Source organism: Sphingobacterium paludis (assembly GCF_004364125.1).
GTDB classification, from domain to species: Bacteria; Bacteroidota; Bacteroidia; order Sphingobacteriales; family Sphingobacteriaceae; genus Sphingobacterium; species Sphingobacterium paludis.
The window spans coordinates 519044-576714 of sequence record NZ_SNZV01000002.1 but is presented as its reverse complement, the minus strand read 5'-3'; the positions used below and the strand labels follow the sequence as shown (position 1 = coordinate 576714).

Genomic DNA, 57671 nt, shown 5'->3' with positions numbered 1-57671 from the left:
ATGTTCCCGTATTATCCAAAATTGTGCACTATGACACGCCCCCATCACGCGGAGCGGTACAACTGATCAGTAAAGATGACCTGGCTCAGTTAGTGAATTTATTGCACACGGAAGCAAAAGTTATTTAATTTCTTCAATTTTAAGAAACAAATTTATGTCAGTATTAGTATATATCGAACATGTGGACGGTGCTTTCAAAAAATCAGCATTGGAGGCCGTTTCTTTTGCGAAAGCAGTAGGAACCTTGGTGAATCAGCCCGTGTATGCACTTAGTATCGGTGAGGTTGCGCAAAGCGAGTTGGAAAAGATTGGAAAATACGGAGCAGAAAAGTTAATAACGGTAAATCAAGCAGAACTGAAGCAGTTTTTGAACCAAGCTTACGCGTCGGTTATTGCAGAGGTGGCGAAAAGCGTCGAGGCCGAAACGGTGGTTCTTTCCAACTCATTTAGCGGAAAAGGTATGGCGCCGCGTATCGCCGCAAAACTCGATGCTGCTTTGGCTGATGGCGCTATTTCACTACCCCGACTATCGGGCACGGCTTGGACCATCCAAAAGACAGCGTTTTCGAATAAAGCAATTGCAACGGAAGAGCTTACTGGCTCAAAGCGGGTGATTGCTTTAACGCCCAATAGTTTTGAACCGAAGGAAGAGCCCACGTCCATCACGATAGAGCCTTATCAACCGAGCTTATCGCCGGATGATCTTTCTACGGTGATCAAAGACATCGTACGCGCAACGAACCAAGTATCATTGCCAGAGGCCGAAATTGTTGTTTCTGCCGGTCGCGGCATGAAAGGGCCCGAAAATTGGGCGATGGTGGAAGAACTTGCTCGTGTACTTGGTGCGGCTACGGCATGTTCGAAACCGGTGTCTGATGCCGGCTGGCGGCCGCATGCAGAGCACGTGGGACAAACCGGATTGGCCGTTACGCCTAAGTTGTACATTGCAATTGGTATATCCGGTGCTATCCAACATCTTGCCGGTGTGAGCTCCTCGAAAACCATCGTGGTGATCAATAAAGATCCGGAGGCACCCTTCTTTAAAGTTGCCGATTACGGCATCGTTGGTGATGCATTTGATGTTGTACCACAGCTGATTGAGGCCTTTAAAACGTATAAAAACAACTAAACAACACTATTTAAACAAAGTAAATGGCTAGGCGTCAACAAATTGCGTCTGGCCATTTTTATTTTGTCTTGAATATTTACATCTTTGTAGGACGGTAAGGCATCAAGAATGAAGAAAATCAAATTAGATATAGTTGGGTTATCATATAGTCAAACACAGTCCGGAGCTTACGCGCTTGTATTGGGTGAAATAGGAGGCAACCGGCGACTTCCGATCATAATTGGCGGCTTTGAGGCTCAAGCTATTGCTGTAGAGATTGAAAAAATGCAACCTTCGCGCCCCTTAACGCATGATCTCTTCAAAACATTTGCAGATAATTTTCATATCAACGTGCAAGAAGTACTCATTTATAATCTTATCGATGGTATCTTTTTCGCGAAATTGATCTGCTCGGATGGCGAAAAAACGATTGAACTTGACTCGCGAACATCAGATGCCGTAGCCCTTGCCGTTCGGTTTGGTTCGCCAATCTATACGTATGATTTCATTATGGATGCCGCAGGCATCATCATTGAAAGTAATGACTTCGCTTTTTTGGAAAATATCGAAAACCTCCCGCAAAAGGAGAACACCTTGCACAAGGAACCTGAACCAGAAAAGAAAAAACAAACCAAATCTCCCTACGCCAATCTTAACGACGAACAGTTGGAAGCGACATTAAATAAAGCCATTGAGGCAGAGCAGTACGAAACTGCCGCTAAAATCCGTGACGAAATCGAACGCAGAAAATCATAATTCCCCTAACAACATACTATGTCAATTAAATTACGATTAACCATCATGAGCTTCTTCCAGTTTTTCGTGTGGGGAGCCTGGTTAATTACGATAGCGAACTATTGGTTTGGCACCAAACAATGGGACGGAACGCAGTTTGGAGCGGTCTTCGCTACCATGGGTATTGCGTCTCTTTTTATGCCTACATTGTTAGGCGTTATTGCCGACAGGTGGGTCAATGCAGAAAAGTTGTATTCCTTGATGCACTTACTTTATGGCGCTACACTCTTTTACCTTCCAGAGGTTACAGATCCACAGACGTTCTTTTACGTAATGCTTTTGGCGATGTGCTTCTACATGCCAACGCTGGCGTTATCAAATTCCATTTCGTACACCGCGCTGACGAATGGACAGTATGATCTAGTCAAGGCGTTCCCTCCTATTCGCGTTTGGGGCACGGTGGGCTTCATTGCAGCCATGTGGTTGGTCAACTTGACCGGAAACAAGGCTACTGCTTACCAATTTTATATTGCGGGTGCCGCATCATTCGGCTTAGGTCTGTTTGCGCTTAGTCTCCCTAAATGCCCGCCGCGAAACATCAATCGCCAGAGCCAATCCCTTATACAAACCCTTGGTCTAGAAGCATTCCGGCTTTTCAACAATTATAAGATGGCACTTTTCTTTGTGTTTTCTATGTTTCTGGGGGGAGCTTTGCAATTGACAAACGCATACGGCGATGTGTTTCTGGATGAGTTCAAGTTTTACCCGAAATATATAGATTCTATCGTTATCCAGCGCTCAACGATTATCATGTCTATCTCCCAGATCTCAGAGACCTTGTTTATTTTAGCGATACCATTTTTTCTAAAGCGGTTCGGTATAAAAAAAGTGATGCTCCTCTCTATGCTGGCCTGGGTCTTACGATTCGGCTTATTTGCCTACGGCGATCCCACCACCGGCCTGTGGATGATTATTCTATCCTGTATCGTCTACGGCATGGCATTTGATTTTTTCAATATCTCCGGTTCCTTATTTGTTGAGACATCAACAAATTCGCATATTCGAAGCTCTGCGCAGGGTCTCTTTATGATGATGACCAACGGCTTTGGCGCTGTGCTGGGCAGCTTATTATCGGGCTGGGTTATCGACGAATATTTTACGATCGCATTTCCCAACATAGCGAGCCTCGCAGGCTACCTTCAAACGGATGTAGACAATGGTTCTTTACGCCATTTGATACAGGAGCGTGGAATTTCGATATTTCGTGACGGTTCCTTTAGTAGCGACATTTTATTGAAAGACTGGCACCATATCTGGTTAGCGTTTGCCGGATATACGTTGGTTATCGCTATTCTCTTTGCGCTATTCTTTAAGCATAAGCATGATCGCGTAACGAATTAAACGATGAAAGAGACGGCCAAAAGCCGTCTCTTTCATTTTTTGTACATTTGTCTGTTAATATGGAAAAAACAAACATAATTAACATTCCCACCCTACAAAAAAGTTTTATTTACGATTGGACGCTTGATTGGGTTGCATCCATGGGTCTCCCATCACAGATGGCACATTTAACCAGCACCAGCCTCCTCTTACTTGCCGCATTACTCTTACTTTTAGGAACCGATTACATCACCAGAAAGCTTGTAAAAACGCTTTTCGTTCGCCTGATTACGAAAACAAGTACGACATGGGACGACAAGCTGTTGGAGAACAAGGTACTTGACCACCTAAGCCATCTTATTCCTGTACTCTTAGCCCAACAATTGCTTCCCGCTATATTCATTGGCTTTCCAAATTTTACGTATGTGATGATGAAACTGTTGTCTGTGATCATCATTGTATTGATCGTTAAGCTCATCAGCAGCATCTTAAAAACATTACGGGACATTTTTCGAAATACCAAGGCTTTTGCTGATAAGCCGATCGATAGCTACCTGCAGGTCGTGCAGATCTTTTTGATCTTCATTGCTGGAACGATCGCTTTTTCGGTGATCACAGGAAACTCTCCTTGGTCCTTTCTCGTGTCCTTAGGTGCAGCTTCTGCCATTCTTATGTTGGTGTTTAAAGATACGATACTTGGCTTCGTAGCGAGCATTCAGGTGTCTGCAAACGATTCTGTACGCGTGGGCGATTGGGTAGAGATGCCCAAATATGGAGCAGATGGAGACGTTATCCAAATCAATCTAAACAATGTGAAGGTACAGAATTTCGATAAAACAATTGTGTCTATCCCCACCCATACGCTCCTGACAGATTCTTTCAAAAACTACCGCGGCATGAAGCAATTTGGCGGCCGCCGTATCAAGCGGGCTATTCCTATCAAAATATCCTCCATACGCTATCTTACTGAAGAAGAGGTCTCGGATTTGACACGCATTCAACTGCTGGCTCCCTATATAGCGGAACGCCAAAAAGAGATTACAGCGTATAATGAGCAGGCCAATGCTGACCCCAGTATGCCCATCAACGGCAGGCGTATGACGAACATTGGTCTATTCCGGACATACATCACAAATTATATTCAGAACAATCCAAACATACACCAAGACCGGATGCTTATGGTACGGCAACTGGCGCCTACCGAACATGGTCTTCCGCTTGAACTGTACATGTTTGCGGCAAGTACCGACTGGGTGTACTACGAAAACACCATGGCCAACATATTTGATCACCTATTTGCGGCGATCAAATATTTTGATCTGGAAGTTTTTGAGTTGCCCGCATCAGATGATTTACGAGGGGTATTCAAGCAACAGCTATAAAAGAAAAAGGCTACCGATAGGCAGCCTTTTTACTATTTGTATGAAAACAAATTTTGTTTCAGCATATTTCACAATAGGCTTAACATTAACCATAACACTATGAACAAAATTACTCTACTTCAAAGGTGAGCTTTTCATATTAATTGAATATTAGCTCGCTATTAAATAAGCACTTTGCATCGACAAATTACTATTCAACGACTTCTATCTCTTTATTGGCGGTGTGCACACGCCCAAACATATCTTTTGCTTCAACGGTTATACTGTGTTTACCGATTGCAAGCTTCGGAAGTTTGATCTTCCAGAGATGCGTTGATGGCACCGCATCGGAAGGGCGCCTTCCATCAACAAACGAATCTGCACCATCAAAAGCAAGCACAGATGCGGTGTACGCCGGGTCTTGATCTGCTACCCGTTCCATCGTTTTCCAATTTCCTTTGTCTACTCGATAGCGCAACACGTTATCTTTAGCACCGATGAAGAAGTTTGCATACAAGGGATAGCGTCTTACATATTTTGCGGAAACAACAGCGGGGCCATAAAGATCAATCGCATAATCGTCGTCTTGACCGACTACCTTATAGTCAAATGCATACTTATCGTTATCGATATGCAGTATTGCGTATCCTTTCGGAGTTCCATCACGCATCGCAGACACCGGGACACCTTGGGCATTTAACTGGCCAGAATACCAGTCGCCGGATGTTGTACCTACGTTATATTCGTGGTGTGGTTGTTTCCCTTTCCATCCGTGTGAGGCGTTATAATAGTTCTGTTGCTGAAAATGCGTATGTGCCGAAAGGGATAAGGTATTTGGATAATCTTTAAGTAAATCAAACAAGCGTTGACGATCTTCATTTCTAAACCAACCTTCATTATCCGGATTCAACGGAATATGGAAGGCAAGTACAACGAGTTTTTCTTTTGGTACAAAACGGAGGTTATTTTCGACAAAGTCCAACTGTTCTTTCCGAAACCCACCTTGATACCCTTCTCCTGTGGTGGGATGTGGATAAAGCACATCATCCAAAATGATAAAATGTGCATTGCCTACATTGAAAGCATAGTTTGCCGGCCCAAATAGGCGCTCGAAAGATTCGTCGGAAAGGGAATCGCTTTTTACATCAAAGTTAAGGTCGTGGTTACCGATGACATTATACCAAGGCAGTTCCATCTGGCTAATGGTTTGTTTGTAGCCCGGATGTAAGCTCAGGTCATTCCCCACCAGATCGCCTAAGCTAATACCGAAGGCAGGCCCTTTTCTCGTCTTCGCCTCATCGACGACGGCACGTTTAAAGTAGTCCATCTCCGCTTCGTTGTAAGCTTGTGGATCGCCAAATACGAACGCAGAAAACTTGGCAGGCTCTTCAACGGGCTGTAAGGCGAAATCGACAGACTTAGGCAGTTTGCCTGTGGCGGTAACACCCGCAAACTTTAATGCCGGAGAACCCTTCGGCTTATGGATATGATAAAACTTGGGATGATTTTCTTGATCTAACGCCAGCTTGTAGCCCGATGGTTTCACGACAAAAATGATATTGTCATCTTGAACGGGCAATTGGTAATTTCCTTTGGCATCAGTTTGCACCACATCGACGCCATTGCTCACACTAACGCCAGCAAGGCCAACCTCCTTTTTGTCGCGCAGGCCATTGGCATTTGCATCGATATAAACCACACCGCGCGCCAACTCTTGCGCATGGGTAGTTCCGGACAGAGCACATGCTACAAGTGCCCAAAAGATATTTTTCATAGAAACGTTGGTTTTGTGTATTGACAAAACTAGCTTTTATGAAATAAATAAATTGTAAATGTTATATTAATTTGTCGTTACGTAATAACAGATTTACATTTGCCGCATGCCGCAGCGAGATGATGTTTTTATAAAGTTCCGTTTTAAACGGATTGTCCATCCCGCAGACCTTTCCGCCGCATGCCGCGGCAAGGCATTACTTTTGTAGGACAAAATTCAAAAGTAAAAATTCAAAAGTGAAAAGTAAGAAGTCAAAAGTGAAAAGTAATTGTATTTGATCCGGCACCATTTCTAAGTACATAGGTCTATATACTAAGCACTAATGTCTAAATACTAGATTCTAAGTACTAAGGTCTATCTACTCATTACGCAATACAAACTCTCCTCTATCTTGCATTGGCTATATTAATCATTTCCAATACTTTTTCAATGGTCGTCTTCGTTGCATCTTTCATTTTCTGATTGCCTGCAAAGTCTGCGTCCAACACCACTTTTTTGCTTTTTTCTTTATACTTATATTCCAGCTCATAACGGGGAACATCACGCCCTTCAATAGAATCTTTGCGTGGTGTAGTCATGTCATTATCGACATTCCAAAAACCCATTTCCATCGCTTTTCGGTGCAAATACAGTAGGTCATCGTCCGTCAGTTTCAGCTTCTGTTTAACGACTTGGTTGCTCCTGTTCAGGTACTGGTAATCTTGGGTAGCCGAATTGTAGGTGTTCAGCATGGAATCCCGTGTTCCGTAGGCTATCGTGATGTATTCGAAATCAGAAAAGCGATAGGGAGCATTTTTCAGCATATTGGAATAGTAGAATACACAATAGATAAAAAATGAACCGATAATACACAGTCCCAAAAATATAGCCTTCGTTCTTTTACTCATGACATTTATAGAATATGTCGCAAAAATAAACAATAAGGCTGAACTTGAAACGGTAGAGCCGGTAGAATCCGATAAGTTATGTAATTTAAATGTTAGATTTTAGGCGTGCCACATCGCACGAAATATCTATAGTACCAGCTATCTTTCATGTCTGATATAATTACTCCTTTGCGGGTGGATACGTGGACGAATTTGTTATTGTGTAGATACACGCCGACGTGGTCTATATTTTTCCCGCCAAAAGAAAAAAAGACCAGATCCCCCTCCTTTAGTTTGTTCTCGTATTTACGTTTCACGTCATCGCCCATATCTCGGGAAGTTCGGGGTAAACTTTTTCTATACACCTGGCTATAGAGCATCCCTACAAAGCCGGAACAGTCAACACCTGACTTCTGTGTCCCGCCTAAACGGTGGGGCGTACCCATCCAGTTATCAATGAACGCATAAAGCGACTTGTTATCGAGTTCGCGAACGCCAACACCTAGCAGATCGGCATAGTCCTGCATAGTAGATCCTGACAGTTGTTTTCCGCGCGCATCACTTGCATCAGTCGGAATCCCTGATTTCCCACTTGCATTGCCCGATGTGAGCACCCGCCCGGTGCTACCAGATTTCCGTCTTGCGCCACACGATGTGAGCAAAAGCATTACTATAAGAAGCGGATAAATAACAAACTGTACACGCTGTATCGATTTAACCATATAGCAAATGTAATGATTGGAAAATTGCAAGTCAAGGATCAAGTTTGTTTTTGTAACTTGCGCCAAAATTAAAAATGGATCGAATAAAGGGCATCGTTGCAGTTTTTATTGGTGCTGCAAGTTTTGGAATACTCTCCACCTTTGTCAAAAAAGCGTACGAAAAAGGGTTTACCCTTGGCGAGGTAACCGGCGTGCAAGCGTTGTTTGGCATGCTGATACTATGGCTCACCTTATTGTTTGTCCATACCTGTTATCGAGCGTATTTTCTCAAATACCCGGGCAAAAGTAACCCCTGGGTGATCCTGCTAAGCGGGATTTCCACCGGTGCAGTCAGTCTACTGTACTATAAATGCGTACAGTTGGTTCCAGCGTCCTTGGCCATTGTATTACTCATGCAATACATATGGATTGGTCAACTGATCGAATTCATCGTATTTAAAGAGCGCCCCACACGAAAAAACGTAATCGGTATTATTGTTATCCTGCTAGCCACCATGTTAGCAACGGGACTGCTTGAACACGATTTTCATACAATCGATTTGATGGGCATCTTCTATGGTATGCTTGCCGCCAGCGCCTACGCTATCTTTATTATCGTCAATGGCCGCGTGGGCAATGATCGTCCGCCCTTACAAAAAAGCGCCTACATGGTTTCAGGCGCTTGCCTATTTATCTTTATCCTCTTGCAGCCCTTTACGCTGTTTCAACCCGATACCTTCTTGAAAATTGGACCTTACGGTTTATTGCTATCCATATTTGGAACGGTGCTTCCACCGGTGATGTTTGCTTACGGCATGCCTAAAATCGGCATATCCTTGGGCAGCATCTTAAGCGCCGTCGAGCTGCCCGTGGCCATTTGCATGTCGTATTTCGTTTTGCATGAACATGTTTCGCTGCTGCAGGGCGTCGGTGTGATCGCCATTTTAGCGGTGGTGGTTGTGTTGAATATACGGAAGAAAACGAGCTAAAAAGATACTGACGCGCACAACAGACTGCGAACTTAACATTGACGATTATTGCACCTGGCCACATTGCGTATCAAACTTTCGGGCCGTACAAGTTTTCTTGTGAGTAAGAAAGGGTTATTTCAGAGGGTAGTATTTCACCTCTTGGGATTATGGATTTACAAGAGCCATCTGGTTGTCTCTTGTAAATCCATAATATCACCTGCCAAATCTCTTGCATAAAATGTTATGGAATTTCATGGAAATGATCAATCCCGAAGTGTAGAATAATCCCTGCTTGGCTGGGGTAAGTTCTTATTGGCGATTGCTGCATAAGTTGCTTGCGATGCGGGGAGTCCCCATTTTCGGAAGAAATCCGTTAAGTCTTCCCCCGCTATATCGCAAGCTGTCGTCATAAAGTAAGCCATTTTTTCGTCGTCGTTGTTCAATATAGGTTTGTCTACACGGCATTTCTTATGCAGATTCTGGTAAAAGCCATCGCCATAGGCCAACCAAAGTTGATGGAACATTTCGAGTCTATCGTAAGATAAAGGTTCGTCTGTATTAAAGTTTCGTTCTGCATCTGGTTTAGCTAGATACGCGTCTACTATATTCCAAGAATTTTCAGTTCGGCCGATAGAAAAGCCCATGGCGCGCTGAGCTGCCCGAGAAAAAATATTTACCGTAACTTCGCTGACCGCAAACCAAGTCCATGCTTGCTGATACGCATGACCTATTTCATGATATAAACCCCAAGATCTCCGCAACAGGGAAGGCGTCAAAATTTCATTCATTGAGATTTGAGGAAATGATATCGAAAATCCAGAGGTCGGAACCCCATCTGGTTTATCTGTAATCAAAAGTCGAGCGGTACGCGGATAGTGTTCAGGGGACGACCTATCTAACCCGCTAATGGCTTCCACACTTGCAGTAACCTGATCGCAAATAAGCAGCAAGCTATCGATATTGGAAGACCGGTATTGCCGCGCATTTGCTATGGTAAAATTAAGCATGACTCTATCTGAAACAAGCGTGGCTTGGTGAACACTATCACCAAACACATCCAACATACGCTGATAGTCGGCTATGCTAGTTTCACCTTGTATATAATATGGAATCTTTTTAAAGCCAGATTCGAAGGTAATTTCTGATTCGCCATGTGCTCCTGGCGAGTCGGACGTATAATCAATATATACATTGCCTCCCCACTTTTCAGGTCCTCGTCCTCCAAAGTAAAAGATCTCTAAATCGGTTTCGGTATTGATCACGTTGGTGCCCTCTTTCAGCTGGAAAAAGGTATCATACTCTCGGCCACCACTAGCAGGCGTTCCTAACATTAATTTGGGGAGATCGGTACCTGAAATCTTTCTCACATGAACCGTAATAATGGAATTTTTGTCAACATGGAATCCCGTTGGCTGCCAACCGGTGTGTCCCAACCATAACCTGAGTCTATCTGTATTCTCCACCTGTCGACTAATTTGCTGTTTAAATAGTTGCGTTCTTGGTGCGCCCAAGTCTTCATCGGCCAAGCTGATCGCCACAGCGGGCTCCTGTATAAGCTGCACTTGGTCTTTGCAGGATAGCAGAAAAAACGCTAAAGGTAAGACATAAAAAGGAACAAAGCCCCAAGATCGCAAATTGTACCGGAAAGCTGAGGAATGTGCAAAGCATCCGGTTGCATGATTGTTAGATAAATTTTTCATGTGATTGTTATTTTTAGTGAAAGTGAACCGGGGGGTAAACAAGAATGACTATCAATCCCGAAGTGTAGAATAATCCCTGCTTGGCTGGGGTAAGTTCTTATTGGCGATTGCTGCATAAGTTGCTTGCGATGCGGGAAGTCCCCACTTGCGGAAGAAATCCGTTAAGTCTTCCCCCGCTATATCGCAAGCTGTCGTCATAAAGTAAGCCATCTTTTCGTCGTCGTTGTTCAATATAGGTTTGTCTACACGGCATTTCTTATGCAAATTCTGGTAAAAGCTATCGCCATAGGCCAACCAAAGTTGATGGAACATACCTAATCTGCCAAAAAAACCAATTGATGAATTGTCATTGAATTTCCGATCTGCCTCCGGTTTGGCTAAATACGCTGTAACACTTGGCCAAATATTATCTCTGACGAACAGGCGAGGTGTCACACCCATTGCACGCTCAGCGGCCAAGGAATATATATTAACTGTAACTTCACCAACCGCACCCCATGTCCATATCTGCTGATGGGTGTGCCCCAATTCATGAAATAAACCCCAAGAATTTTTTAATAAAGATGGCGTCAAAATTTCTTCCATAGAATTTTGGGGAAAGCCTATAGCATATGTCCCCGAGAATGGATTTCCGGCTGGGAAGTCTGTCATTAAAATCCGGTTAGTGCGTGGTTGGTGTTCGGGTGATGAATTGTCAAGTCCGCTGATGCCCTCTTCAGCTTTGATAACCTGATCGCAAATAAGCAACAAACTATCGACATTGGAGTTCCGGTATTGCAGCGCATTTTCTATGGTAAACGTAAGTATCGTTCTATCAGAAACAAGCATTGCGCTGTTTACGTCATCTGCGAACACATCCAACATGGTTTGGTAATCAGCAAGACTAGTAACACCTTGTACATAGTAAGGCATCTTTTTTAATCCGGATTCGAAAGTGATTTCAGCTTCGCCAAGACTACTTGGAGAATCCGAATTGAAGACGATAGAAGCATTGCCGCCCCATTTTTCCTTTGCGGGTTGGTTGTAGGAAGCACTGAGTAAATCGGTATCGGTGTTAATTACATTTGTACCTTCTTTCAGCTGATACCAGGTCAAGTAATCCCGTCTACCATTATCGGATGTTCCGATAAATAACCTTGGCAGATCCGTTCCTGAGATTCTTCGTACATGCACCGTAATGATAGAACTACTGTCGATATAAAATCCCGTGGGTTGCATATCGTTCTGTAATGTTCTTAACTGGAGCCTTCCATGCGATTCCACTTGCCGACTAATCTTCTGTTGAAAGACTTGTGTCTTCGGAGCGCCAAGCAAGCTATCAGGGGTATTCGATACGTTTGCCATGGCCAATTCTTGGGTAAGCTGCAGCTTTTCTTTACACGATTGCGCACTAAAGGCGGCTAATAGAATTATTGAAAGAGCAATTACTCGTAGCTGCCTGCTGTGTCGAGCTCCGACAGGGTTTGTTGAAGCGTCCTTAAAACTTTGGTTTATACTATTTTCCATGATATTGTAATTTGGTGTTACATCCATTATTTTTCACTGCAGCCCTTCTACTGAGAGCTATTGTGTATAGTATCTACAAGTGATCTGATCGAATGAAACGGCACGTTTAATAATTGGAATACCTATTAAATGTCTATCGTAATTTTTAACCTTATTTCGTTATCGCCAGTTTCTTAAACACCTCGAATAAGTGTGAGAGCATCGTACGCCTTGCAGTTTATTTAGCTAGTAGTTCGTAGTGGTTGAAATTCCGATCGCACTTTATTATATATTTCTTAGAGGAGCCGCATTATCGAATAATTCATCGATCGGGGCCATCATTCAGAAAAAAAACTTGCAAATACTAAATTTTAACAACCAACAATATATTATGCTTTTCTAGTTTATAATCGTTATACAGTCTTAACGCAAACAATTATAAGTAAAAAATATTGAAAATATTTAAATAAAAAAGTGAATCCGTTACAAGAAAACGTTTTAGCAAAAAAAACAATCGTTTGTCTAATTTTTTTTCGTATTGAAAAATCGGAGAAATTTTTACTTTTGTAACAATTTCAAAAGAAGAAAATAGACTTTACATAGGGCATGCAAAGCTAATTTGAGAAACACATTACTCGCAACCTGATGAGATACCACGGAACGGTTAGCTCGTTGAGAAATGACAATTGCTAACGGAAACGAAAAAACTATAATGCTTCGAATATCGACTACTCAGATTTAATGCGCCAGCGATTCCTGCACCTCTTCCACGTCGACTTCACCTTGCTCCGTCACGGCAGTATATTTAACGGAAACAATTTCATTGACAAGAAGCGGATCGTATAACGATCGAACTTTGACATAGTTCTTAGAGAAACCATGCATATATCCATCTTTGACATCACTTTCAAACAATACCTCGCCAGTTTTGCCCAGTTGCATACTGTAAAAAGCTCGGCGTTTTTTATCGGAAAGAATGTGCAGCATCTTACTGCGGTCGCTACGTTGTGCGCCCGGGACTGCACCGTCCATTTGTGCAGCAATAGTATTTTCCCGTTCGGAGTAGGTAAATACGTGTAAGTAGGCGATGTCTAGTTCGTTAAGGAAATTATAGGTATCAATAAAATCTTCCCGTGTCTCGCCCGGGAAACCCACAATGACATCCACGCCGATGCAAGCATCGGGCATGAGCGATTTTATCTGCGCCACACGCTCAGCATACAGTTCGCGTTTGTAGCGCCGGCGCATCATTCCCAACACCTTATTGCTTCCTGACTGTAGCGGCATATGAAAATGAGGCACAAATCTTTTAGATTGCGCGACAAATGCAATAATTTCATTGGCCAACAGGTTAGGTTCAATGGAAGAAATCCGAATGCGATCTATGCCCTCCAACTCATCTAAGGCTTTCACCAAATCAAGAAATTTATCCTGCCGTTTACCATCGCGAATACCGAAATCGCCAATGTTAACTCCGGTCAACACAATCTCTTTCACGCCTGAAGCGGCGATTTCTTCTGCTTGACGAACGATATCTTCGATCTTACCCGAGCGGCTGGCACCACGCGCCAAGGGGATGGTGCAGAAGGTACAGGAGTAATCGCAGCCATCTTGAACTTTAAGAAATGTGCGGGTGCGGTCGCCAATAGAAAAAGCGGAAACGAACTGGTTTGTTTCGTTAATCGGTGCATTATGAATGACGGCTTTTTCGGTCTTTGTTAAATCATTGATATGCTCGATGATGTTAAACTTCTCGGCAGCGCCCAACACCATATCGACACCAGGGATTTCGGCAATCTCCTTGGGTTTGAGCTGGGCATAACACCCCACAATCGTCACGTACGCATGAGGGGAATGCTTCAATGCTTCTTTCACTACCTTGCGACACTTTTTATCCGCATGATCTGTTACCGAACAGGTATTGATAACATAGACATCAGCGGGGCTATTAAATGGCGTAGTTTCATAGCCCGCATCTTTAAAGAGGCGGCCAATAGAAGAGGTTTCCGAAAAATTCAGTTTGCAACCCAGGGTGTAAAATGCGACTTTCTTGCTCATGATAGTCTGCAAAAATACATAAATTGTCGCAAAATGCGTGGTGTGGAAAAATTGTGATATTGTAATGATGTAAAATAAAGTATCTTCGTGGTCAAACTTTTGGGCATTGGCTATGAAACAATATCTGGATTTACTATCGCATGTGTATGAGCAAGGGGTTGATAAGACCGACCGAACAGGAACGGGAACACGTAGTGTTTTCGGCTATCAGATGCGGTTCGACCTGCAGGCGGGATTTCCGCTAGTGACCACAAAAAAGTTACATTTGCGCTCGATTATCCATGAATTGATTTGGTTCTTACGCGGCGATACTAATATTCAATACCTGAAGGAGAACGGTGTCAGTATATGGGATGAGTGGGCCGACGAAAACGGTGACCTAGGTCCTGTTTACGGTTCACAATGGCGCTCCTGGCCTACACCAGATGGGCAGCATATTGATCAGATCTCACAAGTGATCCAGCAGTTAAAAAGCTCACCGGATTCGAGACGGATCATCGTTTCGGCTTGGAATGTGGCTGAAATACAAAATATGGCGCTTCCGCCCTGCCATGCTTTTTTTCAATTTTATGTCGCACCGGCACAGCCGGAAAAGGGTATTTTGAAACCCCGCTTATCGTGCCAGCTATACCAACGAAGTGCCGATATCTTTTTAGGCGTACCGTTTAACATTGCATCCTATGCGTTATTGACAATGATGGTTGCGCAAGTCTGTGATATGGAAGCTGGCGATTTCATCCACACGCTAGGCGATGCACATATTTACAGTAACCATTTTGAACAAACGGAGCGTCAGTTGGCGCGGGATCCTAAACCATTGCCCAGCATGAAAATAAACCCCGATGTGAAAGATATCTTTGCATTTAAATTCGAAGATTTCGAGCTGCTGGATTATAATTTTCATCCGCACATCAAAGCTCCGGTAGCCATTTAAAAAGGGAAGCGTAGTCCCCACCAATAAATTTCAGTATAATCTTTATAGAGTATGAGTAATCTTAAAATAACGTTAATCGTAGCAGCTGCTGAAAACAACGCCATCGGCAAAGACAATAAAATGCTTTGGCACCTGCCCGATGACTTCAAATATTTTAAGAATAAAACCACGGATCACTCCATCGTTATGGGCAGGAAGACTTACGACTCCATGGGTAAAGCACTCCCCAACCGAAGAAATATCGTGTTGACGCGAGATGAGGATTGGTCTGCCGACGAAGTAGATGTTGCCAATTCTATCCATGAGGTTCTAACCTATTGCCGGGATGAGCGTGAAGTATTCATTATCGGAGGCGGCAACATTTATAAACAGTGGTTGCCCTATGCAAACCGCATCTTATTAACCCGTGTCCATGCGACGTTTGAGTCCGATGCTTTTTTCCCAGAGCTTGCTGAGGGAGAATGGAAAAAGGTAAATAGCGAAGACCATGCTGTGGACGACCGACATGCTTACTCTTTCACATATGAAGTTTGGGAGCGAAATTAAGCTTCGTACTTAGTAAATTGACGTAAAAAATCTAGATTCACGGCGCTCAATCTATTGTAATCGAGTGGAAAATGCATACGGAAAAGGTTGTTTCCGTCGGAATATTCTTATATAAGCGTTCCAAACTAAACACCTATACCTTGGCATCACACATGCGCTAATCGTTCAATACACCTGTAAGCGCTAATCCTTTTGTATTTTTAAACTTTTATATTGTTTCAAAGGCTCTGTATAGCTTCCCCATAGCAGCGCCCAAATCCACAGAAGGTGGCCTTTCGATTAAAGATCATGCCTTTGTCATACTGACAATGAATCCACAAGAGCAAAACCAAACAGGAACGCAAATTTAATTCTCAAAACTTACAACATATATAACATTAACAGATACTATGTAATAATTCGTATAATTTTTACGTTATGATTTCAAGATTAACACCAAAATAAAATCATAACGATGAACAAATCATTCCACTTAATACTCGACGAACACAAGCCTATCGTAGAACAAATGAGCCAACTTGTCCCGGTGTTGTCCGATGGGAATCTAAAGGAATTTCGTACATACGTAGATAGCTTCTTTTATCCGCTACCAAAAGCGGATCCTTATCAAATTATTGAGGTGAATGCATTCTGTAAACTATATATTTATACCCCAGGCAATCAGTCTCCAAAAATTAAAATACCTCTTTTATATCACACCCACGGAGGTGGATTTGTATCCGCAAAGGCAAGTCAGTTTTCCAAAAAGAATCAAGATTGGGCTAATGAGTTCGGCGTCATAGTTGCTTCTGTAGAATACCGATTAGCACCTGAAAGCCCCTATCCCGCTGCATTAGTGGATTGCTTTGAAGGCATAAAATACCTATACGAGCATGCCGATGAGTTGCTCATTGATAAAGAACGTATTTCGATCATAGGGGAAAGCGCTGGTGGTGGGATGGCGGCTACGTTAGCAATTTATGTCCGGGATAAAAAGCCCGAGTTGAAGATTAAAAATCAGTTCTTGTTTAGTCCTATGCTGGATTATCAAAACACCAGGGATTTCGGCCCTAAAAAAAATGAATACTTGGGGGAATACGGCTGGACTTTCGAATCAAACTCTTATGGCTGGAGCGCGTACAAAGGTAATCAAACCATTAGCGATGATGAACTGGGTTACTTTTCAGCGGCTCATGCCAGAGATTTTACGAACTTGCCTTGCACCTATATACTGATTGGTGGTCTAGATTTATTTTTCGAAGAAAGCCTTGAATACACGCGCCAGTTGAACCGCGCTGGCGTCCCCGTATCTTTGGAAGTAGTAGCAGGCGGGGTGCATGGCTTTGAAGATTTCCCGACACCTGTAGGTTTAAGTCTTAAACAGAACTCCGTGAACTGTATGAAAGAATTATTATAAGCTATGAAACGGGTCCGGGAAGCACCTTGGCTCCTACCTTCACGGCTATAGTGTGTTTTTAGCAAAACCTGCGGAGCCCTACAGAGCCGTCTCCATGTTCTGTGGTCACATCATTACGCTGCTCGTATACGAAGCGCCGCCCTAGCCATCATCTTCAAATTTATGATGTCCCAAGATCTAAGTTGGGATAGGTAATTTTGACAGTTTTATCCGAGTTTCTTTTGGACGCTAAGGTAACTGCGCCACGCTACTTCATTACTTACGCAACAAGTAACAACGTAGCGAAGCATAAAACAATTTTGCATTCTTTTGATAGATATTTCGTAACAACAACAATATTTTAACAACCCAATAGTAAGAAGAAATAAACAACATGTAAGAGTAGACAGCACCAATTGGAGCTGTCTATAAAAATGCGCTGGCTTTACCTCACTTGGATATGTATGTAAAAATTCCGTCGAACTTATTGAAGCTACCTTGGACGCAACGCCGCTTCAATAAGTTCCGTGTAAAAGTCGCTTTCCTTCAAACCATAAGACCTTACCTGTTGCGGAATAAAGCTCTGTGCTGTCTGCCCCGGGATCGTATTGATTTCGATAAAATAGAATCGGTCGCTTTGCTCTTCCAAAAAGAAGTCAACACGCACCATACCCTTGCAATTTAGACGAACGTAAATCTCCTTGATGATTTGTGCGGCACGCTCTTGCTGCTCGGATGTAAGCTCTGCGGGTGTGATTTCTTCGGTTAGTCCAGGGATGTATTTCGCTTCAAAATCAAAAAAATCACGCGTAGTGCGTACTTCGGTAGCTGGCAAGACAATAAGTTCGTCTGCTGCATTACGGAAAATTCCTTGAGAGAATTCTCGTCCGGTAACAAATTCTTCCACCAGCACTTGTTTACCAGTATTTTCTGCATCAAAAGCTTTATCTAATGCTGCTGGCAGTTCTTCCAAAGTTTTCACCTTCGTCATACCGATGCTGCTACCGCCGGCATTAGGTTTCACAAAATAGGGTAAGCTCAATCGTTCTTGCACTCTTCGTGCCCCATCAGCGCGGTCGGTATCAAACAATAGCACTGAATTTGCTACGAAAAGCTCCGGAATATCAGCTAGGATTGCCTTCGTATAGCCTTTGTTCATCGTAAGAGCGGACGTCAATGCACCGCAGGATGTGTAGGGCAAACTAATCATGTCGAAATAACCTTGCAAACGACCATCCTCCCCCGGGGTTCCATGGATGATAATAAACGCGACATCAAACTTCAGCACGTGGTCATCTAGTGTTAAGGAAAAATCTTCTCGATTCACAGGTATTTTAACACCGGCATCATTGACATAGAACCAAGATGCCAGACTTATTGTAATAGGATATACGTCATACTTCTCCAGGTCGAGTTGACTTTCTACGAAAGACGCGCTCTTGAAAGACACCTCGGCCTCTCCCGTATAGCCGCCCGTTATTAATGCTACCTTTGTTTTCATTTTATTCATTTATCTTTTAAAGTCAAAGAGTCTATTTACTATGCCATCCTTCGTATAAAGCTGTTGATGATCTCGTGAAGAGAAGGCCATATAAGAAGGGTAAATTAGCCGAAAAACGTCATTGTAAAACGTAGAACAAGAGCAATAGGCAGATCGGAATGGCAGCAGTCTTTACGCTTCCATTCTTGATATTCCTTCGCGGTTTTTTGTCTTAGCGAAAACCTGTCGTTCTAGCTCATCATGCGTCCGCTGAGATTATTTCTTCGCCTTGTTACCTAAATAATGTTAAAGCTTCACAAATATAATTTGCGTTCCACGGAAAAACGAATAATTTTGCTTATTATCAATCAACGTAAAGTATAGGGGCAACAGGAAAGCAAAATGGCTTAAATATTGCTCGTATTATATCAAAGAATTCATGTCAAAACTGTTGTTGTATCTGAAAACAGATGCTTTCCGAAAAAATCTTATAGCAGCTTTAGTTGTTATCCTCGTCTTATTTTTGGGCATATACTTTGGGCTCAAAGCCTACACAAAGCATGGGGTGGCAATAGAAGTACCTCAGGTAAAGGGCATGCAGATCGACCAAGCTATTCAGGCACTGGAGAAAGCGGATCTTGAGTATTTTGTAGACTCCGTCTATCAGATGGATATGAAACCCGGACTGGTCATAGAACAGGATCCCGAACCCAAATCGCATGTTAAAACCGGCCGAACGATCTATCTCACGATTATTACACAAGTACCCCCGGATGTAGCTTTTCCGAGTATAGTTGATAAGACCTTGATTGAGGCCACTGCCATTTTAAGGAACCAATCCTTAAAAGTGGGCGACACTGTTTACGTTTCTGATATTGCGCGAGATGTCGTGTTGGACGTCAAGTTTGCCGGGCAGCCCCTACAGGCAGGCCGCATGGTCCCAAAAGGTTCAAAGGTTACCCTCGTTTTGGGGAATGGTCGCGGGGCAAGCGAGGTCGAGTTGCCTAATCTCATTGGGTTATCCCTGAGCGAAGCTCGTTTTGCCCTAACTGGTGTGGGGTTGAGTTTAGGAACCATTAGCTACAGCGGCGCAGTCTTGGATTCGCTAAGTGCAACAGTCATCAGTCAATTGCCCGATACGACGGCTGGTTTCGTGGGCATAGGTTCAACAGTGGACGTAACACTATCAAACTAAGCAAAGTTACTATGAACGACAAAAAAAGAGGATTCCCTAAATTCTTGAAAATAATTTTGCTGCTGATACTGGTCATCGGTATTGCCGTAGGCTATATGGGATATTTGGCCTTTCTCGGCCCGAGTGTTACGCGTAACGAGTCTTACCTTTACGTCCGAAGCGATGACAGCTACAGCGATGTTCTGAACGAGCTCGAAGAGAAAGGTATCGTGAAGAACATACAGTTTTTTGACTATGTGGCCAAGGCGATGGACTACCCCAATGCCGTGAAACCCGGAAAATATAAACTGAGTGATGGCCTTTCTAACAGGAGGCTGATCGGTAATCTGCGTGGCGGCTACCAAGAGGCTGTTAAGTTTAGATTCGAGAATATCCGCTTGAAAGAAAACTTTGCTGGACTACTCGGTAAAAACTTCGAGGCCGACTCGATCACATTTTTGAAAATATTAGATAACCACGACGTTGCAGAAACCTACGGATTTACCGCAGATAATTTTTTCAGTATGTTTATACCGAACACCTACGAGATCTATTGGAATACATCCCCGGACAAGATTGTAGCGCGCTTTCACGATGAATACACGAAATTCTGGAACACTGAACGTAAGGAAAAAGCGGCGGCTCTTCATCTTACCCCACAAGAGGTTAGCGTACTGGCCTCCATTGTAAAGGGCGAGGCGCTTCACAAAGATGAAATGCCAAAGATTGCCGGCCTCTATTTGAACCGATTAAAACGGGGAATTTTGCTGCAAGCCGACCCAACCGTGATCTTTGCGCAGAACGATTTCACCATACGCCGTGTTTTAAATAGGCATCTCACGATCGACAACCCCTATAATACATACCGCTTTAAGGGATTGCCACCTGGCCCTATTATGCTACCAAGTATAGCCGCTATCGATGCTGTTTTAAATTACGCCAAGCACGATTATATCTATATGTGCGCAAAAGATGACTTTTCGGGGTATCATAATTTTGCGGTCACGCAGGCTGAACACCTGGTTAATGCCCGTAAATTTCAACGTGCTTTAGACGCACGCAATATCAAAAAATAAGGTGTTCCGGAAACGATTAGCACCATCAACCGCTTCTTAGCAAAAGGTTTATATCGTTTCCTGAAATTAATTTTTATTACATCCGCGCATCTTCTATCGAAGAATATCGGAATAGTCTAGCAGGGATTAGTTTGGAAATCTTGCGCCCCTGTTCGTCATCTTCTGGGGATCCACTTTTAAAAGCTACTTAAAATCTCCGTACACCACGAAAAGGACGTATATCTACTAGGTTAAATTTAACTCCAAAATAAGGCATTATGTACAGATACTTACTTATCTTGTTTTTCGCTTCAGCTATCGTGAATGATTCGCAAGCGCAGACCAGCAGTGGCAAATCAAAGTCGAAAACGACAAAAGTTGATGTTGAACAACCCCAAAGTGCAATTCTGGAAAAGGACAGGCAACCACTTTCTTTCAGGGATGTATCTAGAGCAGCATTAACCACTATCCTGGACAAAAACAGACATTACTATCTTGACGGAAAAGTTGCCGATTACATTCCCGAATTGAGTAAGATGGATGCAAAAGCTGTTGCCATTGCTGTCATAAACGAGAAAGGAATACTAATCGGAGCAGGTAATACACAGACAAAATTCACGATGCAAAGTATCTCAAAACCTATTGCACTGATGCTAGCCGTCATGGAGCATGGTGAAGAATCTGTTTTTCAGAAAATGGGTTACTTTGGTACGGATAAGCCATTCAATCATTTTTCCAATTTGGAAACTATGGGGAAGCCGCTTAATCCTATGATGAATGCCGGAGCAATCCTGACCACATCCCTTATATCAGGCGATGGACAAGTGCCCTTCGACAAAATATTAAACATGCTGCGCTATATTACAGACAATCCGACGCTGGATTATAGCGAGTCAGTATATGCGTCTGAAAAAGAAACCGGACACCGGAATCGCGGCATGTTCTATATCATGAAAAACGCAGGGTTAATTTCAGGCTCTGAAGAGCAGCTGAACAACTATTTTCGACAATGCTCTATTGAACTGACAACGGAAGATCTGGCGAAAATCGGTTTTTTCTTTGCTCATCATTGCGTGCGTTTTGACGGTGACCAACGCTATAAAAATTCTGAAATGTCAAAATTAATTCAATCGCAGATGCTGATTGCCGGGATGTACGAATTTAGCGGCGAGTATGCGCGCACGGTGGGGCTGCCCAGCAAATCAGGTGTTGGTGGGGGTATTGTGGTAAGCGTGCCTAATCAAGCTGGTATAGCCGTCTTCAGCGCACCCCTAGATACACACGGTAATTCTGTCGTTGGTTACCACATGATTTTGGATTTGGTAAAACAGTACAACTTGAGCATATTTTAAGACAGCTCCACGGGATCTCTTACCGCATTACCAATGCTTACGTTGCCAAAGACGGTATTGAAATAGGTTTTGGAAATATCATTCCGGTATGGCTTTTGGCTTTTATGTATGAGTATTGCTTTCCTATAACGTACAACTCGTCATTTTCGAATCCTAAATTTTATTTTTCGACTTTTTAACTTTTGACTTTTCACTTTTGACTTATCACTTTTGACTTATCGCTTTTGACTTATCACTTTTGACTTATCACTTTTGACTTTTTAATTTTTAATTTTGACTTTTTAATTTTTAATTTTGACTTTTTAATTTTTAATTTTCACCATGTTCATCCACGAAACAACTATACGAACGAGATATGCGGAGACCGACCAGATGGGATACGTATACTATGGAAATTATGCATCTTACTACGAAGTGGCACGCACAGAGATGCTGCGGAGCACTGGAATATGCTATCGCGAGTTGGAAGAAATGGGTGTGATGCTGCCCGTCACCGATCTCACCTGCAAATATATTCAGGCCGCTCGTTACGACGACCTTATCACCATAAAAACATACATTAAAGAGAAGCCGAATGTGCGAATTAAATTTGAGTACGAGGTATTTAACGAAAATGGTGTACTTTTGAATACAGGATCCACACAGTTGGTCTTTGTTGATATGGAAAAAAAGCGGCCTTGTCGAGCGCCGCAAATATTTCAAGAGAAAATGGCCCTATATTTTAGCCCATAATGCAAAAAAAAATACACAGCTCCCTTTTACGCCTGAAAGCCTACGATCAGTTTATCGAGTGGACAAAGGAAGCTACTATTCCTGGGTTTGGATCCTTACCATTATATACTGTATTTACGTTTTTCTTTCAGGAGATCGCGCGTGAATCCATTCTTAACAAAGCTTCTTCGCTGGCCTATAACTTTATGTTGGCCATATTTCCGGGGATACTTTTCTTGTTTACCTTGATTCCCTATATTCCTGTAGATAACTTTCAGCAAAAGCTGTTAGATCTTATCCAGGTGGCGCTTCCGCATAACGCTTATGAATTTTTACAAGCTACGTTGGTGGATATTGTGCGAAATCAAAACTCCGGACTGTTGTCGGTAGGTTTTTTGTTAGCGACATTTTTTGCCACAAACGGCATGACTACGCTTATGATGGCCTTCAACAAAGCTTCCCTTTCCAAGGAAAAGCGATCATGGCTACGCCGCCGAGTAGCTGCAATAGGGTTATCCTTTGCGATCATTTTAGCGCTGGCCACGGGCATCGGTATCTTTACCGGTGCGGGCTTTGTCGTCAATTACCTGAAAAAACAAATTGACTATGACATCTCCTGGTTCTGGACATTCATTGTGACGCTGTCACGCTGGATTGTTCTGTTCGGCATCTACTTTTTCACCGTCAGCATACTGTACAAATTTGGCCCGAGCGATGCGAAGAAATGGAAATTTTTGAATGCGGGTGCCAGCCTAGCCACGATCTTAGCCATACTAACGTTCTCGGGTTTCACCTATTACATCGATAATTTTGGAGCCTATAATAAATTATATGGTTCCATTGGAACATTGATTGTGGTAATGATTTGGATGTATCTCAATTCGTTAATCCTGCTTATCGGCTTCGAACTTAATGCGGCCATTGCGCTATCCAAACAAAGTATTAAGATTGTTAAGCCGCGTATATACAACTCCTTCAAAGCACAAGATCAATAGAAATCGTTTTGTTCGAAAGGCTAGCGCCTGTCCCCTGGCAGCCTAAAAGCATGTCGTTTAAGGTGCCCTGATGGAGCTGGATGAAGCATGCAACAGCTGCGTAGCCCTGCTGCAGTCAGGAAAAAAACACCGAAAACATTTTTTTCACATAATCTCTTGTATATAAAAGTTTTTCGTATTTTTGCAGTCCCTACAATGTAGGGAAAAGGAGAAAAAATAATTAATGGCAAAAAAACAAGAAGCAGAAAAAGAATTAGCGGCGAAAAACGCAGAGCTACAGGGTGCTGACACTAAAGTAGTGAAAGACACCGAACAAATCGAGTCTGAAGCAGATTCAAAATTGATCGACGAAATCAAATCTAACACTTGGATTACACCACAAGGTGATTTCGATTGGGATTTGGATGAAAAAGCTTTCGGTAACTACAGCGACGCAGAGCGTAACAAACTTGAGGAGCAGTATGCAGGCACATTCAACCAAATCAATCAAGGTGAGATTATTGAAGGTATTGTAGTATCTATCAATAACAAAGACGTTGTTTTAAACGTCGGTTTCAAATCAGACGGTCTTGTAGCATTATCTGAGTTCCGTGACTTACCTGACTTGAAAGTTGGTGATACGGTTGACGTATTCGTGGAGTCTCAGGAAGACGCAAACGGTCAATTGGTATTATCACGTAAACGTGCTAAAACACAAAAATCTTGGGAAGCGATCAACGATGCGTTGGAGAACGATGCAATCATTGATGGTTTCGTAAAATCTCGTACAAAAGGTGGTTTAATCGTTGACATCAAAGGTGTAGAAGCTTTCTTACCTGGATCTCAAATCGACATCAAACCTATCCGTGACTACGATATTTATGTTGGTAAAACAATGGAATTCAAAGTGGTAAAAATCAACCACGAATTCAAAAACGTTGTTGTATCGCACAAAGTATTGATCGAGGACGATTTAGAAAACCAAAAATCAGAAATCGTAGCGAAACTAGAAAAAGGTCAAGTATTGGAAGGTACTGTTAAAAACATTACAGATTTCGGTGTGTTCATCGACTTAGGTGGTGTTGATGGTTTACTTCACATTACAGACATTTCTTGGGGACGTATTGAGCATCCGAAAGAAGTATTGGCGTTAGACCAAACAATCAACGTTGTTGTTCTTGACTTCGATGATGAGAAAAAACGTATTGCTTTAGGTCTAAAACAGTTATCAGAACACCCTTGGGAGTCTTTGAGCACAGATTTAGCAGTAGGCTCTAAAGTAAAAGGTAAAATCGTTACTGTTGCAGATTACGGTGCATTCCTTGAAATCATCCCTGGTGTAGAAGGATTAATCCACGTATCGGAAATGTCTTGGTCTCAAAACCTACGTTCACCTCAAGAGTTCTTGAAAGTAAGTGACGAAATCGAAGCTGAAATCTTGACTTTAGATCGTGAAGAGCGTAAAATGAGTTTAGGTATCAAACAATTGACTCCTGATCCTTGGAAAAACATCACAGAGCGTTACCCTGTGGGTTCTAAACAATCTGCTGTTGTTAAAAACATGACTAACTTCGGTGTGTTCGTGGAATTGGAAGACGGTATTGATGGTTTGATCCACATCTCTGACTTATCTTGGTCTAAGAAAATCAACCACCCTAATGAATTCACTAAAGTTGGTGAAAAATTAGAAGTAGTTGTTCTTGAGCTTGACGAGGAAAACCGTAAATTATCATTAGGTCACAAACAACTTGAAGAAAACCCTTGGGATACTTTCGAAACAATCTTTACTGAAGGTTCTGTTCACGAAGGTACAGTAATCAAAGTTGGTGATAAAGGTGACATCGTGGCTTTACAATACGGTGTTGAAGGATTCTGTCCAAACAAACACTCTGTTAAAGAAGACGGTTCTGCTTTGAAAGTTGACGAAGTTGCTGAATTCAAAATCATCGAGTTCAACAAAGAAAACAAACGCTTAGTAATTTCTCATTCACGTATTTGGGAAGACCAAAAAGCAGAAGCGCGTATTGAAGATTTCAATAACCGTAAGAAAGAAGCGAAAGCTGCTAACTCTGCCGTGAAGAAAGTGAAAGAATCTGTTGAAAAATCTACTTTAGGTGATTTAGACGTTCTTGCACAATTGAAAGAGCAGATGGAAGGTGATGAAAAGAAATCTAAGTAATTAGATTCCACACCATATTTTTTGAGATCCCAGGCGTATCGCCTGGGATTTTTTATTGACTAAAAACTGACTTTTTAAATGCCAAAGTTGATAATTAAAACCTTAACATTGTAGCTATTAAACTACAATATCGTTAGATGAGACCTTCTCGTAGTCTGCCGCTTTTGGCGGCATGCTTTATGCTCCTTCTTCTTAGCGCCTGCAAGCGCAACTTTCAGTATTCTGTACTGGAGGTGAAGACGCTAGCAAACGATCTAAATAAGCAGGCCATCGACCGGCTCTCAAGCACACTTCAACGCGACACCTTTTCTTTCCTCGTCATTGCCGATACGCAAATCGCTTACGACGAGCTGGAAGCTTTTGTCAAGCACGCAAACCAAATTCCGCAAGACAGCATCGCTTTTGTTTTACACGGAGGCGACTTCACCGATTACGGTGCAAATTTCGAATACAATCTTTATTACGATGATATCAAAAAGTTAAAATTTCCTGTTATTGGCACCATCGGCAACCACGATATGCTTGGGAATGGTCGAGAAATTTTCAGGCAGTATTTTGGTCCAGAAGATTTCACCTTCCATTATGGAAATACGGCATTTATCGTGTTTAATTCAAACTCGAGAGAGGTTGCATTTGATGGAAATGTGCCAAATGTCGATTGGCTACGGGCGGAAACGGAAAAAGCGCGGGAGAATAAAAACATTATTTACCTATCACACATAGCGCCTATTTCGTTTGATTTTGACCAGACCAAAACGCAGGCTATGGCCCAACTGCTGTCAACGAGCGCAAATGCCCGCCTATCCATACACGGACATTCTCATTCATTTGACTATAGAGCGTTCTTTGACGATGGTTTCCCATATTTGGTCGCGCCGACGCTGCTCAAACGCTCGTATGTAAAAGTAAACGTGGCGGACAGCATCGTTACGGTGGAAGAACTATTCTATTAATATGCACAAAACCTACCTCATCACGCTCAGCCTACTATGCACTTCCCTTCTGAGCAGTGCGCAAAGCTTTTCTACGGATAGTCTTCTTAAAAAGATTATGCCGAATAATGTGAAGTTACAATATGCTGGAAATATCGGGATGTTTTCTACGGGGTTTGGCTATGTTTCACCGAATAAAAGATGGATGGGAGATTTCATGTATGGTTTGGTGCCAAGCAGCTACGCAAAAGATCCTATACATTCCCTCACCTTAAAGGGCAAATATGTATCGCTTAACCGCGACTATATTCAATCGCTGCAGGTAAGTTGGTTACAACTAGGCCTGTGGTTCAACTATTCTTTTGGCGATCAATATTTTTTGGGATTACCTTCCTATTACGATCCAGGGTATTACTATTTCCCTACGGCATTAAATATAGGACTGACCCTCGGATCGGAAGTACGGTATAAGAAATGGGGATTGTATTACGAATTAGGCACAACAGAAAAACGGATGATCAACTATGTAAAAAATAGTGGATCTATCAATTTCAGTGAGATATGGAATATCGGTATTGGACTGGTTTATCACCTCAAATAGCCGATACGCCATACCATCCCCTTACGCTATTTCAGCCTGGTCTCTGGAAGTGGAACGTAGCCATCGTCATTTATGACTTTGGGAAAACGATGATTGCTCCAATCATCCTTCGCCTGCTCAATAATATCTCGGCTTGTGGCAACGAAATTCCAAAATATAAATCGTTCCTCCGGAAATGGCTCCCCTCCAAAAATGTACACCGTCGTGCCGGGTTTCATTACAAATGAACAGAGATGGGCATCTTTGGTAATGAGAATCTGTTTAGGGCCATAGGTATGGCCTTGATTTTCTATTTCGCCTTCCAAGATATAAAGTCCGCTTTCGCCGAAAAGATGCTCGCCGATATTGATATCCTTCTCTTCCGCTGATTTTATTTCGAGCATATACAAAGGCGAGTAAACGGGAACAGCAGATTTGTGTCCAAAAGCCTCGCCTGCTATCAATTTGTAATGCACATTATCATCTTGCCAAACGGGGATATCCTTCGATTCAATATGGAAAAACTCAGGTTCCATAAACTCCAGGTGTTTGGGCAGCGCCACCCAAATTTGCAGCCCATGCAGATACTTATCTTGCGAACGCAGTCGCTCTGGAGTACGCTCAGAGTGCGTTACTCCTTTCCCTGCTGTCATCCAGTTCACTGCGCCAGGGCGGATTTCTATCTCGGTGCCTATACTATCCCGATGCATTATACCACCGTCAAACTCATCGAAAAGATAGGTAAGCGTAGAAAGGCCAATATGTGGATGGGGCGGCACATCCAGATTTTCGTAGTCTGCCAGACAGGCCGGGCCCATGTGATCAATAAATACGAAAGGGCCTATAGACCTTTTCTGACGAAAAGGCAGTAAACGCCCCACGAGAAAATTGCCAATATCGGCCGCCTTCTCCTCTTGTATAAAATCAATATTTGACATATGCTAATCCGTTAAATCGATTACAAGTTACAAATAAAAATCCCAACCTTGAACGGGTTGGGATTGATATTACAGGCGCTGCTTGGCGATGTTACACATCGATTTTCGCGTAGCGTGCATTTTTCTCAATGAATTCCCGTCGTGGAGCAACCTCATCGCCCATCAACATGGAAAAGATGTGATCACACTCAGCCGCGTTTTGTATAGTTACCTGGCGTAAGGTGCGGTGCTCCGGATCCATTGTTGTTTGCCACAACTGTTCGGCATTCATCTCGCCAAGACCTTTGTAACGCTGCACATTAACGGAATCCTCTTTACCAGAACCTTTCAGGCGTTGGATAGCCGCCAAACGCTGATCTTCATTCCAGGCATATTCAAACTCTTTCCCTTTTTTCACCATATAAAGGGGGGGCGTAGCGATATACACGTAGCCTTTCTCGATGAGCTCTTTCATATAGCGGAAATAGAAGGTTAAGATTAAGGTGGCGATGTGAGAACCATCCACGTCGGCATCCGTCATGATCACGATCTTGTGGTAGCGTAACTTATCTAAGTTCAGTGCTTTTGAATCCTCTGCCGTTCCCACGCTTACACCTAAGGCTGTAAACATGTTCTTGATCTCCTCGTTTTCGTAAATCTTATGCTCCATCGCCTTTTCTACGTTAAGAATCTTACCGCGTAAGGGCATGATGGCTTGAAAGCGACGATTACGGCCCTGCTTTGCCGTTCCGCCAGCTGAGTCTCCCTCAACAAAGAAAATCTCACATTTATCTGGATCACTGTCTGAACAGTCGGCCAACTTGCCCGGCAGGCCTGAGCCTCCCATAACGGTCTTCCGCTGAACCAGCTCCCTGGCTTTGCGAGCTGCCGCACGCGCTTGTGCCGCAATTACAACTTTTTGTACAATGGCCTTCGCTTCACGCGGGTTTTCCTCCAAATACACACCTAATATTTCACCAACGGCGACATCGACTGCCCCCATTACTTCATTATTTCCCAGCTTCGTTTTCGTTTGCCCTTCAAATTGAGGCTCGGCAACTTTTACAGATACCACCGCTGTCAACCCCTCACGGAAGTCGTCTCCAGTGATATCCACTTTTAAATTTTTTAAAAGTCCGGATTTGTCGGCATAGGCTTTCAACGTACGCGTTAGGCCGCGTCTGAAACCGGCAACGTGTGTACCTCCCTCAATCGTGTTGATGTTATTAACGTATGAATGTACATTCTCTGAATACGTATCATTATATTGCAAAGCCAATTCCACAGGGATGCCCTGTTTGATTCCTTCTACGTATATCGGATCAGGAATTAAGGGTTGGCGCGTGCCATCCAAAAACTTCACGAATTCTTGCAAACCGCCTTCTGAGTAATATACATCCGACTTGAACGATCCGTCTTCTATAATCTCGCGCTCGTCTGTCAAGGTCAAGCGCACACCTTTATTAAGGAAGGCAAGCTCACGAAGACGATTGGCCAACGTATCATAGTTGTAGATCGTGGTCATGGTGAAAATCTCAGCGTCAGGATGAAAAGTTACCGTAGTACCTGTGTTTTCGCTCTCGCCAATTTCCTTCACATCGTATAAAGGCTTTCCTTTTTCATATTCTTGCTGAAAGATTTTTCCATCACGGTGCACAACGGCAGAAAGATGTGTAGATAGCGCATTCACACAGGAAACACCTACACCGTGCAAACCTCCGGAAACTTTGTAAGTATCCTTATCAAATTTACCACCGGCATGCAGCACAGTCATAACCAGCTCCAGTGCAGATTTATTTTCCTTTTTATTGATGCCTGTCGGAATTCCGCGCCCGTTATCACGTACCGAGATGGAATTATCTTCGTGAATACTCACAAAAATATCTGTACAATAACCCGCTACAGCTTCATCGATAGAGTTGTCTACCACCTCATAAACCAAGTGATGCAATCCCTTAATACCGGTGTCACCGATATACATGGAGGGTCTCTTACGTACAGCTTCTAATCCTTCTAAAACCTGAATATTATCTGCTGAATACGTTGATGTATTTTTCTTTTCTTCGCTCATGAAATCAATTTAAAATGAGTACCGTTTAACATTCAAAAATACGAAATTTTCCCCTAAAAATCAAACGTAAAATGCGATCGAAGCGATCGACAACATGTCTAATTAGCCCACTAGAAAGCGTATAATTTTCTTAAGATTCTGCCATGTGATAGGGAATTTCGATTTTTTATATTAGGTTTGCTAGTTGAAAATCAAAAAACTCGAAAATTAGATCAGAATGAATAAACTATTCACAACAGTAACAAAAGTATCCTTAGGCGTAGCGCTAGCCTTCGCTGCCGTTTCATGTAACCAAAATGCAAAAACAGGGAGTGCTACAACGGGCGATTCGACGGCGGCTACAAGCACGGCCACTGCAACCAAGGAAGAAAAAATTGTGTACATTAACTCCGATACCCTTTCTGAAAAATATGACTATTTTAAAGATATCAGAGCTAAATTGGAGGCTAAAGTAAAGAAAGCACAGTCTGATCTTCAATCGAAAGGACAGGCATTTCAACGCGAGGTAGCAGAATACCAACAAAAGGCTTCCACCATGAGTGCTTCCGAGCGCCAAGCTACAGAAGAAAAACTGGCGCGCAAACAAGAAGAGCTTGGAAGATTAGACCAGAATGCATCGGCATCTATCCAACAAGACGAATCAACCGAATTCAACAACGTATACAATACCATCACAGAGTACTTAAAGAAACATGCTGAGGACAATGGCTACACGTTGGTGTTGACTTACTCCAAATCAAACCCTACTGTGTTGTATGCTGATCCGAAATTGGATATCACGGCTAGCGTAATCGATGTATTGAACAAGGAATACAAAGACAAAAAGGCTAAAGAAAAGAAATAAGCAAAATTGCTTGTTTCAGAAGGCTTCTTCCCTACAGGTAGAAGCCTTTTTTATTTGGTTTTCCGCAATTTCATTTATACATTGCCGTGCGTTTAAGTGATCAACGATGGTAAGAAATATACTGCTAAAGAGCGATACAAATTTTGAATGGATTGATATTTCGGAACCAACCATAGACGATTTTACGACACTCAAAGAAAAGTATAGCCTACATGATGCATCGATTAAGGATTGCCTGCAAATTGGGCAACTACCTAAGATCGAAGAATTTGAAAATTATCACTTCCTCATCATCCGGTCTATTCCAACCAAATTTGACAACTTTTCGGATACCCTGACAGAGATCACAGAGCGCGTATCGGTGTTCTTCGGGGAAAACTTCGTGATTACGGTACACCGTGGAACAGTGGATTATTTGGAAAAACTCGCTAAAAATTTTCCGGCCCAAAAGTTACACTCGAGTAAGCTGCTCATTAATCACCTGACCTCTGAAGCGCTAAAGACCTTTGAAAATTTAGTCATCAACAAGCTCAACAAACAACTGGACAGCTACGAGGAAATGGTATTCTTACATCGACGACGCAAAGACTTTTTAAGGCAACTGTATTACATCAAGCGGCAAATCGACCTGATCCGCATCATTCTGACGCTCTATAAGGATATTGTTGACTTTTTTCACCTGAGCGCTTTTAAAAACATTTATACCCAAGATTTGAAGGACATTTACGCCCGCTCTTCCACACTTTATCGAAACATAGCCGAAAACACGGCACAATTGCTTTCCGTATACTTTAACATTGAGTCGAATCATACGAACGATATTATGCGCACGTTAACGATCATATCGGTATTTTTTATGCCGCTCACTTTTATAGTTGGTGTGTATGGGATGAATTTTGAGAATATGCCTGAGCTTGACTGGCGTTACGGCTATCCGGCTGTTATGCTCGGGATGGCCTTCTTGGCCTTACTCATCTATTACTGGTTTAAAAAGCGAAAGTGGCTGTAGGCAGATTAGCGCCTTTTGGGCGTTGTAGCAATAAAATCTTTTAGGTAAAAAGGCTCGAAGTAAACCAGATCTTCCCAAGCCGCTTGTTGATATTTTTCAAATGCCAATGACGATAAATGCGCGGCTGTATTAGCAAACCCGGATACAACCTCTACAGCAGGCTGCTCCGCAAATAACGGAACAAATTTGTCGGCACCGCTACCAAATAATACATAGTTGCTGACCTCGCTAGTCGGATTAAAAAAATCTACATCGATAATTTCTGCAGAAGTATCCCGTAGCATTTCGCCCCGCTCGGTATAGGTAGCCATATAAACTTCCATACGGCGTGCATCAATCATGGGCACAAGTATGGTTTTGCCGAGAGCCTTGCTGCCGTCGTGAATAAAGCCTGTCACCATAGCATCTAAGGTATTGATACCAATCAAAGGTAGGTCTAATCCGTAGCACATTCCCTTTGCGGTGGAGACGCCGATACGTAAGCCCGTGTACGAACCAGGCCCCATACTCACGGCTACAGCAGACAAATCTTCGCGTGCAATACCCGCCTTTTGGAGCACTTGTTCTATGAAAATGGTCAATTGACTTGCATGCTGATTAGGAAGGTCGGCATCTTGGGTGACAATTGTTTTACCATTCTTACTTAAGGCAACGGAACAAACCGGTGTTGCCGTTTCAATCTGTAGTATGTAACTATCTTTCATAAACTCACGGAACTGGATCATGGCCATGCCCGCCCCAAGGATGGCATCTTAAGATGCGACGCAGCGCAAGAGCCCCCCCCTTAAACGGACCATGTTTTACTATGGCTTCTTTCCCATATTGGGAACAAGTGGGTGTGTAGCGGCAGTTGGAGCCCAACAACGGTGAAATAAAAATCTGGTAGATCCGGATAATCAAGACGAACAGCCTTTCGAGAGGCCATTTAATGATTTTTTCCCAAATAAATCTTAGTACATTCATCACTTAGTTTATTCAGCACCACCTCCATACGCTGATGGAACTGCGCGTACGGCAATTTCTCCTTTCCAACATATTGAAAGGCAACGTGCACGTGCAAGTCATGCTCTCGCAGGAAGCTATGCAGCGTATGCTTCTGCAGGCGATAAGCCTCTCGCATACGGCGTTTCAGCGTATTGCGGTCTACAGCCTTTTTGAAGCGCCTTTTTGAAACGGAAATGATGCACTGCACTGGAATTGCCGACGATTGGTCTTTCAGGGTTAAAAAAACAACCCGATAAGGATATATAACAAAAGAAGAACCATTATGGAAAAGACCATCAATATGTCTTTTGCTGCATAATCGTTCTTCTTTCGTAAATGTATAGTTCATCGTGACAAAACCGCCGGCTCAGAGGCTCGGACGAGTCACACCGGCAACGTTATTAGCCTTTATGACGATACTCGTCAGATACGGTAAGACGTTTTCTACCTTTAGCTCTACGAGATGCCAATACTCTTCTTCCGTTAGCACTGCTCATACGCTCTTTGAATCCGTGCTTATTTCTTCTTTTTCTTTGCGAAGGCTGAAATGTTCTTTTCATGACGCTATTATGCTTGTTTTAATATTTTAATCAATCTGTCTCCTATAAAGGGGAATGCAAAAGTACAGTTAATTTGGATAAGAAGCAAACAATCTTACAAAATTTTGCACGGCGGAATATATTCCCTTTTCCGCTTTCGTCCATACAGATAGGTCGAGAATTTCTATAACAGCGTTATTTATTCCGTAATATATCACGGATTTCCGTTAACAAAACTTCTTCTTTAGATGGCGCAGCAGGAGCAGCGGGTGCCGCTTCTTCTTTTTTCTTTAAAGAATTCAACCCTTTGATCACTAAAAATATACAGAAAGCCACAATGATAAACTGGATCACTACGTTTACAAATGTTCCGTAGTTGATTGCCACTTCCTCCACGCCAGCTTGCTCATTCGCTGCTGTCAGCACATACTTCAGATTGCTAAAATCCACACCACCGGTTACAACGCCAATGGGCGGCATAATAATATCATTCACCAAGGAGGTAACAATTTTACCGAAAGCACCACCAATGACCACACCGACAGCCAAATCAACAACGCTACCGCGCATTGCAAACTCTTTAAATTCTTTAAAAAATCCCATAAAGTGTTATTTATAAATAATCAATAAACAAAGATGAAAATTAAATTTACAAAATTAAATACATATGTAGATTTTATATGGAAATAAGCAATATCTTGTTTACTTAGATAATGAACAACATTCCTTTTTTTTATATCTTTGTTTAAGGACTGAATTCATTTCCGTTAATGCGCTTTGAAAATAATACTGTGTCGAGTAAAATGAAAACGTCGTGATTTTTTTCCGTGTGTGTGACCGCTAAAAAATCTGATGACTTAATCACCTTTAAAGAACAATTTATTAAAATGAAAAAAATATTAATCGCGGATGACCACAGCATTGTCAGACTTGGGGCTTCATTCATTATTAAGGAATTGATCCCAGATGCAACTATTTTGCAAGCGGAAACTTACGACGAGGTTTATGCAGAATTGAAGAAAGACAATGTAGATTTGCTGTTGCTAGACATTAACATGCCTGGTGGGAATAATATTAAAATGATCAAGGAAATTCTGGAGATACGACCCCAGGTGAAAATATTAATCTTTTCGTCGTACGAAGAAAACCTTTACGCGCTGCGCTACATCAGTGCCGGGGCGAGTGGCTATCTGCATAAAAACACGGCCATGTCCGAGCTTAAAAATGCGATACAAAACATCATCACCCGTGGCCGCTACATGTCGGAAGCGGTAAAAGAGCTTTACATTCAAAAATTAACCACTAGTAAATCCTCCTTTGATGGAAACGACCAACTGCGTAAGCTATCCAATCGGGAAATGGATGTCGCCAAACATCTTATTAAAGGGTTGGGTATACTGGATGTAGCCAACTTGATGGAACTGAGTTCGTCTACCGTAAGTACATACAAGAGTCGGATATTTGAAAAGCTCAACGTAAATAATTTGCCCGAACTTATTGAGCTATTTAAATTGCATGATGAAGAGCAACACTAATCTGTCGCTCTTCACCATGTGTACTATTGACTTTATACCAACTGATCAATCGTTCGTGTAGGAATATCTTGGGCACTCGGCTTACGCAATGGCTGCTCATGTTGATAAGCATACCCCTTCTCTGCATCCAAATTCCACAACAGCGGCGATAAAAAGCGTATACAATTTTCAAAACCTTGATTGGTCGCCTGTAAATTGCCGGTATCTTTTGAATTCTTAGCTTCATTTTCTATTTCGAACGGACCGCTGAACCCGCTCTCATGGAGAACCGTGACAAAATCGTTCCAGTCCATATGATCGGTGCCGCCAAAACCCGGAAGCATCGCCTCATAGTGATGACGATCCCAGTCGTGCCCAGGAATGCTAACACCAGCGCTTTGTGCTAAAGCCGCGTCCACGTGCTGCATCGCATACATCCCGCCCCAATCTGTACGTGATTTCGTTTTAAGATTTCGTGTCGTTTTCACATGAATTCTCTTCAAACGGTTGATATCCATCTGCGCAATGACATCAATTGGATTCGTATTTTGCCAAATATCGTGGGAAGGATCGTAGATCTCTCCATGTGCTTTACTCGGAATCATGGCATACATCAGCTTGCGTGCCGCCAAGACAGCAGGCAAATTATTATAGGTGCTTGTATAGCGTGATGAACGCCAGCCTTCCATCGGGCAGTTTTCATAAACGATGGTAACGCCCAGATCCTCTGCGTATTTTACGATTGGGCCAAACACCCGCTTGTATTCGTCAAGGTTTTTTTGAAAACCGTCAATTTCGTTGCCCAACTCATGATTGTACCCCACGAAAGTCCCTACGCGGACATCATTTTCATCCCCGCCTAGCAAATGGGCTATGCGAATCAGGCGCAACAGATGATTTTGATTTTTAACACGCTCTGCTTCGTCTCCGCCTATCATATTTTCAAAGGCTCCCAATGACAGCTTTAAATCGGCTTGGTTAAACTGGTCTATCAATTGATCAGCATCTGTCGGCGTAAAGTTATCATAGGTTAAATGCGTGGCTGTATGATCCTCCCGTGTTCCATCTTTTCTAAAAACACAAAGATCTATTCCTTGTGCGCCTAGCCTTTTCGAAGTATCGATTAATTCATGTAAAGACAATTTATCGTAAGCGGAGCTCATCACCCAAATAGGATTATTCAATTTATCTGCCATAAATATTTGCTTTGTTTAGTGCACGTAAATATACTAAAAAAGCCCTTTAAAAGGGCTTCTTGTATTCGCTATGAAGGAAATCTCTATTTCTTATTCTTTAACTCCTGTATTCCTAGACGCAAATCCTGTGATAGATTTTTAATGTCTTGCAAACCTTTTCTCACACGTGTTCCTGCTGCGCTATTCCCTTTAACGAAGAATTTATCCGCATCGGCGTCTAAGCCATCAACTAACGCTTTCAGCTCTTTGAACTTATCAAAACTGGCCATAATGAAATGATTTAAGTGTTATAATGTATTATTAATTAACTGTGTTATAAAAATAATACCTTTTGTCAAATAAAAAAATTTTTGCAAAAAAAAGACAGCAAATTTTGCTGTCTTTCCTTTCATTGTATCGTATTTAATCTACGTTATCATGTAAGAAGGAGTTATTCGGACGGATTTCCGTTTCGCCCTCGTCGAAAGACAAGGTAAATCGCGATACCTGCGACTGCGAAGAATGAGGAACGTCCTCCAACGATTTTTGACGTCTTTTGTACGCGGGTTCATTTTCAAGCTCTTGTAAACCGTTGCTTGATTTAAGCTTCATGCTTAGCTCTTTCAAACGTAAGATACGTTCTTTCGTTTTCATCAACTGGTCTTCAAAATCAATCTCTTTCGGTTCTGCAGCAGCCGGCGTTGGCTCGCTGAACGTATTGCGTGCAACGGGAGCTTCGGCTTCGGCTTCAGCCTCGTCTTCACCCTTGCTGCCATACCCATCAAAAACGGAAGGTAATTTAAATTCGAACATCGACGAAGACGTTTTTAATTCAAAACCTCCGTTTGTTTGTACCGGTGTTTCCTCTTCGTTTTCAGGTTCATCAAAACTCAATGTATGACGTATCACCTGCGGCTCTTCATTTTTCAATACGGAAGAATGAATAGGCTTCGGGGAAGTAAAAAGATCTGTTTGAGATGCAGCAGACAAATCAGCGGTTGGCGCTGTTGTGATGCTGTTTTGAACAGGTTTGATATACGTTTGTGGGGCCGTTGTTGGCTCTTGCTTCGCAACGAATTGATTCTGAACCACTGGCTTAACAAACTGATTCGCTACAGGCTCAGGGGTTAAGGGTAACGCAATTTTTTCCTTTTCTTTCTCTTTCACCCGCTCTTCCGCTGTCTGAAAACCGGTGGCAATGATGGTTACAGACAATTCGTCTTCAAAATTTTCGTCGATACAGTTACCCCAGATCAAGTCTGCAGATAAGCCCGCTTTTTCTTGGATATAATCCGTTACGATGGCGACCTCATCCATAGTTACTTCTTTTCTACCGGAGGTAATATTTAATAGAATGTAGCGTGCACCTTCTATCTCATTATCTTTCAATAGCGGTGATGCCAATGCGCCTGTTACAGCTTCAATAGCGCGATTCTCACCGGAAGAAATCGCATTACCCATAATAGCCACACCACTATCGTTCATCACGGTACGCACATCTTTAAAATCGACGTTTACATAACCCGGAATCGTAATAATTTCTGCAATACCTTTTGCTGCTGTAGTCAAGATATCATCGGCTTTTGCGAACGCAGCCGTCATCGTTAAATTACCAAATATCTCGCGCAGACGATCGTTCGAAATGACCAAATACGAATCCACATATTTGCGCAACTCTTCCAAGCCTTCTTCCGCTTGTGAACGACGTCTTTTACCTTCAAATGTAAAGGGGGTTGTGATGATGGCCACGGTGAGGATACCCAGTTCTTTAGCTGCTTTGGCCAATACTGGACTTGCTCCTGTACCTGTACCTCCGCCCATACCCGCTGTTATAAATAACATCTTGGTATTCGTACCTAACATACGTTTGATATCTTCAATACTTTCTATTGCAGAATTCTCCCCTACATCAGGATCAGCACCAGCTCCCATTCCCTCTGTTAAACTCGCTCCCAACTGTACCTTATTGGGAATAGGACTCAACTCCAACGCCTGCGCATCTGTATTACAAACGATGAAATCTACACCACTAATCCCTTGCTTGTACATGTGGTTGACGGCATTGCCCCCGCCACCACCAACACCGATAACCTTAATTATCGATGATTGTTCCTTTAACATTTCAAATTGTATCGACATATAATAACCCTATTTAACTCTTGCTAAACCACTTAGAAATCCCCCAATAGGTTCAACAATACACATGTAATAATACCAATTTATTCACCATAGTTTTCCACATTTGTTAAATTGTGGAAAAAACACCTATTGTGGAAAACTTACTTTTTCCCGATAAAGGTATCGTCATCAATTCCGGCGTCGTCCTTGATAAAATCAGAAAGGATTTTAGTAAACCAGCTCTCTTTTTTTCGCTTTTCTTCCGCGATTTCGGTGACCTTTTCTTTCGGTACCTTTTTAGTCACCATCTCCTGTTGCGTAGCCTCATCTTCCTCCATCGCCTGCACGCCTTTAATCAATAAACCGATAGACGTGGCATACATCGGGCTCTTCAGTTCTTCTAGCGCTTGCTTATTGAGCATTTCTGTCTTGGCAAGGTACTCGTTTGGATAGCCGATGCGACAGCCGATGCCTGTAATGTACTCAACAAGCTGCACGAGGTGCTTCAACTGTGCGCCACCGCCAGTGATCACAATACCAGCAATTAATTTGTCTTCATAGCCGGATGATTTGATTTCATAATAAACGTGCTCGATAATTTCCTCCATACGTGCCTGGATAATGTAAGCCAAGTTCTTCACCGAGATTTCTTTGGATTCGCGGCCGCGAATGCCGGGCACGCAGATGACTTCATTGTCTTTATTTTCATCCGCCAATGCGGAACCATAACGCACCTTAAGCTGCTCAGCTTGATTACGCAACACGGAGCACCCTTGCTTGATATCTTCCGTTACAATATTTCCACCCAACGGAATAACAGCCGTATGACGAATGATACCCTCGTGGAAAATAGCCACATCAGTCGTACCACCACCAATATCCACCAACACAACACCAGCAGTTTTTTCTTCTTCATCCAACACAGCCTCAGATGATGCAAGAGGTTCTAAAACCAACGAAGATACTTCCAAATCCGCATTATCTACACAGCGTTTAATATTACGAATATCCGTCACACGACCGGAGATAATGTGGAAATTAGCTTCTACGCGGCGGCCGGCCATACCGATAGGCTCCTTAATACCCGGCTCGTTATCAATGGTGAACTCCTGCGGCAACACATGAATAATCTCCTCCCCCGGAGGAAGAACCAACTTATACATATCCGAAATCAGTTGTTCGACATCTAACCGTCCTACCTCATCGTAATCGCGCTTCGTCAGGATACCTCGGTGTTGAATACTTTTGATGTGCTGTCCCGCAATCCCGACGTTGACCACTTTGATGTCCACGTTTGATTGAGACTCGGCGATCGTCACGGCCTCACGGATACTACTCACGGTTTTCTGGATGTTGGCAACCACCCCGCGATTGACACCTGAAGATTCGGCTTTCCCCACGCCCAAAAGTTCAATCTTGTTCGTTCCGCTACGACGACCGACTGTCACACAAATCTTTGTTGTGCCGATATCCAATCCAACGATGATCGGATTCTCCTTTTCGTTTTCTGCTAATCTTGGTTTCATATGCTGTGTATTTCTTGCTGTGTATATTATGTTTACTGTGTTCCTCAATTCATTTTCATTTTTAACTGTAAGCTATCCAGCATCCAACCGCTTTTTCGCTCACAAATAATTTGGTCATCATACTTCACATTCACCTTCTCATACGCGTCCGCTCCCACCCTTGGTAAAATGTTCTTATAAAATACAACCAATCTATCTAATTTCTCTTCCAGCTTTGATGCATTGCCGAGCACCAATTGCTGCGTACCTACCCGCGGTACAATCTCTATATCGCCGTAATCATTCACATAAAGCTGCACGATCTGATTACTCCATAGGGGGTCGCTCTTCACATGTTCCACGATAGCCACCAAATCTTTAACCAGTTTGGTTTCGACCGTATCCAGCGCGTTTTGATAACCCTCTCGGATATTGCCATTGGCAACAAGAACATGTGGCACATAGCGCAGCGTAACAGGCACCTTTGCCCCTTTTGTATCAATGTAGTACTCACGACCTACTTTGTTCACGATCCGCAAAAGTACCTCGCGCTGTTGCACGGCGATCTGCAACACGCCATCCATATCGACATAGATCTCTGCGGCAGACACATAGGGTAATTCCATCAACGCCTTTTCCATTTGTTCGACGGGAATTTGGCTCAGTGTCTTGCCTACCACGCGGCCGAACTTTGCTTTTACCAAATCTGAAATATCGTGCTGATCGATAAAGGCCTCTTTTCCGCCCACCATAACACGCATGGAGGTGCATACCTGTGCATGATCTTTTTTCTTAACCAAGCCCATTAACATACCTACGCCAGCGAGTGCCAATAGGGCTAGAAAACTATAGCCCACTAATCTCCACGATATGTCACGAAGTTTCTTAAGCATGTTCCAACAGCTGTTTTAATGGTTTTACCAAGCGATCGATATCTCCTGCGCCAACTGTTGCGATCAGCGTAGGCTCCTCCGTTTTCACAATATCCAGTACAGATTCGGGCGTAACCAAGCGTTTGTTGTCTAATTTAATTTTATCTAATAACCAAGCTGATGTGACGCCTTCAATAGGCACCTCCCGAGCTGGATAAATATCCAATAGCAACAGCTCATCGGCCATAGCCAGCACCTCCGCAAAACCTTCTACAAAGTCGCGCGTCCGGCTGAACAAATGTGGCTGAAACACGATGGTTAACTTTTTACCTGGATAAAGCTTACGCATAGACGCTATAAATGCGCGCAACTCCTCCGGATGATGTGCATAGTCATCGACATAAATGGCTTTCTCGCTCTTAACAATATATTCGAAACGACGCTTTGCACCTCGAAACGTGGCCAAGGCTGTCCGTATGGCATCTTCGCTAATTTCCAATTGCAACGCTACCGTTACGGCTGCCACTGCATTTTCCACATTATGAATGCCTGCGATCCCCAGATGAAGATCGGAAAACAAGGTTCCATCCAAGCCCACATAGTCAAAATAAAACGCTCCGTCTGAAACGCGAATGTTCTTCGCGTAGGCATCGCTATTCTGCTCTATAGCGTAAGCGAATGTTCCGGAAAATGGCAAGCCTTTCTTAACTATCGAAACGCCATTTTCTACCAAGCGGGACAGAAACAGCTCAAACGACTCAATAAGATGGCTCTCGTCGCCATATATATCAAGATGGTCTGGATCTGCCGACGTAACAACTGCAATATTCGGATGCAAAGTCAGAAAGGACCGGTCATACTCATCGGCCTCCACAACGACGACATTGTTGTCTCCATAGAGTACATTCGTGTTATAGTTCGAACTTATTCCACCAAGAAAAGCGGAACAATCGTAGCCTGAATCCTTCAATATATGGGCGATCATTGTCGAGGTTGTCGTTTTGCCATGCGTGCCGGCAACAGCAATCGTAAATCTACTCGCACTAATGATGCCTAATACTTCCGATCGCTTATACAATGTAAATCCCTGATTCTGAAAAAAGTTTTTCAAAACTAAATCTTTCGGCACTGCCGGTGTAAAAATCAGCAATGTCTCCTCAGATGGCGTTTTGAAAGCATCTGGAACCAATGACATATCGTCTTGATAGACCACGGCGATACCTTCCTCAACCAATGCTTTTGTAAGATCGGTTTCTGTTTTATCATAGCCCATCACCTCACAACCCAAATGGCTGAAATAACGAGCTAAGCCGCTCATTCCGATGCCACCGATCCCCAAGAGGTACACACGTTTTATATGGTTGAGATTCATCATCTATCTTATTAGTTTTAAAACTTCTTTCGCAATGACCTCATCGGCATCGACCATTGCCAGCTTGCTGATTTCCGTTTGCAATTCAAAACATTTTCCTTCATCTGCCACGAGAGCAAGCATGTTATCCACGAGGGTGCTTCGCGCACTCAAATCAGACACGAATACCGCTGCATGCTTATCCAGCAGGGCTTTGGCATTTTTTGTCTGATGGTCTTCCGCCACATTGGGCGAAGGAACTAATATGACGGGTTTGCCTACCGCACAAAGTTCCGATATGGTGCCGGCGCCCGCGCGCGAGACGATGACATCTGCTGCCGCATAGGCGTAATCCATACGTTGCAAAAAGGGCAACAACACGACATTGGCCGGAAGCCGATCCTGCACGGTGTTTTGCAACGCTTCGTGGTAGTGACTTCCGCATTGCCATATCACCTGCACATCTTGTTCCGCGAATCGATCAAGCCCCGCCAGCATGCAATCGTTTAATGTTTTCGCTCCTAGGCTGCCCCCTGTCACCAGTATTGTTTTTTTGCCCTCCCGTAAACCAAATGAGGCTAGCCCTTCGCGTGTTCTACCTTCGATTTCTACCGATGAGCGGCGAATAGGGTTACCGGTCAACAAAAGCTTTTCGGCCGGAAAGAATTTTTCCATCCCCTCATAAGCCACACAAATTACACGGGCCTTTCTGCCCAAACGTTTGTTCGTTATCCCGGCATAGGAATTTTGTTCCTGTATCAATGTGGGCACACCCAATGCGTTTGCCATCATCAAAAGGGGTCCTGACGCATAGCCGCCCACCCCAACAGCAACATCCGCTTTAAACGTCCGAATCACTCGCCGCGCCTTCAGTAAGCTGTTTAGCATTTTGAAAGGGAGACCCAAGTTTTTTACAATAGACTTCCTGTTGATGCCTTGGATGTCTAGCCCGACAATTTCATAACCCGCTGCTGGCACGCGCTCCATTTCCATTCGTCCGTTCGCGCCTACAAACAAGATCTCTACATCCGGCTGTAAACGCAACAAAGCGTTCGCAATCGCAATCGCCGGAAAGATATGTCCTCCCGTGCCTCCACCGCTTATGATTACTTTGTGCGCCATGTTTCCTTATATCGTTCCTACCACCACTTTTCTTGGCTTCGAAATTTCATTTAATTCTTCTTTACCTTTTAATTCCTCAATGTTACGGCTTACGCTCAAAATGATTCCGAGTGCAACGCTTGTGAACAAAATTGACGTACCACCCATACTGACAAGGGGTAGCGGCACGCCTGTCACAGGGCCTAACCCTACCGCCACGGCCATATTAGCCAACGCCTGAATGGTTAAGCTGAAGCCCAAACCGGCGGCCAAAAAAGCGCCAAACGCTCGCGGACTCAAAGTCACGATTCGGATGCATCGATACATCAACGCCATATAAAGCATCAACAACACAGCGCCGCCAAGGGTACCATACTCTTCGATGATGATGGCGAAAATAAAGTCGGAATACGGATGGGGCAACAGGTTTCTGCCCATACTGTTTCCCGCGCCTTTACCAAAAAATTCGCCTGAAGCGATCGTCATCTTCGCAAGGTTCGCCTGATAGTTTTTATCTTCCTGAAAGGGCACATCGCCCGTGGCCACTTCTTCGGTGCGGAAAAACCCCTCTATCCTACTCAAGTATGTGGCCCGCCGCGGACCAATTAAAATTACGAGTGCTAACAAAAAACCGCCGCCCACACAAACAATAGCTATTTGCTTAAAGCTGATCCGACCGATTAAAAGCAACAATACACAGGTACCGAATAGCATCAGTGCCGTGGATAAGTTAGCCCAGGCTATGAGTACAAAAACCGCACATACGGCGCCCATAATTGGCGCAAATGATTTTTTTACATCCTTGATGTCTTCCTGTTTACGCGACAACATACGCGCTAAAAAGGTGATCAAGGCCAGCTTGGCCAAATCCGATGTTTGAAACGTTTGGTTGATTACAGGAATGGTAACCCAGCGGCTCGCGTCGTTTACCTTGTTCCCACCGATCAACGTAAACAGCAGCAAGGGGATGGTAATAATCATCAATAACTTGGATATACCGGCGTAATAGCGGTAATCCAGTTTGTGGGATAAATACATCAAAACCAATCCTATCGCGATGATTGAAAAATGTTTGAAGAGATAAAGCTCAGTACCTTTTCCCTCTTTATAAGCGAGCGTGCCAACGGAGCTGTATACCGCCAGCAACGACCAACCGGACAATACGATCACAATGATCCATATCCACTTGTCGCCTTTTAGCTTACTAAAAATTTGATCAATCATCTGCCCTAATTTTAAGATTACAAAGCCATCACCGCTTCTTTAAACTTATCACCACGCTCTTCGTAGTTTTTGAACCAATCGAAACTGGCACATGCTGGCGATAGAAGTACCGTATCACCTTTTTTTGACAGGTGGGAAGCCATTTCTACCGCTTCTTGCATCGAAGAGCTGTTGACGATGACATCCGCATCATCTTCAAAAGCTTCATGTATGCGTGCCGTATCTTTACCGATGCAGACAATAGCTTTTACTTTTGCTTTTACTAAATCGCGCAGCATTTCGTAATCATTTCCCTTATCGACACCACCCATTATCAAAATGATATCGGGCGAAAAACTTTCCAACGCATACCACACTGAATTCACATTCGTTGCTTTCGAATCATTGATATAATTCACGCCACCTATGCAGGCCACGTGTTCCAATCGATGCTCAATATTAACATACGAACTCATGCTTTCCTTCATCGTCTGATTACGCAATTCCATAGCCTTGCCGATCAAGCCGGACGCCATGTTATTGTAGACATTATGTTTCCCTTGTAATGATAGCTCTTCAATATTCATCTCGAAAGTTTCTTTGTTAGGTATGTTGATTACAATATTTTTATGTTCGTCTAAAAAAGCGCCTTGTGTAAGCAGCTGCTGCTGGCTAAAGGGCAAATGCATCGCTTTTGTTTCATGTATTGGTAGCGCCTTCATCGTTTCTTCATCGTCCATACAATAGATGAAATAATCTTCTTCGCGCTGATTTTGTAAAATCCGGAATTTCGATGCCACATAATTTTCCAGCTGATAGTCGTAACGATCCAAATGGTCCGCGGTGATATTCAAGATCACAGCTACATCTGCCCTGAACCGATACATATCGTCCAGCATAAAACTCGATATCTCCAATACGTAGCAATCGAAAACCGAACGTGCCACCTGCCAAGCAAAGCTCTTTCCGATGTTGCCAGCCAAGCCCACGTTTACACCCGCTTTTTGCAACATGTAGTAGGTGAGCATCGTCGTCGTTGATTTTCCATTGGAGCCCGTAATACAATACAATTTGGCATCCGTGTATTGAGCGGCAAACTCGATCTCGGAGATAACCGGGATATCCGATGCTTTCAAAGCTTGCACCAGCGGCGCCTTTTCCGGTATGCCTGGGCTTTTCACAACCAGATCAGCCTGTAAAATACGTGCTTCGCTGTGCTGAGATTCCTCAAAGGCAATACCTTCGGCCAGCAAAGTTGCTTTGTACGGCTCCGCAATAGGGCCTCTGTCTGAGACAAAAACATCGAAGCCTTTATCTTTTGCTAAGATAGCCGCTCCAACGCCACTCTCGCCTGCACCTAGCACGGCAAGAAAACCAGATTGAGGGTAATATGTCGCTTCGATATTCGCCATGCTACCTCGTTTTTAATGTTACTATCGTGATAATTGCCAAAATGATCGATACGATGAAAAAGCGCATGACGATTTTAGATTCGTGATATCCTTTTTTCTGATAATGATGGTGTAATGGCGACATCAGAAAGATACGCCTGCCCTCGCCATACTTCTTCTTGGTGTATTTGAAATAGGAAACCTGCATGATCACCGACACATTCTCCAATAAGAAAACACCACACAATACCGGGATCAAAAGTTCTTTACGGATAAGGATAGCAAAGGCAGCGATAATACCGCCGATAGCCAAACTTCCCGTATCGCCCATAAATACCTGCGCGGGAAAAGCATTGTACCACAGAAAGCCTGTACACGCCCCAACAAATGCACCCGCAAAAATCACAAGCTCACCCGAATTGGGGATGTACATAATATTGAGGTAGTCCGAAAAGATTACGTTACCGGACACGTAGGCTAGAATCGCCAAGGTAATGCCGATGATGGCTGATGTGCCCGTCGCCAAACCGTCAATACCATCGGTTATGTTGGCGCCGTTGGACACCGCGGTTACGATAAAGACCACGACTACCAAAAACACGATAAAGGTAACCAGATTGCCATTTAGGCCAAACGTACTGAGTACTCGCGCATAGTCGAACTCATTATTTTTATAGAAGGGTATGTTCGTCTTGGTTGACTTCACATTTTCCGCATAGTAACGTTCTCCTGTTTGCGTATCGGTCATGATTTGCACTGCGCGCGTGGATGTAGGATTCTTTACTTCCTGGCGCGAAACAATATCCGGATGGAAATACATGACGATAGCGATGAGCGTACCCAAGCCAACTTGACCGATTACCTTAAAGCGGCCGGCTAGCCCTTCTTTATTTTTCTTAAATACTTTGATATAATCATCCAGAAAGCCGATCGATCCCATCCAAATCGTGGTAACAATCATGATGAGGATATAAATATTATCCAGCTTCGCGAAAAGCAACGTGGGAACAAGGATGCCGGCGATTATAATCAGCCCACCCATAGTTGGTGTTCCTGCTTTTTGTTTTTCCCCTTCCAGCCCTAAATCGCGAACAGTTTCTCCTACCTGCCGATTGTGCAACGCGCGTATCAGACGCCCACCATATACGGTAGTGATTATTAACGAAACAATAACAGCCATGGCCGTTCGGAACGAGATATATTGGAACAAACCCGCTCCGGGAATGTGCACATGCTCTTGTAGCCAGGTAAATAAATAATATAACATTGCTCTCTATTATTGTTCGTTAAACGTTTGTTCCAAAACTTCTTTATCATCAAAATGGTGACGCACACCCTTTATTTCTTGATATTTTTCATGTCCTTTTCCGGCCACAAGCACGATATCTCCAGCCTGAGCTAAGTGGCATGCCGCGCGAATAGCTTCTTGACGTTCGGCGATGGTAAACACATTTTTTTTGTCTTTTGCATCCACGCCTGCTTCCATATCGCGAATGATCTGCAAAGGATCTTCTGTACGCGGATTATCGGAAGTGATGATTACGCGGTCGCTCATACGCACGGCCACGGCCGCCATTTCTGGTCGCTTGGTCTTATCCCGATCGCCGCCACAGCCTAACACGGTAATAATTTGCTGATTACCAGAACGCAATTCGCGAATGGTCGTCAAAACGTTCTCTACGGCATCGGGTGTATGCGCATAGTCCACAATACCTGTAATATCATTCCGTGATCGCACCACTTCAAAACGTCCTTCGGCACCTTGTATTTCACTCATCGCGGTTAACACTTTTACCGTTTCCTGCTCGAGCAAAATTGCCGCACCGTAAACAGCGAGAAGGTTGTACGCATTGAAGCCGCCTACCAATTTGACCCACACGTCATGCCCGTCAATGGTCAACAACATGCCGTCGAAATGGCTTTCTACCACTCTTGCTTTAAAATCGCACATACTTTTCAAACCATATGTCTTCTTATGCGCAAAGGTGTTTTGCAACATTACGGCACCATTTCTGTCGTCGGCATTAGTCAATGCAAACGCGTAGCGATCCAAATCATCAAAGAATTTCTTTTTTGCTTTGATGTAGTTATCGAACGTACCATGGAAATCAAGATGATCATGACTGATATTGCTAAAAATGCCCCCCGCAAAACGAAGACCTGCAATACGCTGTTGAACAACGGCGTGCGAGCTAACTTCCATAAAACAATAATCACAACCATCGTTCACCATGTCGCGTAAAAGTTCGTTTAATGCGATAGGGTCTGGCGTGGTGTGTGTTGACGGAATAATACGATCGCCTATTTTATTTTCTACCGTAGAAATTAAGCCTACGTGGTAACCTAATTTTTCAAAGAGATTAAAAAGCAAGGTGGCAACGGTCGTCTTACCATTGGTACCTGTTACACCCACTAATTTCAGCTCTTTGGACGGATCGCCATAGAAGTTAGTGGCCAACAAGCCCAGTACATAGGAGGTATCATCCACGAGAATGTATGTCACTGCACTGTCCAACTCATTAGGCAGCTCTTCCAAAACAATAACGGAAGCACCGTGCTCCACAGCTGTTGCTACAAACAAATGCCCATCGGTTTGCACACCCCGAACAGCCACGAACAACGTGCCCTTTCCGACTTTGCGCGAATCGAAACATATCGAATGCACATCGACATCGAGCGGCCCTTCGAGCTGCTTCACAGGGATAGCATGTAACAATTCTTTCAGCTTCATAGTTATCAATTCAGTGCCAACATAATTGGCGTACCTACCTTTAATTTCGATCCGGCGGTCAAAGATTGTGTTACCACTTTGCCGCGGCCAGATATCTTCGTTTTAAAACCTGCATTTTCCATGGTAAAGACCGCATCCGACAGTCCCATTCCCAATACATTAGGCACAACCCCCTCTTTCACTTGCACCTCAACAAACGGCACACCTTTAGCCGAGGTATCGGTAGGCTGAGCAAGCGCTGTCCAGCTTGACGGATGAAAACCTAAGGCTTGGTAAACGGCGTTAGACGCTTCCTTGGACCCCCCCAAAGTTAGCGGCGTTTTGCTGCCAGACGTATTCACACGTCGTGAGGCAAACGTACCATGCAAGGTCAAGTCATTCGCATATACCATGTCTGCTAATTCTTTAAATACAGGACCCGCAATGGCACCACCGTAGTAGCCTTTCCGTGGATTGCGGATCACGACAATCATCGAATACTTCGGATTCTCTGCCGGGAAATACCCCGCAAAGGATGATTGGTATCGCCTTGCGCCATACCCGCGCGCGCCATCATTCATTTGTGCCGTACCTGTCTTACCGGCAGACGTGTAAAGGGGCGAACTTAATTTTTTACCAGTTCCTTCTGTCATTACGCCCTCAAGCATGCCCTGCATTTTGCCGATAGCCGCTTTTGAGGCAATCTGCTCGCTGATGACGCGTGCCTCGAAACGCTCGACTGTATTTCCGAGGTGGCGAATCTCTTTAACAAATAAGGGAGCCACCATTTTGCCATCATTGGCTACCGCATTGTAAAGGGAAAGCATCTGAAGCGGCGTCAACCGAAGCTCATAGCCGTAAGCCATCTGCACAAGCGATAATTTGCTCCATGTCCGGCTATCCGGTGTTTTCACCCAAGGCTTTACCTCTCCAGGAATTTGTAACCCGAGTGCTTGACCCAGACCGAAATGATGCAACTTAGCCGTGTATCGTCCTGGATGCTCTCCGTAGTGGATATTCACCAGCTTGGCAACACCCACGTTCGAAGACTCTTCGAATGCTTCCTTTACGGTTAGCACCGATTTTTTCGGCGCATGGGAATCTTTTATCGTATGCGATGGAACTTTGTATGTACCATTACCGATGTCGACCCGCGTAGACGTATCTACTAAACCATCGTCCAACAAAGCGAGGTAACTAGCCAATTTGAATGTGGATCCAGGATCCGCCCCTTGCGCAATGGCGTAATTATACTTTTCCCGAAAAACACCCTCGCTATCACGCGTAAAATTGGCGATGGCACGAACCTCACCAGTTTGTACCTCCATCAATATGACGCAGCCGTTATCGGCATCGCTCGCTATAAGCTGTTTTTCCAGTGCACGTTGCGCCATATCTTGCATATTGACATCCAATGTAGATATGATATCCGAGCCATCCACTGGCGCTACTTCCACTTCCCGATTTACCGGCACCCATACACCACCTGCGATACGCTGCATAAGCTGCGAACCACTTTTCCCGTCGATATAGCGCCCGTAGGCACCTTCTAGGCCAACCAAAACTGTATCGCCTTTGGTATTTTTGTACCCTATAGTTCGCGCCGCAAGGTTGGTGAAAGGTAAAATCCGCTTATTCTCTCTCACCGTGACCAAACTGGTCGAATATCTTTTCTTTCCTTCTTTGAAAGAATGAAACAACGGAAACGTCTTAACAAGCTTTAAATCTTGATGGGAGACATTCCGCTTTATCAGCACGTAACGTGCTTTCTTTGCCCGTGCATTCTTCAGCATAGCCAAATATTGGCGGGCCGATTTATCTGCGAAATGAGTAGCCAAACGGGCAGCCAAAGAATCAACTTTTGAATTAAAGACATCATTAGCTTCTACCGGGATAGACATTGCATCAAAACGCAATTCATATTCCGGAACGGAGGTCGCCAATAAATTGCCGTCATTAGAATAAATATTCCCACGTGCCGCTTCGATTGATCGCTCCCTGATGGTCAGGCTATCCGCCATTGCTCGCCAATCTCCACCATCTACATACTGTAAGTGCAACAGCTTACCAAACACCAACAACGCGCCAAACACCATCAGCCCGAACGCCAGGTATACCCGAATAAGTATCGATTTCCTAATATTCATATGACTACGTGTTAACGTGTTATTACTTCTCTTTAACCACCTCTAACTTTATAGGCGGCTCCGTGCGCTCCCTTAATCCTAGGGTGTCTGCACGTTTTGCAATTTCGGTCTGCGTTGTTAACTTCATTAATTCCGCAGATAAGGACTTATAATCCCAGCTCAGCTCTTTCACGTCACGTCCTAATCGGTCAATAGATCTCACCGTTCGTTCGGCTAAATGCCGATTGGATATGTATACCAAACCCAATAAGGCTACAAAGGCCGCAAATGGTAAGTTTTTAGCAACCAGATAACTGGATAGCCTGTTCGTTGAAAAAATTGAGCGAAGAAAGTTTTGCGTTTCTTCGACCTTTTTCTCAACGGATTCGTTCATTTTTTCCTGAACCTCCTCACTTAATTCATTGTCTTTAATCGTATTTTTCGACATATTACGCTGAATTAAGGTTGCGTTCTGCGACGCGCAACTTCGCGCTGCGCGACCTATTGTTTATGGCCAGCTCATCCGCACTTGCCGTAATTGCTTTCCGGCTAATCACCTTGAATGGCTTTATTTCATTTCCAAAAAAATCTTTCTCTACCTCGCCACGAAACTTCCCCTTCTGCATAAAGTTTTTCACCAACCGGTCTTCCAAAGAATGATAGGACATAATGACCAAACGTCCCGACGGTTTTAGAACAGAAACGGTCTGCTCCAAAAAAGACTGCAGCGCTTCCAGCTCCTGATTCACCTCTATACGCAACGCCTGAAAAACCTGCGCATGATACTTATGCTCTTTGCCTTTGGGTACCAAGCGCTTTATCACATCCTTCAAGCCACTTACCGTAGCAATTTCAGCGGTTAAGCGCGCGGTTACAACGGTCTTCGCCAACGAACGCGCATTTTGGATTTCGCCATACATGCCAAATAGGCGATGCAAATCTTCCTCAGCGTAGGTATTCAGCACGCGCTTTGCATCCAGATCTGCAACTTGATCCATCCTCATATCTAGATCGGCATCAAAACGGATAGAAAATCCACGATCTGCAGAATCAAACTGATGCGAAGAAACGCCCAAGTCACCTAAGATCCCATCAACCTCTTTTACACCCAACAACCTTAAGTTGTTTTTTATAAATTTGAAGTTCTGGTGTACCAATGTGAAACGCGGATCGTCTATAGCATTCTTTACCGCATCTGGATCCTGATCAAACGCTATTAAGCGTCCGTTAGGCCCCAGGTGTTTTAGTATCTCGCGCGAGTGGCCACCGCCTCCAAATGTTACATCAACATATACACCATCAGGCTGAATAGCCAAGGCCTCTATACACTCTTGCAACATCACAGGCACGTGGTAAGCCGAAGGGTTAGTCATCCAAACCTCCTTCCAAATCAAAACCACCCATTACCTGTTCAGCCAAACCCGAAAAATCTTCCTCAGACAATGCGCCCATTTGCTCATCGTATTTCGCCTTAGACCACACCTCTATCTTTTCCAAGTTACAGGCCAACACCAAATCAGCCCCGACCTCTGCATATTCCAATAAACTTTTCGGAAACAAAACCCTACCCGCGGAATCCAACGTTAATTCTGTTGCACCGCTCATAAACTTGCGCACGAACTCCCGGTTTTTCGTCTGGAACTGATTAAGACGAGACAGTTGCTTTAATATTCTATTCCATTCGGTACGGGTATAGATCACCAAATTTTTCTCGAAGCCACGATTCACAACAAGACCCTCCCGCTCTACATCAGGCAGTTGCCTTTTGAGCGCGGCAGGTACCACCATTCTTCCTTTGGTGTCCAGCTTGCATTCGTATTCTCCAATTAAATAGTTCATTGTCTATGACCCTAATCAAATTTTAAATGTAAAAGTATACACTTTCTCCCACTTTCCCCCACAATACCACACAAAAAAGTTTTCCACATCGAAAACCGATTCATTACGCATATCGAAAATCAATAAATAAAAAGACTAAAAACAACATTATCAGCTTTTTAAGCTTCAATTTACTTAGCAAATATTTTTCAATAGGAGACTGGATGACGATTACCCTGCGAATGCAATTCAGCACACCGGAATACCCTTCGTCAAGCAAAATTCCGTATGAATTAATCGTTGGTGGGAAAAAGTGGCAGTAGAAACAGTTCTCGTGGCTTCGGTGGGAGAAAGTGGCGGTCTTTGTGCAATTATATACGCTATCGCGCACACCCATCACGAAAGACTCCTAATTTCATTAGGCAGATAAATGTTCGTTATTGTCCTTAAAATCCGATATTTTTGCTTACAATTTGATGGAGCGACACACCTTCTTTAAGAAAGGTGTCCTCACCTTCAACTTTCATTTAATTTTTAATTAGTAAAAGGAATGTATAGAAGTCACAGCTGCGGCGAGTTGCGCATAACCGACACAAATCAAGATGTCACACTAGCAGGTTGGGTTCAGAAATCCCGCGACAAGGGTTTTATGGTATGGGTAGATTTGCGCGATCGGTACGGCATCACGCAATTAATTTTTGATGAGTCGCGGACCGATGCAGCGGTTATCCAACAAGCAAAATCGTTGGGCCGTGAGTTTGTTATTCAGGTAAGGGGTACCGTTATCGAACGGGAATCGAAAAATAATAACATGCCCACTGGCGACATTGAAGTATTAGTCAAAGAGCTTACCGTACTAAACAGTTCAGAGGTTCCGCCATTCACTATCGAAGATGATACTGATGGCGGGGAAGACATCCGCATGAAATACCGCTACCTTGATATACGTCGCAATCCGGTAAAAAACAGCCTACTGTTTCGCCATAAAGTAACGCAAGAGGTGCGTAACTACCTATCCAACTTGGACTTTTGCGAAGTAGAGACACCCTATCTTATTAAATCTACGCCGGAGGGCGCACGGGATTTCATTGTGCCTTCTCGCATGAATCCCGGGCAGTTTTATGCCTTACCACAATCGCCACAAACATTTAAGCAATTACTGATGGTGGCTGGCATGGATCGTTATTTTCAGATTGTGAAATGTTTCCGCGATGAGGATCTACGTGCCGATCGCCAACCGGAATTTACGCAAATTGACTGCGAGATGTCGTTTATCGAGCAGGAAGATATTTTAGATGTTTTTGAAGGCTTGACACGGCACTTGTTGAAAAGCATTCATCAACTCGACGTGGAGAAATTCCCGAGAATGACTTTTGACGAGGCTATGCGTCGGTATGGGAATGACAAACCGGACATACGGTTCGGAATGGAGTTTGGCGAGCTGAATGCTGTAGCCCAACAGAAAGAATTTTCCGTTTTCAATAACGCCGAACTGGTAGTAGGTATTGCGGTTCCGCAGGCCGCAGGATATACGCGAAAACAAATCGATGAATTGATTGAATGGGTAAAACGTCCTCAAGTAGGCGCCAGCGGTATGGTGTATTGTAAATGTGAGGCCGATGGCACATTCAAATCTTCCGTTGATAAGTTCTACGATCAGGAAGATCTGGCCAATTGGGCCAAAGCGACAGGTGCGCGAGCGGGCGATCTTATTCTGATTCTTTCGGGGCCGGCGTATAAAACGCGTACACAGCTCAGCGCATTGCGCATGGAGCTCGGTAACCGTTTGGGGTTACGTAAACCCCATGAATTTGCGCCGCTATGGGTTATTGACTTCCCCTTGTTGGAATGGGATGAGGACACAGCGCGTTTCCATGCGATGCACCACCCGTTTACTTCGCCAAAACAAGAAGATATGCACCTACTAGACAGTGAACCTGGCAAGGTGCGCGCTAACGCCTACGACTTGGTTCTAAATGGCAACGAAATTGGCGGAGGCTCTATCCGTATCCATGATAAAGAAACGCAAGCACTGATGTTCAGGCATCTGGGTTTCACTGCAGAAGAAGCGCAGGAACAATTTGGATTTTTGATGAATGCCTTTCAATATGGCGCGCCACCACACGGTGGCTTAGCCTTTGGTTTAGACCGGCTAACGGCTATCTTGGGCGGGCAAGAGACTATCCGTGACTATATCGCGTTCCCGAAAAACAACTCGGGTCGTGATGTCATGATCGATGCTCCTTCTGCAATTGCAACAAGCCAGTTAGACGAACTGAGCATCGCTGTGCAAGCACCTTAGCCATTGGTCAACCCGCGTCGACCAAGTGGTCAAATAGAACCCAACTGTGCGGTCAAGTCGTACGTAGCGCTTTTGCGTAGGACTTGACCGTTACACAAAAACATGGTCCTGCAGCAGCGCATACTGCGCGAATGCAGGACATACCGGGAGCGGTTAAAGTTCATTATTGGCACTTTGTTTGCGCTAAAAGCATAAGCGAACCAACATAGAAGTTGACGTCTTTTTTATCCACAACAGCAGAGGACGGTACCCTAAATCGTTGTATCTTCCTGCCGTGCTGATTGTCTCAATACTAGTTTTTATCCTATGGCGCAAGAATTTGCAGAGCAATTTAGACAAGACAGTGCAGTTAAATCTTTTGACAAGGGTCATCGTGAGCTCATGCGGGTAAATACGGAAAAATATCTTGCCCGACTGGAGGAAGGCACCAACAAGTTTGTCGATCTGCAAAATTCGAAGAAGAAAACGCATCTATTGAAGTGGAAGACGCTGGAAAACCTAGATCGGTATTTACTGGATTTCGAAGCAAATTTTACACGCCGTGGCGGGAAAGTTATTTGGGCTAATGATGCAGAGGAAGCTCGTCAGGAGATTCTACGCATCATCGAACAACAGGACGCGCGATCGGTGTTAAAGGCCACATCGCTACTGTGCGACGAAATTGACCTGCTCAACTATCTCCAAAAAAACAAGGTTGATGTTGCCGAGACAGATTTCGGCGCATTTGTACTGGATTTGCTTCAGGAAAAGCCCTATCACATGGTGAACCGTACACTGCACTTGGAGTTTGAGTTGATCGCCAAATTGTTTCACGAGAAATATGGAACGCCTGCTGATGCCACAGCCGAACAGTTGGCCAACGCCGTACGTGAAATCATGCGGCCCAAGTACATGCATACAGAAGTTGGCATTACCGGAGCAAACTTTTTATTGGCGGATACGGGAAGCATTGCGATCACGGAAAACGAAGGAAATGCCCGGCTAATAACTGCTTTTACAAAAGTGCACATTGCCGTTGCCGGTATTGATGCCGTGATTCCTAGCCTCCTAGATCTCGGTCTTTTTTCGCCGCTATGGTCGTCGCATGCTTACGGCCAACCATCTGCAGTATACAACACTATTGTAAACGGCCCGCGACAGGCCCATGAAACCGATGGCCCAGAGGAAATGTATGTGGTCTTGATAGACAATGGGCGAACCGATTTACTTGCGGAAAAAGAACAACGACAGGGGCTGTATTGCATCCAATGCGGAGCGTGCGCACAGGTAAGTCCGGTCTACCAACTCATTGGCGGCCACACGTATCAAAGCGTGTATCCAGGTCCTATTGGCGCCCTGATCACGCCTTACATCCGCGGCAAAAAAGATTTCAATCACTTAAGCTTTGCTTCGCCCCTATCGGGCAAGCCCGATCAAGTCTGTCCGGTGAATATCGCGCTCGATAAGATGTTGCTATTAAACCGTAAGGATGCTATTGAACAGCGTCTAGTTCCGCAAACAGAGCGAAAACTCTGGCAGGGCTTCGCCTATTTTATGGAACGCCGACGTCTGCTTGATTTCTTCGGCGGCAAAACCAAGAACTTTTTCTTGCGAAATTTTTTCAAAAAATTGTGGGGTAAGCACCGCGAATTGCCCAGTTTACCGCAAAAATCGTTTTCACAGCAATGGCGAGAGCAGCAGAAAAAAAAGAATTAATACGGATCGACGTCAATCGATAAGCGTACGCCCTTATTGGTCTTATCAATCTCGAATTGCAAGATGGCCTGCTGTATTAACTCCTTCACTTTCGCTATACTGACGTTGTTCCTTTCGATTTTAAGCGTAATGGTCTGTATGAAGTGGTTCCGTACGCGAGATATTAAAGGAGGCTCCGGCCCTAACACCCTAGCGCCCAAATTCACACGCAGCAAGCTTCCTAGTCGAACGGCAGCATCGTGGGCGTGTTGCATATCGGTGTGCCTTACATCTATCCTTATAAGCCTGAAGAACGGTGGGTATTGATAATTTTTGCGCTCTTTGGCTTCGGTTAGAAACATGCCCTCATAGTCATGCTGGATTACTTGCTCGATTACTCGGTGATTGGGCGTATAGGTTTGCACGATTACCTTACCTTCGCTCTCACGGCGCCCTGCACGGCCCGCAACTTGAGAGAATAATGAAAAAGCCCGCTCGTAAGCGCGAAAATCCGGAAAATTTATCATCGCATCCGCATTGATAATACCAATGAGACTCACTCGACCAAAATCAAGACCTTTAGCAACCATTTGTGTACCAATCAAGATATCAAACTCATGATCGTCAAAAGAACTGATAATTTTATCGAAACCAAATTTTCCCTTCGTAGAATCCAGATCCAGACGACCAATCCGTGCTTGAGGGAGTAACAATTCCAATTCTTCTTCTACCCGCTCCGTACCAAAGCCCTTGCTTTCAATATGTGCCATGCCGCATGCTGGACAAACCTGAATGGGCGGTTCCATATGACCACAGTAATGACAGTGCAAATGATTGCTTGACTTGTGGTAGGTAAGACTTACATCGCAATTGACACACTTCGCTACCCAGCCACAGGTACTGCATTGCACAAAAGGTGTATGGCCTCTCCTGTTTTGAAATAAGATAACTTGCTCTTTCCGCTCCAAAGCATCGGCGATTCCTTGCACCAAAACACCGCTGAAATAGGAAAACAT

52 protein-coding genes (2 of these 52 running past the window's edge) are annotated in these 57671 nt (G+C 43.7%); 22 read left to right on the top strand and 30 right to left on the bottom strand.

What is annotated here, in order from left to right:
- From B0I21_RS05390 to B0I21_RS05370, 5 genes are all read left to right on the top strand, one after another.
- Nucleotides 1–128, top strand: the end of a protein-coding gene (locus B0I21_RS05390; RefSeq protein WP_133639428.1) for an electron transfer flavoprotein subunit beta/FixA family protein. The gene continues 610 nt to the left of window position 1, outside the view; the window shows 128 of its 738 coding nt (coding positions 611–738); its start codon lies beyond the left edge, outside the window; it ends in the stop codon at nt 126–128.
- A 26-nt stretch (nt 129–154) separates the two neighbouring features.
- Nucleotides 155–1129 carry an electron transfer flavoprotein subunit alpha/FixB family protein gene (locus B0I21_RS05385; protein ID WP_133639427.1) on the top strand — a complete coding sequence of 325 codons (975 nt, stop codon included), beginning with the start codon at nt 155–157 and terminating at the stop codon, nt 1127–1129.
- Between the two features lie 108 nt (nt 1130–1237).
- On the top strand, nt 1238–1864 hold the full coding sequence (locus B0I21_RS05380) for a bifunctional nuclease family protein (RefSeq protein ID WP_133639426.1): 627 nt from the start codon (nt 1238–1240) through the stop codon (nt 1862–1864).
- 18 nt (nt 1865–1882) lie between these two features.
- The gene (locus tag B0I21_RS05375) at nt 1883–3244 is read left to right on the top strand and encodes a nucleoside permease (RefSeq protein ID WP_133639425.1); all 1362 of its coding nucleotides are present in this window, start codon (nt 1883–1885) and stop codon (nt 3242–3244) included.
- 59 nt (nt 3245–3303) lie between these two features.
- Nucleotides 3304–4605 (top strand): mechanosensitive ion channel family protein, encoded by a 1302-nt coding sequence (locus B0I21_RS05370; protein WP_133639424.1) that lies wholly within the window; start codon nt 3304–3306, stop codon nt 4603–4605.
- A gap of 190 nt (nt 4606–4795) precedes the next feature.
- Here B0I21_RS05370 and B0I21_RS05365 read toward each other — a convergent pair whose 3' ends face one another.
- The 3 genes from B0I21_RS05365 to B0I21_RS05355 form a co-directional block, all read right to left on the bottom strand.
- Nucleotides 4796–6358 carry a calcineurin-like phosphoesterase C-terminal domain-containing protein gene (locus B0I21_RS05365; protein WP_133639423.1) on the bottom strand — a complete coding sequence of 521 codons (1563 nt, stop codon included), beginning with the start codon at nt 6356–6358 and terminating at the stop codon, nt 4796–4798.
- A gap of 386 nt (nt 6359–6744) precedes the next feature.
- Nucleotides 6745–7245: a hypothetical protein gene (locus tag B0I21_RS05360; RefSeq protein ID WP_243835954.1), complete on the bottom strand. Its 501-nt coding sequence runs from the start codon at nt 7243–7245 to the stop codon at nt 6745–6747.
- Between the two features lie 92 nt (nt 7246–7337).
- On the bottom strand, nt 7338–7946 hold the full coding sequence (locus B0I21_RS05355) for a C40 family peptidase (protein WP_133639422.1): 609 nt from the start codon (nt 7944–7946) through the stop codon (nt 7338–7340).
- 74 nt (nt 7947–8020) lie between these two features.
- On the opposite strand from B0I21_RS05355, the gene B0I21_RS05350 reads away from it, so the two are divergent.
- On the top strand, nt 8021–8914 hold the full coding sequence (locus B0I21_RS05350; RefSeq protein WP_133639421.1) for an EamA family transporter: 894 nt from the start codon (nt 8021–8023) through the stop codon (nt 8912–8914).
- Between the two features lie 245 nt (nt 8915–9159).
- Here the strand turns inward: B0I21_RS05350 and B0I21_RS05345 are convergent, their stop codons facing one another.
- The 3 genes from B0I21_RS05345 to mtaB form a co-directional block, all read right to left on the bottom strand.
- A complete protein-coding gene (locus tag B0I21_RS05345) occupies nt 9160–10596 on the bottom strand; it encodes a M60 family metallopeptidase (protein ID WP_133639420.1) in 1437 nt (478 codons plus the stop codon).
- Nucleotides 10597–10647: 51 nt separating this feature from the next.
- Nucleotides 10648–12102: a M60 family metallopeptidase gene (locus B0I21_RS05340; RefSeq protein WP_166637777.1), complete on the bottom strand. Its 1455-nt coding sequence runs from the start codon at nt 12100–12102 to the stop codon at nt 10648–10650.
- Nucleotides 12103–12819: 717 nt separating this feature from the next.
- Nucleotides 12820–14139, bottom strand: coding sequence for a tRNA (N(6)-L-threonylcarbamoyladenosine(37)-C(2))-methylthiotransferase MtaB (gene mtaB / locus B0I21_RS05335; protein ID WP_133639418.1), 1320 nt, complete (start codon nt 14137–14139; stop codon nt 12820–12822).
- Nucleotides 14140–14251: 112 nt separating this feature from the next.
- Here mtaB and B0I21_RS05330 point away from each other — a divergent pair, with 112 nt between their 5' ends.
- The 3 genes from B0I21_RS05330 (at nt 14252) to B0I21_RS05320 (ending at nt 17015) form a co-directional block, all read left to right on the top strand.
- Entirely contained in the window at nt 14252–15073 is an 822-nt protein-coding gene (locus tag B0I21_RS05330) for a thymidylate synthase (RefSeq protein ID WP_133639417.1), read from the top strand.
- A 51-nt stretch (nt 15074–15124) separates the two neighbouring features.
- Nucleotides 15125–15619 carry a dihydrofolate reductase gene (locus B0I21_RS05325; RefSeq protein ID WP_133639416.1) on the top strand — a complete coding sequence of 165 codons (495 nt, stop codon included), beginning with the start codon at nt 15125–15127 and terminating at the stop codon, nt 15617–15619.
- A gap of 454 nt (nt 15620–16073) precedes the next feature.
- Complete coding sequence (locus B0I21_RS05320; RefSeq protein ID WP_133639415.1) at nt 16074–17015, top strand: alpha/beta hydrolase; 942 nt, start codon at nt 16074–16076, stop codon at nt 17013–17015.
- A gap of 472 nt (nt 17016–17487) precedes the next feature.
- On the opposite strand, the gene B0I21_RS05315 is transcribed toward B0I21_RS05320, so the two are convergent.
- Nucleotides 17488–18495 carry a D-alanine--D-alanine ligase family protein gene (locus B0I21_RS05315; RefSeq protein WP_133639414.1) on the bottom strand — a complete coding sequence of 336 codons (1008 nt, stop codon included), beginning with the start codon at nt 18493–18495 and terminating at the stop codon, nt 17488–17490.
- Between the two features lie 418 nt (nt 18496–18913).
- On the opposite strand from B0I21_RS05315, the gene B0I21_RS05310 reads away from it, so the two are divergent.
- The 8 genes from B0I21_RS05310 (at nt 18914) to B0I21_RS05275 (ending at nt 27452) form a co-directional block, all read left to right on the top strand.
- The gene (locus B0I21_RS05310; RefSeq protein WP_133639413.1) at nt 18914–19669 is read left to right on the top strand and encodes a PASTA domain-containing protein; all 756 of its coding nucleotides are present in this window, start codon (nt 18914–18916) and stop codon (nt 19667–19669) included.
- 11 nt (nt 19670–19680) lie between these two features.
- Nucleotides 19681–20724: an endolytic transglycosylase MltG gene (gene mltG / locus B0I21_RS05305; RefSeq protein WP_133639412.1), complete on the top strand. Its 1044-nt coding sequence runs from the start codon at nt 19681–19683 to the stop codon at nt 20722–20724.
- A gap of 257 nt (nt 20725–20981) precedes the next feature.
- Nucleotides 20982–22055 carry a glutaminase A gene (gene glsA / locus B0I21_RS05300; RefSeq protein WP_133639411.1) on the top strand — a complete coding sequence of 358 codons (1074 nt, stop codon included), beginning with the start codon at nt 20982–20984 and terminating at the stop codon, nt 22053–22055.
- Nucleotides 22056–22376: 321 nt separating this feature from the next.
- Nucleotides 22377–22787 (top strand): acyl-CoA thioesterase, encoded by a 411-nt coding sequence (locus B0I21_RS05295; protein ID WP_133639410.1) that lies wholly within the window; start codon nt 22377–22379, stop codon nt 22785–22787.
- Nucleotides 22787–23761: a YihY/virulence factor BrkB family protein gene (locus tag B0I21_RS05290; RefSeq protein WP_133639409.1), complete on the top strand. Its 975-nt coding sequence runs from the start codon at nt 22787–22789 to the stop codon at nt 23759–23761. The genes B0I21_RS05295 and B0I21_RS05290 overlap by 1 nt, the downstream gene beginning before the upstream one ends.
- A 223-nt stretch (nt 23762–23984) precedes the next feature.
- Nucleotides 23985–25919 (top strand): 30S ribosomal protein S1, encoded by a 1935-nt coding sequence (gene rpsA, locus B0I21_RS05285; protein ID WP_133639408.1) that lies wholly within the window; start codon nt 23985–23987, stop codon nt 25917–25919.
- Between the two features lie 137 nt (nt 25920–26056).
- Nucleotides 26057–26872 (top strand): metallophosphoesterase family protein, encoded by an 816-nt coding sequence (locus tag B0I21_RS05280; protein WP_133639407.1) that lies wholly within the window; start codon nt 26057–26059, stop codon nt 26870–26872.
- 1 nt (nt 26873) lies between these two features.
- A complete protein-coding gene (locus tag B0I21_RS05275) occupies nt 26874–27452 on the top strand; it encodes a hypothetical protein (RefSeq protein WP_133639406.1) in 579 nt (192 codons plus the stop codon).
- Between the two features lie 26 nt (nt 27453–27478).
- On the opposite strand, the gene B0I21_RS05270 is transcribed toward B0I21_RS05275, so the two are convergent.
- Together B0I21_RS05270 and gyrB are read right to left on the bottom strand one after the other, a co-directional pair.
- Nucleotides 27479–28369, bottom strand: coding sequence for a pirin family protein (locus B0I21_RS05270; RefSeq protein ID WP_133639405.1), 891 nt, complete (start codon nt 28367–28369; stop codon nt 27479–27481).
- Nucleotides 28370–28460: 91 nt separating this feature from the next.
- On the bottom strand, nt 28461–30419 hold the full coding sequence (gyrB, locus tag B0I21_RS05265; protein WP_133639404.1) for a DNA topoisomerase (ATP-hydrolyzing) subunit B: 1959 nt from the start codon (nt 30417–30419) through the stop codon (nt 28461–28463).
- 217 nt (nt 30420–30636) lie between these two features.
- Between gyrB and B0I21_RS05260 the strand changes: the two genes are divergently transcribed.
- Together B0I21_RS05260 and B0I21_RS05255 are read left to right on the top strand one after the other, a co-directional pair.
- Nucleotides 30637–31263, top strand: a complete 627-nt coding sequence (locus B0I21_RS05260; protein ID WP_133639403.1) for an OmpH family outer membrane protein — start codon at nt 30637–30639, stop codon at nt 31261–31263.
- Nucleotides 31264–31369: 106 nt separating this feature from the next.
- Complete coding sequence (locus B0I21_RS05255; RefSeq protein WP_133639402.1) at nt 31370–32272, top strand: CorA family divalent cation transporter; 903 nt, start codon at nt 31370–31372, stop codon at nt 32270–32272.
- A 5-nt stretch (nt 32273–32277) separates the two neighbouring features.
- Here the strand turns inward: B0I21_RS05255 and tsaB are convergent, their stop codons facing one another.
- From tsaB to mscL, 5 genes are all read right to left on the bottom strand, one after another.
- Entirely contained in the window at nt 32278–32976 is a 699-nt protein-coding gene (tsaB, locus tag B0I21_RS05250; RefSeq protein WP_133639401.1) for a tRNA (adenosine(37)-N6)-threonylcarbamoyltransferase complex dimerization subunit type 1 TsaB, read from the bottom strand.
- A gap of 4 nt (nt 32977–32980) precedes the next feature.
- Nucleotides 32981–33235, bottom strand: coding sequence for a membrane protein insertion efficiency factor YidD (yidD, locus tag B0I21_RS05245; RefSeq protein WP_133639400.1), 255 nt, complete (start codon nt 33233–33235; stop codon nt 32981–32983).
- Complete coding sequence (locus tag B0I21_RS05240; protein ID WP_133639399.1) at nt 33198–33605, bottom strand: ribonuclease P protein component; 408 nt, start codon at nt 33603–33605, stop codon at nt 33198–33200. Before B0I21_RS05240 ends, yidD begins: the two co-directional genes overlap by 38 nt.
- A gap of 52 nt (nt 33606–33657) precedes the next feature.
- The gene (gene rpmH, locus B0I21_RS05235; protein ID WP_071790452.1) at nt 33658–33816 is read right to left on the bottom strand and encodes a 50S ribosomal protein L34; all 159 of its coding nucleotides are present in this window, start codon (nt 33814–33816) and stop codon (nt 33658–33660) included.
- Between the two features lie 174 nt (nt 33817–33990).
- Nucleotides 33991–34398 carry a large-conductance mechanosensitive channel protein MscL gene (gene mscL / locus B0I21_RS05230; protein WP_037495222.1) on the bottom strand — a complete coding sequence of 136 codons (408 nt, stop codon included), beginning with the start codon at nt 34396–34398 and terminating at the stop codon, nt 33991–33993.
- A 284-nt stretch (nt 34399–34682) separates the two neighbouring features.
- On the opposite strand from mscL, the gene B0I21_RS05225 reads away from it, so the two are divergent.
- Nucleotides 34683–35330: a response regulator transcription factor gene (locus B0I21_RS05225; protein WP_133639398.1), complete on the top strand. Its 648-nt coding sequence runs from the start codon at nt 34683–34685 to the stop codon at nt 35328–35330.
- A gap of 32 nt (nt 35331–35362) precedes the next feature.
- Here the strand turns inward: B0I21_RS05225 and B0I21_RS05220 are convergent, their stop codons facing one another.
- The 15 genes from B0I21_RS05220 to mraZ all read right to left on the bottom strand — a co-directional run bounded on the left by B0I21_RS05220 (nt 35363) and on the right by mraZ (nt 52700).
- Entirely contained in the window at nt 35363–36505 is a 1143-nt protein-coding gene (locus B0I21_RS05220; protein ID WP_133639397.1) for a sugar phosphate isomerase/epimerase family protein, read from the bottom strand.
- An 83-nt stretch (nt 36506–36588) separates the two neighbouring features.
- Complete coding sequence (locus B0I21_RS05215) at nt 36589–36774, bottom strand: histone H1 (RefSeq protein WP_133639396.1); 186 nt, start codon at nt 36772–36774, stop codon at nt 36589–36591.
- Nucleotides 36775–36907: 133 nt separating this feature from the next.
- Nucleotides 36908–38623 (bottom strand): cell division protein FtsZ, encoded by a 1716-nt coding sequence (ftsZ, locus tag B0I21_RS05210; RefSeq protein WP_133639395.1) that lies wholly within the window; start codon nt 38621–38623, stop codon nt 36908–36910.
- A gap of 140 nt (nt 38624–38763) precedes the next feature.
- Nucleotides 38764–40128, bottom strand: coding sequence for a cell division protein FtsA (gene ftsA, locus B0I21_RS05205; protein ID WP_133639394.1), 1365 nt, complete (start codon nt 40126–40128; stop codon nt 38764–38766).
- Nucleotides 40129–40172: 44 nt separating this feature from the next.
- Nucleotides 40173–41000 (bottom strand): cell division protein FtsQ/DivIB, encoded by an 828-nt coding sequence (locus B0I21_RS05200; protein WP_133639393.1) that lies wholly within the window; start codon nt 40998–41000, stop codon nt 40173–40175.
- Nucleotides 40993–42351 (bottom strand): UDP-N-acetylmuramate--L-alanine ligase, encoded by a 1359-nt coding sequence (gene murC / locus B0I21_RS05195; protein WP_133639571.1) that lies wholly within the window; start codon nt 42349–42351, stop codon nt 40993–40995. Before murC ends, B0I21_RS05200 begins: the two co-directional genes overlap by 8 nt.
- A 3-nt stretch (nt 42352–42354) precedes the next feature.
- On the bottom strand, nt 42355–43452 hold the full coding sequence (gene murG / locus B0I21_RS05190) for an undecaprenyldiphospho-muramoylpentapeptide beta-N-acetylglucosaminyltransferase (protein ID WP_133639392.1): 1098 nt from the start codon (nt 43450–43452) through the stop codon (nt 42355–42357).
- Between the two features lie 6 nt (nt 43453–43458).
- Nucleotides 43459–44655 (bottom strand): FtsW/RodA/SpoVE family cell cycle protein, encoded by a 1197-nt coding sequence (locus B0I21_RS05185; protein WP_208292263.1) that lies wholly within the window; start codon nt 44653–44655, stop codon nt 43459–43461.
- A gap of 17 nt (nt 44656–44672) precedes the next feature.
- Complete coding sequence (murD, locus tag B0I21_RS05180) at nt 44673–46046, bottom strand: UDP-N-acetylmuramoyl-L-alanine--D-glutamate ligase (protein WP_133639391.1); 1374 nt, start codon at nt 46044–46046, stop codon at nt 44673–44675.
- A gap of 1 nt (nt 46047) precedes the next feature.
- The gene (gene mraY / locus B0I21_RS05175; RefSeq protein WP_133639390.1) at nt 46048–47292 is read right to left on the bottom strand and encodes a phospho-N-acetylmuramoyl-pentapeptide-transferase; all 1245 of its coding nucleotides are present in this window, start codon (nt 47290–47292) and stop codon (nt 46048–46050) included.
- A gap of 9 nt (nt 47293–47301) precedes the next feature.
- Nucleotides 47302–48756, bottom strand: coding sequence for a UDP-N-acetylmuramoyl-L-alanyl-D-glutamate--2,6-diaminopimelate ligase (locus B0I21_RS05170; protein ID WP_133639389.1), 1455 nt, complete (start codon nt 48754–48756; stop codon nt 47302–47304).
- 5 nt (nt 48757–48761) lie between these two features.
- Nucleotides 48762–50882 carry a penicillin-binding protein gene (locus B0I21_RS05165; RefSeq protein WP_133639388.1) on the bottom strand — a complete coding sequence of 707 codons (2121 nt, stop codon included), beginning with the start codon at nt 50880–50882 and terminating at the stop codon, nt 48762–48764.
- 22 nt (nt 50883–50904) lie between these two features.
- Complete coding sequence (locus B0I21_RS05160) at nt 50905–51309, bottom strand: FtsL-like putative cell division protein (protein ID WP_133639387.1); 405 nt, start codon at nt 51307–51309, stop codon at nt 50905–50907.
- A 1-nt stretch (nt 51310) separates the two neighbouring features.
- The gene (gene rsmH, locus B0I21_RS05155) at nt 51311–52234 is read right to left on the bottom strand and encodes a 16S rRNA (cytosine(1402)-N(4))-methyltransferase RsmH (RefSeq protein ID WP_133639386.1); all 924 of its coding nucleotides are present in this window, start codon (nt 52232–52234) and stop codon (nt 51311–51313) included.
- On the bottom strand, nt 52227–52700 hold the full coding sequence (gene mraZ / locus B0I21_RS05150; RefSeq protein WP_133639385.1) for a division/cell wall cluster transcriptional repressor MraZ: 474 nt from the start codon (nt 52698–52700) through the stop codon (nt 52227–52229). Before mraZ ends, rsmH begins: the two co-directional genes overlap by 8 nt.
- A 529-nt stretch (nt 52701–53229) precedes the next feature.
- Here mraZ and aspS point away from each other — a divergent pair.
- Together aspS and B0I21_RS05140 are read left to right on the top strand one after the other, a co-directional pair.
- Nucleotides 53230–54981 (top strand): aspartate--tRNA ligase, encoded by a 1752-nt coding sequence (gene aspS, locus B0I21_RS05145; protein WP_133639384.1) that lies wholly within the window; start codon nt 53230–53232, stop codon nt 54979–54981.
- Nucleotides 54982–55287: 306 nt separating this feature from the next.
- Entirely contained in the window at nt 55288–56676 is a 1389-nt protein-coding gene (locus B0I21_RS05140) for an LUD domain-containing protein (RefSeq protein ID WP_133639383.1), read from the top strand.
- Here B0I21_RS05140 and priA read toward each other — a convergent pair.
- On the bottom strand, nt 56673–57671 hold the 3' portion of the coding sequence (priA, locus tag B0I21_RS05135) for a replication restart helicase PriA (RefSeq protein WP_133639382.1). It continues 1482 nt past the right edge of the window; the window shows 999 of its 2481 coding nt (coding positions 1483–2481); its start codon lies beyond the right edge, outside the window; the stop codon is at nt 56673–56675. The two genes, B0I21_RS05140 and priA, sit on opposite strands and share 4 nt — an antisense overlap.

Bases quoted from the DNA above. Each gene is read 5' to 3' on its own strand.
- B0I21_RS05220 (WP_133639397.1), bottom strand. From the start codon at position 36,505: ATGGCAGATAAATTGAATAATCCTATTTGGGTGATGAGCTCCGCTTAC.
- ftsA (WP_133639394.1), bottom strand. From the start codon at position 40,128: ATGAAACCAAGATTAGCAGAAAACGAAAAGGAGAATCCGATCATCGTT.
- rsmH (WP_133639386.1), bottom strand. From the start codon at position 52,234: ATGACTAACCCTTCGGCTTACCACGTGCCTGTGATGTTGCAAGAGTGT.
- B0I21_RS05160 (WP_133639387.1), bottom strand. From the start codon at position 51,309: ATGTCGAAAAATACGATTAAAGACAATGAATTAAGTGAGGAGGTTCAG.
- murC (WP_133639571.1), bottom strand. From the start codon at position 42,351: ATGAATCTCAACCATATAAAACGTGTGTACCTCTTGGGGATCGGTGGC.
- B0I21_RS05340 (WP_166637777.1), bottom strand. From the start codon at position 12,102: ATGGAAAATAGTATAAACCAAAGTTTTAAGGACGCTTCAACAAACCCT.
- mtaB (WP_133639418.1), bottom strand. From the start codon at position 14,139: ATGAGCAAGAAAGTCGCATTTTACACCCTGGGTTGCAAACTGAATTTT.
- B0I21_RS05295 (WP_133639410.1), top strand. From the start codon at position 22,377: ATGTTCATCCACGAAACAACTATACGAACGAGATATGCGGAGACCGAC.
- B0I21_RS05310 (WP_133639413.1), top strand. From the start codon at position 18,914: ATGTCAAAACTGTTGTTGTATCTGAAAACAGATGCTTTCCGAAAAAAT.
- aspS (WP_133639384.1), top strand. From the start codon at position 53,230: ATGTATAGAAGTCACAGCTGCGGCGAGTTGCGCATAACCGACACAAAT.
- yidD (WP_133639400.1), bottom strand. From the start codon at position 33,235: ATGAATGTACTAAGATTTATTTGGGAAAAAATCATTAAATGGCCTCTC.
- B0I21_RS05185 (WP_208292263.1), bottom strand. From the start codon at position 44,655: ATGATTGATCAAATTTTTAGTAAGCTAAAAGGCGACAAGTGGATATGG.
- B0I21_RS05275 (WP_133639406.1), top strand. From the start codon at position 26,874: ATGCACAAAACCTACCTCATCACGCTCAGCCTACTATGCACTTCCCTT.
- mraY (WP_133639390.1), bottom strand. From the start codon at position 47,292: ATGTTATATTATTTATTTACCTGGCTACAAGAGCATGTGCACATTCCC.
- B0I21_RS05360 (WP_243835954.1), bottom strand. From the start codon at position 7,245: ATGAGTAAAAGAACGAAGGCTATATTTTTGGGACTGTGTATTATCGGT.
- B0I21_RS05365 (WP_133639423.1), bottom strand. From the start codon at position 6,358: ATGAAAAATATCTTTTGGGCACTTGTAGCATGTGCTCTGTCCGGAACT.
- murD (WP_133639391.1), bottom strand. From the start codon at position 46,046: ATGGCGAATATCGAAGCGACATATTACCCTCAATCTGGTTTTCTTGCC.
- B0I21_RS05380 (WP_133639426.1), top strand. From the start codon at position 1,238: ATGAAGAAAATCAAATTAGATATAGTTGGGTTATCATATAGTCAAACA.
- B0I21_RS05200 (WP_133639393.1), bottom strand. From the start codon at position 41,000: ATGCTTAAGAAACTTCGTGACATATCGTGGAGATTAGTGGGCTATAGT.
- B0I21_RS05225 (WP_133639398.1), top strand. From the start codon at position 34,683: ATGAAAAAAATATTAATCGCGGATGACCACAGCATTGTCAGACTTGGG.
- rpsA (WP_133639408.1), top strand. From the start codon at position 23,985: ATGGCAAAAAAACAAGAAGCAGAAAAAGAATTAGCGGCGAAAAACGCA.
- B0I21_RS05355 (WP_133639422.1), bottom strand. From the start codon at position 7,946: ATGGTTAAATCGATACAGCGTGTACAGTTTGTTATTTATCCGCTTCTT.
- B0I21_RS05280 (WP_133639407.1), top strand. From the start codon at position 26,057: ATGAGACCTTCTCGTAGTCTGCCGCTTTTGGCGGCATGCTTTATGCTC.
- mscL (WP_037495222.1), bottom strand. From the start codon at position 34,398: ATGGGATTTTTTAAAGAATTTAAAGAGTTTGCAATGCGCGGTAGCGTT.
- ftsZ (WP_133639395.1), bottom strand. From the start codon at position 38,623: ATGTCGATACAATTTGAAATGTTAAAGGAACAATCATCGATAATTAAG.
- B0I21_RS05290 (WP_133639409.1), top strand. From the start codon at position 22,787: ATGCAAAAAAAAATACACAGCTCCCTTTTACGCCTGAAAGCCTACGAT.
- gyrB (WP_133639404.1), bottom strand. From the start codon at position 30,419: ATGAGCGAAGAAAAGAAAAATACATCAACGTATTCAGCAGATAATATT.
- murG (WP_133639392.1), bottom strand. From the start codon at position 43,452: ATGGCGCACAAAGTAATCATAAGCGGTGGAGGCACGGGAGGACATATC.
- B0I21_RS05255 (WP_133639402.1), top strand. From the start codon at position 31,370: ATGGTAAGAAATATACTGCTAAAGAGCGATACAAATTTTGAATGGATT.
- B0I21_RS05320 (WP_133639415.1), top strand. From the start codon at position 16,074: ATGAACAAATCATTCCACTTAATACTCGACGAACACAAGCCTATCGTA.
- mltG (WP_133639412.1), top strand. From the start codon at position 19,681: ATGAACGACAAAAAAAGAGGATTCCCTAAATTCTTGAAAATAATTTTG.
- B0I21_RS05370 (WP_133639424.1), top strand. From the start codon at position 3,304: ATGGAAAAAACAAACATAATTAACATTCCCACCCTACAAAAAAGTTTT.
- B0I21_RS05385 (WP_133639427.1), top strand. From the start codon at position 155: ATGTCAGTATTAGTATATATCGAACATGTGGACGGTGCTTTCAAAAAA.
- B0I21_RS05165 (WP_133639388.1), bottom strand. From the start codon at position 50,882: ATGAATATTAGGAAATCGATACTTATTCGGGTATACCTGGCGTTCGGG.
- B0I21_RS05350 (WP_133639421.1), top strand. From the start codon at position 8,021: ATGGATCGAATAAAGGGCATCGTTGCAGTTTTTATTGGTGCTGCAAGT.
- B0I21_RS05330 (WP_133639417.1), top strand. From the start codon at position 14,252: ATGAAACAATATCTGGATTTACTATCGCATGTGTATGAGCAAGGGGTT.
- B0I21_RS05325 (WP_133639416.1), top strand. From the start codon at position 15,125: ATGAGTAATCTTAAAATAACGTTAATCGTAGCAGCTGCTGAAAACAAC.
- B0I21_RS05215 (WP_133639396.1), bottom strand. From the start codon at position 36,774: ATGGCCAGTTTTGATAAGTTCAAAGAGCTGAAAGCGTTAGTTGATGGC.
- B0I21_RS05315 (WP_133639414.1), bottom strand. From the start codon at position 18,495: ATGAAAACAAAGGTAGCATTAATAACGGGCGGCTATACGGGAGAGGCC.
- B0I21_RS05140 (WP_133639383.1), top strand. From the start codon at position 55,288: ATGGCGCAAGAATTTGCAGAGCAATTTAGACAAGACAGTGCAGTTAAA.
- mraZ (WP_133639385.1), bottom strand. From the start codon at position 52,700: ATGAACTATTTAATTGGAGAATACGAATGCAAGCTGGACACCAAAGGA.
- B0I21_RS05270 (WP_133639405.1), bottom strand. From the start codon at position 28,369: ATGTCAAATATTGATTTTATACAAGAGGAGAAGGCGGCCGATATTGGC.
- rpmH (WP_071790452.1), bottom strand. From the start codon at position 33,816: ATGAAAAGAACATTTCAGCCTTCGCAAAGAAAAAGAAGAAATAAGCAC.
- B0I21_RS05170 (WP_133639389.1), bottom strand. From the start codon at position 48,756: ATGAAGCTGAAAGAATTGTTACATGCTATCCCTGTGAAGCAGCTCGAA.
- B0I21_RS05375 (WP_133639425.1), top strand. From the start codon at position 1,883: ATGTCAATTAAATTACGATTAACCATCATGAGCTTCTTCCAGTTTTTC.
- B0I21_RS05240 (WP_133639399.1), bottom strand. From the start codon at position 33,605: ATGAACTATACATTTACGAAAGAAGAACGATTATGCAGCAAAAGACAT.
- B0I21_RS05260 (WP_133639403.1), top strand. From the start codon at position 30,637: ATGAATAAACTATTCACAACAGTAACAAAAGTATCCTTAGGCGTAGCG.
- tsaB (WP_133639401.1), bottom strand. From the start codon at position 32,976: ATGAAAGATAGTTACATACTACAGATTGAAACGGCAACACCGGTTTGT.
- glsA (WP_133639411.1), top strand. From the start codon at position 20,982: ATGTACAGATACTTACTTATCTTGTTTTTCGCTTCAGCTATCGTGAAT.
- B0I21_RS05345 (WP_133639420.1), bottom strand. From the start codon at position 10,596: ATGAAAAATTTATCTAACAATCATGCAACCGGATGCTTTGCACATTCC.